Origin of the sequence: Sphingobium sp. S6, from assembly GCF_905120495.1 — a bacterium.
GTDB lineage: Bacteria > Pseudomonadota > Alphaproteobacteria > Sphingomonadales > Sphingomonadaceae > Sphingobium > Sphingobium agri.
The window spans coordinates 589,204-646,874 of the sequence record NZ_CAJHOG010000001.1; the positions used below are offsets into that span (position 1 = coordinate 589,204).

Genomic DNA, 57,671 nt, shown 5'->3' on the forward strand with positions numbered 1-57,671 from the left:
GCTTTGACGTGGTATCGGGTCCGCTGTTCCAGACGCCTGAGGAGACCGTGGTGCTGGCGCTGGATAGCGGTGCCGATGTGGTCGGCGCCTCGTCGCTGGCCGCCGGGCACAAGACGCTCATCCCCGAGCTCATCAGGCAGCTTCGGGAAAAGGGCCGCAACGACATCAAGGTCATCGCGGGTGGCGTCATCCCGCCGCAGGACTATGACTATCTCCGTGACGCGGGCGTGCAGGGGATTTATGGACCCGGTTCCAATGTCGTGGAATGCGCCGCAGACGTGCTGCGCCTCCTCGGCCACAACATGCCCCCGGCGGGGCTGGAGGAAGCCGCTTGACCGAGATCACTCCTCGCACTGACTGGACTCGCGACGAAATCGGCGCGCTGTTCGACCTGCCCTTCAACGATTTGATGTTCGAGGCGCAGTCGATCCATCGCGCGAACTTTCCGCGCAATGAGGTCCAGCTATCGACCCTGCTGTCGATCAAGACCGGCGGTTGCCCGGAAGATTGCGGCTATTGCAGCCAGTCGACGGAAGCGGAAAGCGGCCTCAAAGCCACCAAATTGATGGACGTCCAGGCTGTGCTGCAGGCGGCGGCGCAGGCCAAGGACCATGGTTCAGGCCGTTTCTGCATGGGCGCAGCGTGGCGCAATCCCAAGGAACGGGACATGCCCAAGCTCATCGAGATGGTGAAGGGCGTGCGCCAGATGGGCATGGAAACCTGCATGACGCTGGGCATGCTGTCGTCCGATCAGGCAAAGCAACTCGCCGATGCGGGGCTCGATTACTATAATCACAACATCGATACCTCGCCGGAAAATTACGCGAACGTCATCACGACCCGGACATTCGAGGATCGCATCGAAACGCTGGAAAATGTGCGTTCGGCAGGGATCAATGTGTGCTGCGGCGGAATCGTCGGCATGGGCGAGACGCGGAGTGACCGGATCGGTTTCCTTCACGCGCTGGCGACCATGCCGCATCCCGAAAGCGTGCCGATCAATGCGCTGGTGCCGGTGGCCGGAACCGTGCTGGGCGATATGCTGAAGGACACGCCGCTCGCGAAGATCGACGAGGTGGAGTTCGTGCGGACCGTCGCCGTGGCGCGGATCGTGATGCCGCAATCGATGGTGCGCCTCTCGGCAGGTCGTGAGAGCATGAGCGAGGCCTGTCAGGCACTTTGCTTCATGGCGGGCGCGAACAGCATCTTTACCGGAGACAAGCTGCTGACAGCCGCCAATGCCGGTGACGACAAGGACAGCGCGCTGCTTTCAAAGCTCGGGATGACGCCGATGATGGCGCAACCGCACGGGCATCTGGAGGCGGCGGAATAGTTTCTCCTCATATGTCATGCTGAACCTGTTTCAGCAACCATCGGGCCTCCGCAGCCTTCAGCGTGAGAGGCGAAATGGAGCCTGAAACAAGTTCAGGGTGACGCCGAGGGACAGAGAAGAGTTAGCCCGACTGGGCAACACAATAGGACTGGGCAAGGACAGATAATGGCAATCACCAAGATCCTGATCGCGAACCGTGGCGAAATCGCGTGCCGCGTCATCCGCACCGCGCGGAAGATGGGCATCAAGACCGTTGCGGTCTATTCGGATGCGGACGCCCGTTCGCCCCATGTCCTGATGGCGGACGAAGCGGTGCACCTTGGCCCGCCGCCGGCCGCCCAGTCCTACCTGCTCGCGGACAAGATCATCGAAGCGTGCAAGCAGACCGGCGCTGACGCCGTGCACCCCGGCTACGGCTTTCTTTCGGAGCGCGAGAGCTTCCGCAAGGCGCTGGACGCCGAAGGCATCATCTTCGTTGGCCCCCCCGCCAACGCGATTGCGGCCATGGGCGACAAGATCGAATCCAAGAAGCTGGCAAAGGAAGCAGGCGTCAACGTCGTTCCGGGCTATGTCGGTGTGATCGAGGATACGGAACATGCCGTCCGCATCTCCAACGAGATCGGCTATCCGGTGATGATGAAGGCTTCGGCCGGCGGCGGCGGCAAGGGCATGCGCCTTGCTTATTCGGAGCAGGATGTTCGCGAGGGCTTCGAAGCGACGAAGCGCGAAGGCCTGAACAGCTTTGGCGATGACCGCGTGTTTATCGAAAAGTTCATCGAAAGCCCGCGCCACATCGAAATCCAGATCCTGGGCGACCAGCACGGCAATATCCTTTACTTGAACGAGCGCGAATGCTCGATCCAGCGCCGTCACCAGAAGGTGGTCGAGGAAGCGCCTTCGCCGTTCGTATCCCCTGAAATGCGCAAGAAGATGGGTGAGCAGTGCGTCGCGCTTGCCCGCGCCGTGGGCTATTTCAGCGCGGGTACGGTCGAACTGATCGTGTCGGGCGCGGACAAGACCGGCGATGGCTTCTACTTCCTAGAAATGAACACTCGCCTGCAGGTGGAGCATCCGGTCACGGAAGAAATCACCGGTCTCGACTTGGTCGAGCAGATGATCCGCGTTGCCAATGGCGAGGAACTGAGCTTCCGTCAGGAGGATGTGAAGATCAATGGCTGGGCGATCGAAAACCGCGTCTATGCAGAAGATCCCTATCGCGGCTTTCTGCCCTCCACCGGCCGCTTGATCCGCTACAATCCACCGGAAGCCGTGGACGGCGTGCGCGTTGATGACGGCGTAGTCGAGGGCGGCGAAGTGTCGATGTTCTACGACCCGATGATCGCCAAGCTGATCACCTGGGCGCCGACCCGTCTGGAGGCGATCGACAAGCAGATCGCCGCGCTCGACCAGTTCGAGATCGAAGGACCTGGCCACAATATCGATTTCGTGTCGGCGCTGATGCAGCATGAGCGTTTCCGTTCGGGCAACATCACCACCGGCTTCATCGCGGAGGAATATCCCGAAGGCTTCACTGGCGCTCCAGCTTCCGAAGCGCTCGTCAGGAAGCTGTCTGCGATCGGTGCGTTCGCTGCAATGGCACAGGCCGACCGTGCTCGTCGCATCGATGGCCAGCTTGGCAAGAAGCTGCGCGCGCCGACGGGCTGGCAGGTGAAGATCGGTGACGCGATCCATGATGTCGTGATCAGCGGCGACGATGTCACCGTCGATGGTGAAGCGATCGACATGGCACTGGAATATACGCCCGGTGATCGCCTGATCGAGGCCGAGTTTGGCGAGGAGTTGCTGGCGGTAAAGATCGCGCCGGTTCGCTCCGGCTTTGTCCTGACCGCTCATGGCGCCAGTCACAAACTGCGTATCCTGCCGGCCCATGCGGCGGTGCATGCCAAGCATATGATCGAAAAGATTCCGCCGGATCTGTCGCGCTTCCTGATCTGCCCGATGCCGGGCCTGCTCGTCTCCCTGAACGTCAAGGAAGGCGACAAGGTTGAGGCCGGTCAGCCCTTGGCCGTGATCGAAGCGATGAAGATGGAGAACATCCTGCGCGCGCAGAAGGCGGGTACGGTGAAGAGCGTGTCGGCGGCTCAGGGTGAGAGCCTGCCTGTGGACGCGATCATCCTGGAACTCGAATAGGGTTGGTGGTCATGGCGCGGCAGGGGCCATTTTCCTGCCGCGCTTTCCCGCCATTACGCACGCGCCAAAGGGGAGATGGGACCCGGGGTGAGCTTATCACGGCTCCCGCTGGTCCGCGTCTGGCAGTGGCCGCTGCTGCGATGTCCATCCGCTTGATCAAGGGTGGCTGAACCCTCGACGCTCGCAGATGATGCCGCTATCGCATCACCGATGACCAATTTTACTGCTCCGCTTCGCCTCCGCCTCGACGGGGGTGCGCTCGTAAATAATTGGCGATGGTTGCAACGGCGTAGCGGGACTGCGGCGTGCGGGGCGGCGATCAAAGCGGATGGCTACGGCACAGGCGCTGTGGAGGTCATGCGCCGCCTGCTCGATGCGGGATGCCGCGACTTCTTCGTATCGAGTTGGACAGAAGCGGCTTCGCTCGAACATATGTTGCAGGACGGAATCAACCTGTCCGTTTTCCACGGCGTGCGTGCCGAGGACATGGGTAGGGCACTTTCGTCAAGGGCTCGCCCGGTGCTCTGCACTGCCAATCAGATCGGACGTTGGAAAGCCGCTGGCGGCGGCCTTTGTGATGTGATGGTCGATACGGGCATGAACCGGCTCGGGCTCGACTGGCGGAGCGATGTCGCTGCACAAATGAGCGGGCTGTCGGTCGACACATTGCTCAGCCACTTGGCATCGGGCGACGAGGATACGGATCTTAGCGCGCAGCAACTTGAGCGATTCAGCAACTTGCGCGCTCATGTTCCAGCGCGTCGATATAGTCTCGCCAACAGCGCAGGCATCTGCCTGGGACAAGCCTATGCATTTGATCTGACACGTCCCGGGCTCGCGCTTTATGGCGGGATACCCCGGCCGGAGGCGTCAGAGGGAATCGCTCAAGTGGTCTTTCCGCAGGCGCAGGTGCTGCAACGGCGTTTTGTCCCTTCCGGAGACAGCATCGGCTATAACGCGACCCATCTCGCCAGGACGGACACGGAAATAGCCGTGCTTAACCTTGGCTATGCCGATGGTTATCTGCGCTGCTTCTCGGGGCGTGGCGTGGTCAGCGCTGGGGAAACGGACTTGCCTGTCGTGGGCCGCGTGTCGATGGACCTGATCGCTGTGGATGTCTCCGCGATGCCGTCGGTCAGGGAGGGGGACTGGCTGGACATCGATTATGACTTGCCCGCCGCTTCCGCTCTATCGGGCCTGTCGCAATATGAGTTGCTGACGAGCCTCGGTGCCCGTTTCGATCGGGTCTGGTTCTAGATGAGAACGGGCCGCCGTAGGTACGTCGGCGGCCTTATTCAGTTCAACGTTCGATGCACATGGCGACGCCCATGCCGCCCCCGACGCACAAGGTTGCAAGTCCCTTCTTCGCATCGCGCTTCTGCATCTCATACAGCAGCGTGGTCAGCACCCGGGCGCCGGACGCACCCACCGGATGGCCGATGGCGATTGCGCCGCCATTCACATTGACCTTGCCGGCGTCCCATCCCAGTTCCTGACCGACCGCCAGAGCTTGCGCGGCGAAGGCTTCATTGGCTTCGATCAGGTCGAGGTCGCCAAGTGACCAGCCCGCCTTGGCCAGAGCATTGCGGGTTGCCGGAGCGGGGCCGATGCCCATGATTGCGGGATCGACGCCGCAGGTCGCAAAGCTGGCGATGCGGCCCAGAATAGTGGCGCCGCGCTGAGCGGCATCGGCCGCGGTCATGAGAACCAGAGCGGCAGCACCGTCATTGATGCCACTGGCATTACCCGCAGTGACCGTGCCATCCTTCTTGAACGCGGGTCGCAAACTCTGCATCGCTTCGAGCGTCGCGCCAGCGCGGACATATTCGTCCGCATCGACGACAGTATCACCCTTTCGTCCCTTCACAGTGACGGGAACGATTTCATCCTTGAACCGGCCCGACGCGCGCGCGGCTTCGGCCTTGTTCTGGCTGGCGACGGCAAACTGGTCCTGCGTCTCGCGGCTGATCTGATATTTCTCCGCCAGATTTTCCGCCGTGACGCCCATGTGATAATTGTTGAACGCGTCCGTCAGGCCATCATGCGTCATCGTGTCGATCAGCGAGATCGGGCCCATCTTCGCGCCAGCCCGCAGATATTGGGCGTGCGGGGCGAGCGACATGCTTTCTTGTCCGCCTGCCACCATGATCCGGGCATCGCCGGCCTTGATCGCTTGTGCAGCCAGCGCCACGGCACGCAAACCCGATCCACACAGCTGGTTAAGGCCGATCGCCGTCCGCTCCACCGGAATGCCTGCGTTCACCGCAGCTTGACGCGCAGGGTTCTGACCTTGAGCGGCCGTCAGGATTTGGCCGAGGATAACCTCATCCACCTCTTCGGGCGCCACACCAGCCTGGCTCAGCGCCGCAACGATGGCGGTGCGTCCCAATTCATGTGCTGGCGTCGTGCCGAAGGCACCCATGAAGCTGCCCACGGCAGTACGCTTGGCGGCAGTGATGACGATGTCTGACACAATCCTGATCCTTGATGAAAAGGGCGGTTCCGCGCCGCAATATCATCAACCCCCGTGCGTTGAAAGCCAAAGGGACAAGGGCTCCCAAAGCAGCTGGCGGGCGCTGCTGCCGACGATCATGCCGACATGGCCAAGTTGGAGGGTGAAGCCGTCCGCAAGGTCGGGTGCTGCGGTGGCGGGGACGATCCGGTCAGTGGCCGACCGGACGGAAAATGTGGGGCGTCCAAGGCCCGCCAGATCGATTTTCCTCCCATCGATCTGCCATTCGCCACGTCCTGTAAGATTGCTTCCATAGAAGCTCTCGAACAATTCCTCTCCCGCTGCGAATGTCAGTGGCGGGCCGCCATTTGCCCAATCTTCGACCGCCAGAAATGCGCGCTCGGCCTCGGAGCCGGGCTCCATTCCAGCAAAAGCAGCATATTTGCGGATGGTGCGTGCTGGGTCCATCGCCCAAAAACCCGATTGCAGAACCTCCATCGGCACATAGCCGAGACGCTCGCTTGTCGCCTTGGCGCCCCGCCAAAGCGACGCGATAAGGTCGCGATCCGCGTCGGGGAAGCCGTCGAACTGCCAAGGCGCAGCGATGGTGGCGACTGCTGCGACATCGGCCAGGGCCGCAGCGCCAAGCGCCAGGCTGCCGCCAAGGCAGTATCCTACCAGGATCGGCGGGTGGGGGAGTGACTTCAGCATCGGGATCAGGCGCTCGGTAACATGCTCTGCCAGGCCCAGCTTTGCATCCTCTGTGCCGGGACTGCCCCAATCGATGAGGTAAGCGTCATGTCCTGCTGCAGCCATGTGGCGCAACATGGATCGTCCCTCCGACAGGTCCAGCACCTGCGGAGGGTTGATAAGCGATGGTATGAAGATCACCGGCGCCTTGCCACTATCTGCGCCGTAACGCAGCAATCTGGCACTTCCTGCCGCAGCAAAGACCGATGGCGCGGGGGGCGACGGAGGCCTTTGGGCTTCCTGATATTTGCGCAACCCCTGAAAGGCCGCACGCCGCAAATCAGCATTGCCTTCCGTTTCACGCCATAAAATGTCGAGAAACAAGGGCAATGGGCGTGGGCCATGTTGCGGTGCGGCAACCCCTTGTGCTAATGCGGAAAGTGCAGGTGTGGGAGAGGAATCCATGGCCAAAACCAAGACCGCCAATGAATCAGAGCCGGTCATCATCAAGAAATATGCGAACAGGCGTCTCTATAACACGGAAACGTCGAGTTACATCACATTGGATTTGCTGTCGCAAATGACTCGTGAGGGGCGCGAGTTCGTGGTCGTGGACGCAAAAACGGGTGAGGACATCACGCATAATGTCCTGACGCAGATCATCATGGAGGAAGAGCAGCGGGGCAAGAACATGCTGCCGGTCAACTTCCTGCGGCAGCTGATCGCCATGTATGGCGATTCCATGCAGTCGATGGTCCCGCAATATCTGGAAGCGTCGATGGACGCGTTCCGGAAGAACCAGATGCAGTTCCAGGAAGCGATGAAGGGCGCCTTTGGCGGCGGTCCGCTCGCGGAGATCGCCAAGCGCAACATGCAGATGTTCGAAGCGGCCGCCAACGCATTCGGCAAGGTTCCCGGCATGCCCAACATGCCTGGTATGCCCGGTATGCCCGGTGCTGTCGCTCCCGCACCAGCCGCTTCCGAAAGCAGCAAGGACGATGAGATCGCGGATCTGAAGGCGCAGCTCTCCGCCCTCAATGCGAAGATCGACAAGCTGGGCTGAGCAGCGCGTTCGGGGTCGACGGGACGGCGCGCTTGCCTTATGGCGCGCCATCCTTTCAAGTCGAAGAACAAGGCCTGACCCGTGAAGCACGCCCTTTCCGTTACCCGTGAACAGGATTTCGCCGCCTGGTATCAGGCCGTCATTTCCGAAGCCGACATGGCCGAGGAAAGCGGCGTGCGCGGCAGCATGGTCATCCGGCCTTGGGGCTATGGCATCTGGGAACGCATCCAAAAGCTGCTCGACGAGCGGATCAAGGCGACCGGCCACGAAAACTGCTATTTCCCGCTCTTCATCCCGCTTTCTTATTTTGAAAAGGAAGCGGAGCATGTGGACGGCTTCGCCAAGGAAATGGCGGTCGTCACGCATCACCGCCTGATCCAGAAGGACGGCAAGCTGGTGCCCGATCCGGAGGCGAAGCTGGAGGAGCCGTTGGTGGTTCGTCCGACGTCCGAAACGGTGATCGGCGCCGCCTTCTCGCGCTGGGTGCAAAGCTGGCGCGACTTGCCGGTTCTGATCAACCAGTGGGCCAATGTGGTCCGCTGGGAAATGCGCACCCGGATGTTCCTGCGGACCGCCGAGTTCCTCTGGCAGGAAGGGCATACGGCGCACGCCACCGTCGATGAGGCGATGGAAGAGACGATGAAGATGCTGGAGGTCTATCGCAGCTTCGCGGAGGAATGCGTCGCGCTGCCGGTGGTGGCTGGCGAGAAGCCGGAGAATGAACGTTTCCCCGGCGCCGTTGCAACCTATTCGATCGAAGCGATGATGCAGGATGGCAAGGCGCTTCAGGCTGGCACGTCGCATTTCCTGGGCACCACCTTCTCCCAGGCGCAGAGCATCAAGTTCCAGAATTCAGAAGGGCAGCAGGAACTGGCGCAGACGACCAGCTGGGGCATGTCGACCCGCATGATCGGCGGCCTCATCATGGTGCATGGCGATGATGACGGGTTGCGCGTGCCGCCGCGTCTTGCTCCTTATCAGATCGCGGTCGTGCCGATGCTGCGCGACAATGACGAGGATGCTGCGATCCTGGATTATTGCGGCGATCTGGTCGCAGCGTTGAACAAGCAGGATGTGTTCCGCGAACCCGTCCGCGCGCTTCTGGACAAGCGGCCCGCCAAGGCAGCGAACAAGCGCTGGGGCTGGGTCAAGAAGGGCGCGCCGATCGTGATCGAAGTGGGCGGCCGTGATGTTGCGGGCGGCAATGTATCAGTGCTGCGCCGCGACCGGCTGTATCGTGAGGATGGCAAGCTCGATAGCCAGATCGTTGCGAAAGGCGACTTCCTGGGCGCAGCGACCGGAATGCTGGAGGATATTCAGCAGGCGCTGTTCGTGGATGCTCAGGCGCGGCTGCACGGTAATATCGATAAGTCGATCACATCCCTGGATGCCCTGAAAGCCTATTTTGCCGCGAGCAAGAAGCAGGGATGGGCGCTGGTGCAATGGGCCAAGCCCACGGGTCCGGCTCTCGACAAGGTGATCGAATGGCTGAAGGGCGAGAAGCTCACGCTGCGCAACGTTCCGCTGGATGCGGAAGCGGCTGACGGGGCTTGCGTCTTCACCGGTGACAAGGCGGTGGAGCGAGTGCTTGTGGGGCGCAGCTACTAATCAATCGTCCCTCCCGTAGCCGGGAGGGATGACGGCTGGGGCCTCTGAAGGAGGCTCGCTACGCTCGCGCCCACCCTCGGCCCCTCCCGCTAGCGGTAGGGGAGCAGTTACAGCACATATTTGCTGAGGTCGGTGTTGCGCGCCACGTCGTTCAGCTGCTTCCCTACATAGGCCGCGTCGATCACCAGCGTCTCGCCCTGACGGTCCTCGGCGTCGAAGCTCACATCTTCCAGCAGCTTTTCCATCACGGTCTGCAAACGGCGGGCACCGATATTTTCGACCTCGCTGTTCACTTCCGCAGCGATCTTCGCCACTGCGCGGATACCGTCCGCCGTGAGGTCGATCGTCACGCCCTCGGTCGCCAGCAGCGCGCGATATTGCGCAACAAGGCTGGCCTTCGTGTCCGACAGGATCGACACGAAATCATCTTCGGTCAGGGCCTTCAATTCGACGCGGATAGGCAGGCGGCCCTGAAGCTCCGGCAGCAGGTCACTGGGTTTCGCCACATGGAAAGCGCCCGATGCGATGAACAGGATGTGGTCCGTCTTCAGCGGCCCATATTTGGTCGATACCGTGGTGCCCTCGATCAACGGCAAGAGGTCGCGCTGCACGCCCTCGCGGCTCACTGACCCGCCGCGCACGTCGCTAACGGCGATCTTGTCGATCTCATCCAGGAAGACGATGCCATTCTGCTCAGCACTGACAATCGCCACGCGGGCGACATCGTCCTGATCCAGCCGCTTGTCCTGTTCTTCCTCGACCAGCTTGTCCCATGCATCGGCGACGCGCAGCTTGCGGCGCTTCTTCTGGGTCTGACCGAATGCCTTGGACATCATGTCGCTTAGGTTGATCATGCCGACCTGGCCGCCCATGCCGGGTATTTCCATCGGCATGGAAGGGCTGTCGGCGACTTCCACCTCGACCTCGACATCGTTCATCTGGTCGTTCTCGATCCGCTGGCGGAAGGAGAGGCGGGTCGCTTCGCTGGCTTCCTTGCCGGTGAGCGCATCGAGCAGCCGGTTCATTGCGGCCTCCGACGCAGCTTCCCGCACGGCTTCGCGGCGGCGATCCTTCTCCAGGCGCACCGCTTCCTCGACCAGATCGCGGACGATCTGCTCCACGTCGCGGCCGACATAGCCGACTTCAGTGAATTTCGTCGCTTCGACCTTCACAAACGGCGCGTCTGCGAGCTTGGCGAGGCGGCGGCTGATCTCGGTCTTGCCGCAGCCGGTGGGGCCGATCATGAGGATATTCTTGGGCGTCACCTCGTCACGCAGGTCGGGCGACAGGCGCTGCCGGCGCCAGCGGTTGCGCAGGGCTACAGCGACGGCGCGCTTGGCATCGGCCTGGCCGATGATGTGCGCGTCGAGAGCGGAAACAATGGCCTTGGGTGTCAGATTGTCGTTCATCTTCTTCTCACTCCCCTCCCGCAAGGGGGAGGGGCCGGGGGTGGACGATTGCGAAAGCAATCGGCTTCAACTTTTCGGGATAGGAGGAACGCCCACCCCGCCCTCCCGCTTGCGGGAGGGGCTTCACATCATGTCACGCTCGCCAGTTCCTCGACCACCAGCTGGTCATTGGTGTAGACGCAGATGTCAGCCGCCACGGCCATCGCCTTGCGCGCGAGGGTCTCTGCATCTTCCTCATATTCAACAAGAGCGCGGGCTGCTGCGAGCGCGAAATTGCCGCCTGACCCGATGGCCGCCACGCCGCCGATCGGTTCCAGTACGTCGCCATTGCCGGTCAGGATCAGCGTGACTTCCTTGTCCGCGACGATCATCATCGCTTCCAGATTGCGAAGATATTTGTCGGTCCGCCAATCCTTCGCCAGCTCGACGGCAGCGCGCATAAGTTGCCCATTATGGCGCTCCAGCTTCGCCTCAAGCCGCTCGAACAGAGTGAAAGCGTCAGCCGTAGCTCCGGCAAACCCGCCGATGACAGAACCGTCGTGCAGGCGGCGGACCTTGCGCGCGTTGGGCTTCATCACCGTTTGACCCATGGAAACCTGGCCGTCCCCAGCCACGATGACCTTTCCATTTTTTCGCACGGACATGATGGTGGTGCCATGCCAGACCGGCATGCTGCTTGAGCGTTGGTCGTTCATGGCGCGGCATATGGGATCGAATGGGCTACCGCGCAAGCATAGTAGCCGGAGGCGCTGGTCCGTGTCATTTTCTGGACGGATTTATGACAATCGGTTCAGGAACCAATCCCGTTCAATTGACTTTGTGCAGAGCCGCAAAGATCATGTCCGGACGGTGAATGGAAGGAAATTTCGCATGTCTCTAAAGGCCAGAGCGCGGGAGAAGGTCGAACGAGCGGGGATTTCCAACTATATGTTCGACCATGACATTCTGGTGATGTGCGGCGTGCGCTACACCATCGCAGCTTGCGACTGTGGCGAGCCGGATTGCGACGGCGTCAAGCTGGAAAGAAGCGCGGCCATGGTAGGCCGCGTCCTTCAATAATCGTCGGCAAGGAAAGCCGCCTGGCCCTACATCGCCCTTTCACCGGCCCGGCCGACCGATTCAATGTCGCGGCCAACGCCCTTGACCGTGTTGCATGCCGCCAATGAGGTGAGAAGGAGCCCTGTGATCATGAGGGCAATGGTCTGACGCATCGATAGTCGCTCCCTTTATTGTTCCAGCTACTAAAATCTGATGCTGAAAAGGCAATATGCGCAATTTTCACCTGCGGGCGACGGCTGTCTTGACAGGAGCGTTGGCCGATGCCAATGGCCGCATCCTCCTTATCAGGGGCGCGTAGCTCAGCGGTAGAGCACACCCTTCACACGGGTGGGGTCACAGGTTCAATCCCTGTCGCGCCCACCATGATCTACCTTAGGTCATGGTGAGAAATATTATGTCCCTAGATTGATCTTTTCGTCAGCTCCGCGTTAACTCGCGGCGGTATATTCGGCCGCCTTGGCCGAGGCGAAAGGATAAGGATGTCCTCTTTGTTGAAGGGCAGCGCAACCGTTTTGGCACTGCTTGCAAGCGCTGCGGTTCCAGCGTCGGCAAAACAGCAACTGACGCTGGAGCGTGTCTTCGCAAATCCGGACCTTTCCGGCTCTCAGCCGCGAGCATTGAAGCTCTCCCCGGATGGCAAGCTTATCACTCTACTCAAGCCTCGCACGGACGAGAAGGAACGGCTGGACCTCTGGGCCATCGACAGCGCGACCGGGGCGGAGCGCATGCTGGTGGATTCAAGGAAGACCGGCAGCGGCGCGGAGCTTTCCGAAGCGGAAAAGATGCAGCGTGAGCGGGACCGCTCCATCGCTGGCAGCACCGGGATCGCGAGCTATGACTGGGCTCCCAATGGCAAGAGCATCCTCGTCCCGGTTGATGGCGATCTTTACCTCGCGTCGCTCGACGGCCAGGTCACACGGCTCACCAACAGTCCGGCCAGTGAACTGAACGGCGTCGTTAGTCCCAAGGGGGGCTACGTCTCCTTCGTGCGGGACGGCAACCTGTTCGTGCAGCCGATCGGCGGGCAGGAACGGCAGGTGACGCAGGGCGCCAGCGAAACGGTCAACTGGGGTGTGGCCGAGTTCGTGGCGCAGGAAGAAATGGATCGGAGGACCGGCTATTGGTGGTCGCCGGACGATCAGTTGATAGCGGTCGCGCGCGTGGATGAAGGTCCGGTCGGCATCGTCACCCGAACGGCGATCGGTGGCGAGGGCACGAAGGTCTACCAGCAACGCTATCCTGCGGCAGGCACGCCCAATGCGCTGGTCGATCTCTATGTCATGCGGCCGGATGGCCGTGGGCAAGTGAAGGTCGACCTGGGCGACGACAGCGACATCTATCTCGCACGGGTCGATTGGTCGAAAGACGGCCGGACATTCTATGTCCAGCGGCAAAGCCGGGACCAGAAGCGGCTCGATCTGCTGGCGGTCGATCCAGCGACGGGCAAATCGAGGATCGTCCTCACCGAACGCGCGAAAAGTTGGATCAACCTAAGCAACAATTTCAGGCCGCTGAGTGATGGTAGCTTCCTGTGGTGGTCGGAGAAAAGCGGGCATGGTCATCTCTATCATGTCCGCGGCGGCAAGTGGGTAGCTCTCACCAGCGGTGCCTGGGAAGTGCGAGACGTGGTCGCGGTGGATGAACGGCAAGGCACCGTCTATTTCACCGGCAATCGCGAAACGCCTTTGGAGCAGCAGCTTTACGCCGCTTCCCTGTCAGGCAAGGGCGCGCTGCGGCAGTTGACCGGCGATGGCTGGTGGAACGATGCGGTGATGGACAGCGGCGCGACGCGCCTTGTCATCTCCCGCAGCAATACGGACCAGCCCAAGCAGGTCTATCTCGCCGATAGCAATGGCAAGCAGATCCGCTGGCTGTCCGAGAATGCTCTGACAGGGGATCACCCCTACGCCCCTTACCTCGCCAGTCATGCAAAGACGCGCTTTGGCACGATCAGGGCGGCGGACGGGTCAACGCTCTACACCCGGATCATGACGCCACCGCTGGAGCCGGGCAAGCGATACCCTGTCTTCATGCTTCACTATGGTGGACCGGGAGCGGGGAGGGTGGTCACCAACCAGTGGGGATCGCCCATCTACCAATATCTGGTGGACCGTGGCTGGATCGTCTTCGCGATCGATAACCGAGGGACGCCGGATCGAGGCAAGGCGTTCGAGGATCAGCTGTACCGCGCCATGGGGACGGTGGAGATCGACGACCAGCTGAAGGGCGTCGAATGGCTGAAAGCGCAGCCCTATGTCGATCCGAAGCGGATCGCTACCTATGGCTGGTCCTATGGCGGCTATTTGTCGGTCAAGCTTTTAGAAAAGGCGCCCGGGCTCTTCTCGGCTGCAATTGCGGGTGCACCTGTGACCCGCTGGGAGCTTTACGACACCCATTATACCGAGCGCTACCTGGGCAAGCCGCAGGACCGGCCAAGCGCCTATCCGGCATCAGGAGCGGTCGAGGATGCCATCAGGATCAAGGACCCGATGTTGCTGATCCATGGCATGTCGGACGACAATGTCGTGTTCGACAACGCCACCGCCTTGATGGCCCGGATGCAGAGCGCCGCTATCCCCTTCGAGATGATGGTCTATCCCGGCCAGACGCATCGCGTCGGTGGCCCCGGCATCAGCGTCCACCTGTGGCGCACGATCGAGGATTTCCTCCGCCGCAATGGAACCGCACCTGAAGAACCGCAGCCGGACAAATAAAGGCTATCGGCGCCCAAAGCTCCTTCATGCTGGACAATTGGCGGGACAACGCTATGGCGCGCCCTTGCGCAATTTTGCATGGAGCGGAGTCTTTAGTCATGGGTTACAAGGTCGTCGTCGTTGGTGCCACGGGCAATGTGGGCCGCGAAATGCTGACCATTCTCGCCGAGCGCGAGTTCCCGATTGACGAGATCGCGGCGGTCGCATCGCCCCGGTCGCAGGGCACTGAAATCGATTTCGGTGACACCGGCAAGACGCTCAAATGCCAGAATATCCAGCATTTCGATTTCACCGGCTGGGACATCGCCCTGTTCGCCGCGGGCTCCGGCCCGACGGCTGAATACGCGCCCAAGGCGGCGGCCGCTGGCTGCGTGGTGATCGACAATAGCTCGCTCTACCGCATGGACCCGGACGTGCCGCTGATCGTGCCCGAAGTGAACCCGGACGCCATCGACGGCTATACGAAGAAGAACATCATCGCGAACCCGAACTGCTCGACCGCGCAGATGGTCGTTGCGCTCAAGCCCCTGCACGACGCCGCGAAGATCAAGCGCGTGGTCGTCGCGACCTACCAGTCCGTATCAGGCGCGGGCAAGGAAGGCATGGACGAGCTGTTCGAACAGTCGCGCAACATCTTCGTCGGCGATCCGGCCGAGCCCAAGAAGTTCACCAAGCAGATCGCCTTCAACGTGATCCCGCACATCGACGTTTTCCTGGAGGATGGCTCCACCAAGGAAGAGTGGAAGATGGTCGCGGAAACCAAGAAGATCCTCGATCCCAAGGTGAAAGTCACGGCGACCTGCGTGCGTGTGCCCGTGTTCGTCGGCCATTCCGAAGCGCTGAACATCGAGTTCGAAAACGAGATTTCGGCCAAGGAAGCGCAGGACATCCTGCGGGAAGCGCCGGGCGTGATGCTCGTCGACAAGCGCGAGGATGGCGGATACGTCACCCCGGTCGAGTGCGTGGGTGACTATGCGACCTTCGTCAGCCGCGTTCGCGAGGACTCGACCATCGACAATGGCCTCTCGCTCTGGTGCGTCAGCGACAATCTGCGCAAGGGTGCAGCGCTCAACGCGGTTCAGATCGCCGAACTGCTGGGCCGCCGTCACTTGAAGAAGGGCTGAGGCCAACTGATGACGTCCGGCGCTGCCGCTATTTGGAATAGCCTTCCGATAGCGCAGCGCCGGATGATCCTGCTGCTGGTCAGCGCCGTCGCCGCCGCCCAGATCAATCAGCCATTTCCCGAACTCGCACCATTACAGCATGGCCCGACCATGGCCCTTGCGCTCGCCGCGCCATGGCTCTTGCGTCGCTGGCCGATGACGGACGGGGCAGTCGCCTGCATTTTTCTGTTCCTGCTCCTGCACACATTGGGCGGGCGCTACATCTATTCTCATGTGCCTTATGACGATTGGGCGCTTGGCCTGACCGGCCATGATCTTTCGAGCACATTTGGGTGGCAGCGTAATGGCTATGACCGGCTTGTCCATTTCGCCTTCGGGCTGATGCTCACCCATCCATTGGCACAGATTGCAAGGCGACAGGGCGGCATGGCTGTTGGCTGGAGCCTCGCTTTCGGTTTCGTCACCATCGGCTTCATCAGTGCGCTTTACGAAAGCTTCGAATGGCTGCTGACGCTGGTGGCCGAAGGAGAAACGGCTGACTGGTATAACGGCCAGCAAGGCGACGTCTGGGATCCGCAAAAGGACATGGCTGCCGCTCAGGCAGGAGCATTCATCGCGCTGATGATATTGAGCCTGCGCCGGCATCGACAAGGCGACGCCAAGTCCATATCGAGCGTCGCCACACAGCAAGAGAATGATGATGACCGACCTTGAACTGAAGAAAGTGGAAGTTGAAGGGCTGGGCGGTCTTCCCATCGCAGTGCATATTGCGGGGGAGGGGCGCGATCTTGTCCTCATCCACGGCTATTTCTCCAACGCCTGGACCAACTGGGTGCGTTACGGCCATGCCGCGCGGCTTGTGGAGGCGGGTTTCCGATTGATCATGCCGGACCTGCGCGGGCATGGCGAAAGCGGCAAGCCGCATGATCCTGCCGCCTATCCGCCCGACGCCCTCACGGAAGACAATCTGGCTGTGATCGACCAGCTTTGCCTCACCGATTATGATTTAGGCGGCTATTCGCTCGGGGCGCGGACCACGGTGCGGATGCTGGCTCGAGGCGCGACCCCGCGCCGGGTGATCCTTGCCGGCATGGGCCTGCGTGGACTGGTCAACACGCTCGACAAGGGCGGCTATTATCGCAATGTTCTCACCAATCTCGGCACGTTCGAGCGCGGCACGTCCGAATGGATGACCGAAGCCTTCCTGAAGACAACGAAGGGCGATCCGGTCGCGTTGCTGCATATCCTGAACACCTTCGTGGACACGTCGGCCGAGACGATCGCGACCTTTACGCAGCCCACCGAAGTCATCTGCGGCGTCGATGATCAGGATAATGGCGTGGCACAGGAACTCGTCGATACGCTCCCCAACGGCCGCTATGTCCAGATACCGGGCAATCACATGGCTGCGGTCACGAAGAAGGAACTGGGGCAGGCAATGGTGGAGTTCCTGACCTCCTGACCGACCGCCAACCGATCACCGGAATGGCGGCTCATTGAACGCCCGCAACTTGCGGCTGTGCAGTTTGGGCCCTTCCTGCCGCAGCAGTTCGCACGTCATCAGGCCGATCCTCAAGTGCCCGGCGATCGCTTCCTCATAGAAGCGGTTCGCCTGGCCCGGCAGCTTGAGTTCGCCGTGGATCGGCTTGTCCGACACGCAGAGCAATGTTCCGTAAGGAACACGGAAGCGATAGCCCTGAGCCGCGATGGTCGCGGACTCCATGTCGATCCCCACCGCGCGCGACAGGCTGAAGCGCAGCGCTGAACTGGAATAGCGCAGTTCCCAGTTTCGGTCGTCAGTAGTCACCACGGTTCCGGTCCGTAGCCTGCGCTTGAAATCCTCGCCGCCACTGCCGCCGAGCACGGCTTCTGCGGACTTGGCCAGGGCGACCTGAACCTCGGCGATCGCTGGCACCGGAATTTCCGGCGGCAGCATCTCGTCCAGCACCTTGTCATCGCGCAGATAAGCGTGGGCGAGGACATAGTCGCCGATCCGCTGACTGGGGCGCAGTCCGCCGCAATGGCCGATCATCAACCAGGCTTCCGGCCGTAGCACTGCCAGATGGTCGCAGATCGTCTTCGCATTGGCCGGGCCGACGCCGATATTGACCAGCGTGATGCCGCTGCGGTTGGGCGCGATCAGGTGATAGGCGGGCATCTGATGCTTGCGCCAGGCACTGTCCGCAATCATCCGCGCGGGATCGGCGGTCTCCCGCGTTACATAAACCCCGCCCGCGCCAGAGAGCGCAGTATAGGGCGTGCCGTCCCGCTGAAGCTCGGCGCAGGCCCATGCCACGAACTCATCGACATAGCGGTGATAATTGGTGAACAGAATGTAGCGTTGGATATGCTCCGGTGGCGTTCCGGTATAATGTTTGAGCCGCGCGAGCGAGAAATCGGTGCGCAGCCCGTCGAACAGCGCCAGCGGCCTCTGTCCCATTGCGTTCGGGGTAAACAGCCCATCGGCAATCTCATCCCCGATCTCCGCCAGTTCAGTGGCGGGGAAATGCCGCGCCAGTTCCGTCGGAGGCGTTCCGTCCAGGGCGCTGATGTCCAGCCCATCCAGCACATAGGGGAATGGGATCAGTTGATGGCTGAGAGCGGTCTCCACCTCGACCCCATAATCGCGCACCAGCAGGTCGATCTGCTCGGCCAGATAATCGCCGAACATCTCCGGCCGGGTTACTGTCGTGACATAGAGGCCGGGCTTGGACAGGCGGGCAAAGGACCGCCCGGGCGGCGGCGCATCGGTTTCGGCATGATGGGTGATGCGCAGTTCAGGATAGCAGAAACGCCGGTCGGATCTTGCTTCGGGCGGAGGCACGCTGCCATCGCGGGCATAGGCCTGCATGGCGTCGCGCAGGTTGCCGATTGACGTCTGATAGATCCGGTCGAGTTGCGCGACCGCTGCGCTGCCGATGCTTTTCGTCATCGAACCTTGCTACCGCACTAATGTGACGGTGGGAAGGCGGGTTGCCGCGCGACCAGATCATCGTCGCGCGGCAGCCTAGGTCAAAGCTGCTCCAGCAGATGATCGGCCGAGGAAAGCTTGAACTCTCCGGGTGCCTCGACATTCAGTTCCGTCACCACGCCATCCTTGACGATCATGGAAAAGCGCTGGCCTCGCGTACCCATGCCGAACTTGCTGCCGTCCATCGTCAGGCCCGCTGCCTTGACGAAGTCGCCATTGCCATCCGCCAGCATGGTCACCTTATCATCGGCTCCTGCTGACTTGCCCCAAGCGCCCATGACGAACGCATCATTGACGGCGGTGCAGGCGATCTCGTCCACGCCCTTTTGCTTCAGCGCATCTGCCTTTTCCACAAAGCCGGGAAGATGCTTGGCCGAGCAAGTCGGCGTGAAGGCGCCCGGAACGGAGAAGAGCGCTACCGTCCGGCCTTTGAAAAACTCCTCGGAAGACACCTGTTCGGGCCCATTTTCCGTCATCTTGGCAAAGGTGGTGGCGGGGATGCGATCCCCTTTCGCGATGGTCATATTCTGTCTCCTGCCGTTGCTGGAGCGGGAGGTCGGCGCTTGCAGGTCCTGTGTCAAGGCTCCCAACGTGCCGCATCGCCCCCGATGAGCGACAGCCTGCCATTGGAAAAGCTGGCGGGCAGCGTATATTCATCTCATGGATCAGCTTCGCTCCTATGCCGGCCAGTTCCTGCTCGCTCTGCCGGGTATGGAAGACATGCGCTTCGATCATTCGGTGATCGCCATTTGCGTCCATGATGAAAATGGCGCCCTAGGCATCGCGGTCGGCGATGAGATCGAGGGGGTGGGCCTGCATGAGCTTCTCGAAAGCTTCGACATCGACCCTGCCAATGTCCCCGACATGCCGGTGCTGCGCGGCGGGCCGGTCGAGCCGCGCCGGGGTTTTGTTCTGCATTCCCTGGACTGGAAGGGGCATGACATGGTCGAGGTAGGTGCCGACTGGGGACTCTCCGGATCGCTCGAGATTTTGAAGGCGATCGCGGAAGGGACCGGTCCCAGCCGCTATATCGTCGCGCTTGGCTATGCGGGATGGGGCGCAGGGCAGCTGGACCAGGAAATGACCGGCGAAAGCTGGTTTCCGGCAACCTGCAGCGCGGACATATTGTTTGACGTTCCGGCTGAGAAGAAATGGGCGGCGGCCTATGCCGCGGCCGGAGTCGATGCGTCTCATCTGGTAAGCGGCGCTGGTTCGGCCTGAGCACGCCTAAAGATCCCAGGAATATTTTTCCGGTTCAGCTGCGAAACGATGGCACGGAACGGGGCTTGTTTCTGCATCGAAACTGAACAGTTCCAGGTAACTTCCCGGTAACTGCATTCATTTACAATGCGGCAAGCGCGCAGGCGCACCTTCATCCTCGGGAATTTGCTCGGGGGTTCAAGTCATGAAGAAGTTTGTCGCGGCAGTGATTGCCGCAGCGATGCCGCTCGCGCCCGCCAGCGCCGCGCCTTGCTGGAAGAAGGTTGCGGTAGAGGCGGCGCAGATCCGGGATTTCGAAATGATGCTGATGGTGTCGGCGCTGCGTTGCCGCTCCACCGGCAGCAACTTCCTGGCTGACTATAATCGCTTCATCAGGGAAAAGCGTGACGCGCTGACGCAGGTCAATGATGAGCTTCGCGAACATTTCCGTTCCGTTGCTGGACCGATTGGCGCGCTTGGGGCCTACGACAATTATGTGACCAGTCTTGCCAATGTCTATGGCGCTGGAGCGGAAGGGCTCGCCTGCCGCGATCTTCAGTCGATCACCGATGCGGCCAATGCGCTCCCCGCCACTCGCGCGGCGCTGCTTGAGCTGTCGGATGCTGCCGGTACTACGCCGCATATTTCGGGCGCGCGCTGCGATGTCGTCATGGCGATCGCGGGCCAGGAAGCGGAGCAATCCGCCGACGACTTCGAGACGAGGGTCGCGGTTGCCTCTCGCAGCGGCGAAGAGTGACATAAAGAAAACTTTATATTGAGTTGCCATCAACGGCGGCGATTGGTAAAGCGCAGGCCATCGCCGCCGTCTCGTCATGCGAGCGGCTTCGGCACATTCTAAACCGATGGAGACACGCTCGTGGCCACAGCACCCGCCACCCAGGCGCAGGACTATGTGATCGCCGACATCAACCTTGCCGCGTTCGGCCGCAAGGAAATCGAGATCGCCGAAACCGAAATGCCCGGCCTCATGGCGCTGCGCGACGAGTTCGGCGCGGCAAAGCCTCTGAAGGGCGCGCGCATCACCGGATCGCTGCACATGACGATCCAGACCGCCGTGCTGATCGAGACGCTGGCTGACCTCGGCGCCGAAATCCGCTGGGCTTCGTGCAACATCTTTTCGACCCAGGATCACGCGGCCGCCGCGATCGCTGCGCGTGGCATCCCCGTCTTCGCCGTCAAGGGCGAGACGCTGGAAGAATATTGGGACTATGTCATCCGCATCTTCGATTGGGGTGACACGACCTGCAACATGATCCTGGACGATGGCGGCGACGCCACCATGTTCGCTCTGTGGGGCGCGCGTGTCGAAGCTGGCGAAGAACTGTTCACGCCCGGCAACGAGGAAGAGGAAATCTTCGTCGCGACGCTGAAGCGCTTCCTGGCCGAGCGTCCGGGTTACCTCACCAAGACGGTCGCCGCGATCAAGGGCGTCTCGGAAGAGACCACCACCGGCGTTCACCGCCTTTATGAACTGGCGAAGAAGGGCAAGCTGCCCTTCCCGGCGATCAACGTCAACGACAGCGTCACCAAGTCGAAGTTCGACAATCTTTATGGCTGCAAGGAATCGCTGGTCGACGCTATCCGCCGCGCCACCGACGTCATGCTCGCGGGCAAGGTCGCGTGCGTCGCGGGCTTCGGCGATGTCGGCAAGGGTTCCGCCGCTTCGCTGCGCAATGGCGGCGCCCGGGTGCTGGTGACTGAAGTCGATCCGATCTGCGCGCTGCAGGCTGCGATGGAAGGCTATGAAGTGGTGACGATGGAAGAGGCCGCTCCGCGCGCCGACATCTTCGTGACCGCGACCGGCAACGAAGCCGTCATCACCGTCGATCACATGCGCGCGATGAAGAACATGGCAATCGTGTCCAACATCGGCCATTTCGACAGCGAGATCGAAATCGCTGGCCTCAGCAACATGAAGTGGACCGAGATCAAGCCGCAGGTCGATGAGGTCGAGTTCCCCGATGGCAAGAAGATTATCGTCCTTGCCAAGGGCCGCCTGGTGAACCTTGGCTGCGCAACGGGTCATCCCAGCTTCGTCATGTCCTCGTCCTTCACCAACCAGGTGCTGGCGCAGATCGAACTGTGGACCAAGTCGGACCAGTATAAGAATGAAGTCTATGTGCTGCCCAAGCATCTGGACGAGAAGGTCGCGGCGCTGCACCTAGAGAAGCTCGGCGTGAAGCTGTCCAAGCTGACGCCCAAGCAGGCGGCCTATATCGGCGTGACGCCGGAAGGCCCGTTCAAGCCGGATCACTACCGCTACTAAGAAATTAAAAAGGGGGAGGCGAAAGTCTCCCCCTTTTTGAATATTTAGCACATCGTCATCCCAGCGAAAGCTGGGATCTAATGGAATGACGAGGGAACGGGCCGCTTGCAAGCAGCCGCGCATTTCTTCCAACTCCCCGCTTCACGCTGCCGTCCACTTGCGTTAATCCCCGGATAATCATGCAGAAGGGGCGCGGGTCGTGATGAGGGGTGAGCAGGCGCAATGACGTCATTGACCCCCTTTGCCGCGGTCATCTTGGGGATCGTTCTGGCCGTATGGTTGGCTGCCGCCGTCTGGGCCTTGTCGACCGGCCAGCGCATGCGGCGCGAAGGCACGCAGGTGCAGGGCAAATATGACCGCCTATCCAGCTTGCTCGCCTCGGCTCCCGCCGCGCCGGTCATCATTCATGCCGATGGCCGGATAGAGGCCGTTGACCGGCTCGCCAAATGGCTCGGCAAGGATCGCGTTCCCGCCTTCGTGTCGGAGTTGACTGCGCCCGATGGCGGTTTGGAGCCGGATGATGCATCGGCTCTCGCCCAGGAAATAGCGGCAGCGCAGCGGGCGGGGCGGAGCTTTTCACTCGCGGTGCGGGGTGAGGGTTCATCCCGGCTCTTGCTTGTTCGCGGGGCGCCTGCGGGCCCGGTGCTTGCCGAAAGCGGCGGCGTTGTGCTCTGGATATTCGACGCAACCGACAGCCAGTCGGAAATCCAGGCGCTGACGAGCAAGGTCGAACAGTTGCGCGACGCCCTGGAGGCGCTCGCCGGCTTGGTGGAGGCCGCGCCATTCCCGATGTGGCATCGCACGCCTGACATGCGCCTCAGCCTCGTCAACGCAGCCTATGTCCGCGCGGTTGACGGCCCGAGCGCCGCCGATGTCATCGCGCAAGGCACGGAACTGGTCGAAGCAATCGGCGGCCTCAGTCCGGAGGGGGCTGCGGAACAGGCACTGGCCGAAGATCGCACCGTCGAGCGCATGGTCCCTGCAACCATCGATGGCGAGCGCCGCACGATGCGGGTGGTCGACGTTCCGCTCGGCGACGCAGGCGTGGCCGGTTTCGCCATAGACCAGAATGAGCTTGAGCAAGCCCGCCTCGAACATCGCCGCCTTGAGGCGGCTCAGCGCGACCTGCTCGACCGCCTGTCCGCTGGCGTTGCGCGTTTCGGCCCGGATAGGACGCTGGGCTTCTGGAACCAGCCGTTCATGAGCCTCTTCGGCCTTGATCAGGAACATCTAGCCGACCATCCGGTGTTCGAACGGGTGCTTGACCGCATGCGCGAGGCCCGCCGTCTGCCGGAGCATCGCGACTTTCCCGCCTGGCGCGCGGAACGGCGTGACTGGTTCCTCTCGCCCGATCCGCGCGAGGAAAATTGGCTGCTCGCCGATGGCACGCACTTGCGCGTCTATGCGCAACCGCTGCCCGACGGCGGCTTGCTCCTGATCTTCGAGGATCGAACCGAGCAGGTGCAGCTGTCCAGCGCCCGCGACACGCTGCTCCGTGTGCGGACGGCGACCTTCGACAATCTCTTCGAATCCATCGGCGTTTTCTCTTCCGATGGCCGCTTGTCGCTCTGGAACAGCCGCTTCCGTTCGATCTGGGACATTTCCGAAGATCTGCTGGCGCAGCATCCGCGCATCGACGAGCTTCTCCGCGCGGTCCAGTCCCGCCTCGCCAAGCCACAGCAGGCCAATCTCGTCCGCGAACTGGTCCGCGCGGCGACCGTCGAGCGCAAGCAGCGCGTCGGCCATGTCGGTTTCGCGGACGGCCGCATTTTCGAATTCGCCGCCATCCCGCTGCCGGACGGCAATGCGCTCTTCACCATGCTGGACGTCACCGATAGCCGCCGGGTCGAACAGGTGCTGCGTGACCGCAACGAAGCGCTTGAGCAGGCCGATCGGGTCAAGACGGCATTCGTCACCAATATGAGCTACGAATTGCGCACGCCGCTCACCACCATCGCGGGCTTCGCCGAGATGATGAGCGCGGGCTATGCCGGGGACATCAGCGATGCTGCCAAGGAGTATGTCGATGGCATCCTCCAGAGCACCAATCGCCTCGCCATGCTGATCGACAATGTGCTCGACCTGACGCAGGGGGAAGCCGGGACGCTGCCGATCGATCGCGCGCCTGTCGACCTCGCGGCCTTGGCAGAGGAAAGCGTCGCCCGCATCAAGGGCGAGGCAATCGCGAAGGGCATCGACCTTGCCGTCTCCCTGCATGAAACGCTGGGACAGGTGGAAGGCGACAGCCGCCGGATCGGCCAGGCGCTTGACCATTTGCTCGAAAACGCGGTTTGCTACAGCGGCCGGGGAGCCCGCGTCTTGCTGCACGGCGACGGGAGCACCGCCTCAGCGCGGTTGGTGGTGTCCGACAATGGCCCTGGCATCAGCGCAAAACGCCGCGCCACGATCTTCGATGCGGCGGCTCGTGCTGAACAGGCGCGCAGCGGCGAAAAGGCCGGTATCGGCCTCCCCCTCGCCAAGCAACTGGCGGAAGCGCATGGCGGCAGCCTTGAACTGGTGTCGGAGCCGGGACAGGGCACCATGGCGGTGATCGAGATCCCCCGTGGCTGACCACAGCCTTATCATGCCCGACGAAGCCGCGATGCTGGCTCTGGGCGGCCATCTGGCCGACGTTGCGCGCATCGGCGACGTCATTGCGCTGGAGGGCGGGCTCGGCGCGGGCAAGACGACGCTGGCGCGTGGGATATTGGAAGGGCTCGGTCTGGAAGGCGAGGCGCCAAGTCCCAGCTTCGCGATCGTCCAGCCCTATGATGTGCCGGAGGTGAAGCTGCCCGTCGCCCATGTCGATCTCTATCGCCTCGACGATGCCGAGGAAGCAGAGGAACTGGCGCTCGACGAATATCTGATGGACAGCCTGCTGATCGTCGAATGGCCTGACCGCCTCGGGCCGGATGCATGGCCGCATGCGCTGCGGCTCCACATCGACATCGAACCCGATGGCGCTCGGCGCTTGACAGTCCGCGTGCCGGACGCTTGGACAGAGCGATGGTCGCAGATATGATCCCGCCCGCTTCCGCTCCCGCCTTCCTCTCAGCTGCGGGGTGGGAACATGCCGCGATCGTCCCATTGGCGGGCGATGCATCCTTCCGCCGCTACTTCCGCGTGATCGACGGCGCGCGCCGGGCCGTGCTGATGGACGCGCCGCCGCCGCACGAAGACCCGCGCCCCTTTATCGCAATCGCCGAACATCTGGTGGGACAGGGCTTCGCTGCCCCCGCGATCCTTGCTCGCGACCTTGAGCAGGGTCTGGTCCTTATCGAGGATTTTGGCGATTTGCGGGTCAAGGAACATCTCGACGATGTCCCCGCGGACGAGCTTGGCGTGTATCGCAGGGCGGTCGAACTGCTGGCCGATCTTCATCGCACGCCCGCCGCCGACCTGCCCCCCTATGATCGCGCGGTCTATCAACGCGAAGCGGGGCTGCTTACCGAATGGTACTGCCCCGCGATCGGCCTTCCAGTCGATGCGGAGGCCTATGTCCGCGCCTGGGATGCCGTGTTGCCGATCGTTGAGCAATCGGCCAGCCCCGCCGTCACGGTGCTGCGCGATTACCATGCTGAAAATATCATGCTGATCGATCGCCCCGAAGTGCGCGGGCTTGGCCTGCTTGATTTTCAGGACGCGCTTGCAGGGCATCCTTCCTATGATCTGGTATCGCTGCTTCAGGACGCCCGGCGCGATGTGCCGCCGGAAGTAGAAGCAGCGATGATCGTCCATTACAAGTCGATCGCGAACCCTCCGGCCGACTTCGATGCTGCCTATGCAGTGTTAGGTGCGCAGCGGAATGCCAAGATCATCGGCATCTTCACGCGGCTTTGGAAGCGGGACGGAAAGCCACGCTACCTGTCCTTCCTGCCGCGCATGTGGGACCTTCTGGAACGCGATCTCGCGCATCCGGCGCTTGCGCCCGTCGCGCAATGGTTCGCCGGCAATATACCAGCGGAAAAGCGACACCTCGCGCTTCAGGATCAGGCGGCGGCATGATCGACACGGCAATGCTGATGGCGGCGGGGCTCGGCAAGCGGATGCGCCCGCTCACCGCCACTCGGCCAAAGCCCTTGGTGAAGGTCGCGGGCAAGCCGCTCATGGATCATGCACTGGATCGGCTGTCCGCTGGCGGCATCCGCAAGGTGGTGGTCAATGTCCATTACCTTGCCGACACGGTCGAGGCGCACCTGAACGCCCATTCGAACGGCATGGATGTGTTGATCTCCGATGAGCGGGCAAAGCTGCTGGAAACCGGCGGCGGGCTCATCCATGCGCGTTCTCTGCTCGGGGACGATCCTTTCTTCTGCGCGAATAGCGACAATCTCTGGATCGACGGGCCGCAGGAAACACTGGGCATGATGCAGCGGATTTGGGACGCCGAGCGGATGGATGCCCTACTGCTGCTGGTGCCGCTCGCGCGCGCCCATTGCCATAGCGGACCGGGTGATTTCCACATGGAAGCTTCCGGACGATTGCGCCGCCGCAAGACGAGCCATGTCGCGCCCTTCGTCTTCACCGGCGTTCAAATCCTTTCGCCCAGCCTGCTGGTCGATCCGCCGTCCGATGTCTTTTCTACGAATATATTCTGGAATCGCGCCATAGAAGCCGGGCGCCTCTACGGCGTTTCACATCAAGGCCTCTGGTTCGATGTCGGCACGCCGCGCGCCATTCCTTTCGTGGAGTCGATGCTCGCCCATGGGTGATCACACCCGGCCCGCACTGTTCAATATTCCCGCCCACCGCGCCTTTTCCGACGCCTTGGCAGCGGGCATCATTGCGCAGCATGGCGGCGATCCGATGGCGCTGGCGCAGGGCATGATCCTGCTGCCTACCAATCGCGCCATCCGCGCCGTCAGCGACGCCTTCGTGCGCCGTTCAGGCGGCGGTCTGCTTCTCCCAAGATTGGTAGCGATCGGCGATCCCGATCTTGGCGAACAGGCGGGCGGCGCGCTCGATCCGCTGGCGGAGGGAGAGGCCATCCCGCCCGCCATCGCACCGATGCGGCGCCAAATGATCCTGGCGCGCATGGTTCAACAGGCATCCGGCCAGCCGATGGACGCCGCGCAGGCGATAAAGCTCGGTCAGGCGCTCGGCACCGTTCTCGACCAGATGCAGGTGGAGCGGGTGCCGATCACGGCCCTGTCCGATCTGACGCTTTCGGACGAACTGTCGGGACATTGGCAGAGATCGCTGGATCTTTTCTCCATCCTCATTCGGCGCTGGCCCGACGAACTGGCGCGGCTTGGCCTCATCGACCTTGCCGACCGGCGCAACCGGTTGTTCGACCGCCTCGCAACGCGCTGGGCTGAGCAGCCTCCATCCGGCTTCGTCATCGCCGCTGGCATAGCGACGACAGCGCCAGCGGTCGCAGGCTTGCTCCGGCGTATATCCGTCCTGCCGCGTGGCAGCGTCGTTTTTGCCGGTCTCGATCATGAAATGGATGAGGCGGCGTGGGAGGCGATCGGACCATTCGCCCCGGACTCCATCACTGGCCGAGCCCCGCCCGCCCATGAAACGCATCCCCAATATGCCTTGAAGCTCTTGCTCGATCGAATGAGCGCGACACGGGATGACGTCGCCTTGTGGCGCTGGGGCAGTGAGCATGACGCGCGCGCTGTCCGCAGCCGCAACATTTCGAACGCGATGCTTCCGCCGCGTCTGACCAGCCGTTGGCGCGACCTCAAGACCGCCGACCGCTCGCTCGGCGGAGTGGAGGCGCTAGAGGTGGCGACACCGGGCGAAGAAGCGCAGGCCATCGCCATCGCCTTGCGCGAAGCCGTGGAAATGCCGGGCTGCACTGCGGCGCTTGTCACGCCAGACCGCCAACTCGCCACCCGCGTGTCGGCGCATCTTGCCCGCTGGGGCATCGCCGCCGACGATTCCGCTGGCCTTCCGCTGTCGCGCCTGCCGCCGGGCACCTTGCTCATCGCGCTGGCCCGGACGGTTGCGGAACGCTTCGCACCCGTGGCGCTGCTTACGTTGCTCAAGCATCCGCTCGTCATGCGTGGGGAAGGGCGGCTGGCTTGGCTGGAAGGTGTGCGCGGGCTCGATCTGCTCCTGCGCGGTCCCCGCCCGCCCGCAGGTCTTGGCGGCATCGACCTGCTCCTCACCGAACGGGAGGGAGATGACCGGCAGCGGACCTTGCGCGCCCAGACCCGCTTTTGGTGGGCCGAGGCGCGCGCGCTCCTCGAACCGCTTGAGCAAGGCTTCGCCTCTGCCCCAACCTTCGCAGCACAACTCGCCGTGCTTCGTGAGCAAGCCAGCCTGCTGACGGCTGACGCCATCTGGGCAGGGGTGCAAGGTCACGCCGCCGCCGACCTGTTTGCGGAAATGGAGCAGGCGGCGGGGGAGGGGCCGCAACAGGCGGACATCCGTTCCCTGCCGACGCTGCTCGACCACATGCTGGGCGGCGCATCCGTGCGTCCGGTTCAGGGCGGCCATCCGCGTATCGCCATCCTCGGCCTGATCGAAGCGCAACTGGTGCAGGCCGACCTCATGATCCTGGGCGGACTTAACGAGGGCACCTGGCCCGGCCTGCCATCGCCCGATCCATGGCTCGCGCCCCGCATTCGCCGCGAGCTCCGTTTGCCGGGCCTTGAAACCCGCATCGGCCGTGCGGCGCACGATTTCGCCAGCGCATTGGGCGCGCCTCACGTCCTCATCACCCGCGCGCGCAGAGGTTCGGGAGGCCCTGCCATCGCCTCCCGCTTCTGGCTGCGTCTCAAGGCCATGGCCGGTCCACAATGGAAAAGCGCGGATCGCTACGGCGCGCTGGCGCAGGCTCTCGACCGGCCAGCGCGGCACGACCCCAGCCGCCGCCCGGCACCCGTGCCACCCGCATCCGTCCGACCCAAAATCATCCCCGTAACCGACGTCGACCGGCTGAAGGCCGACCCCTTCGCCTTCTACGCCAAGCGAATCCTGCGCCTCAACAGGCTGGACCCTGTCGATGCGGACGCAGGGCCGACATGGCGCGGCACCGCTGTTCACGAAATCCTGCAACATTGGGCGGAGGCCGGACGGCGCGATCCGGCCGATCTTGAGGCACGTGCCCGCGCCATGTTCGACCGGCCGGACGTTCATCCGCTGCTCAAGGCGCTGTGGCAGCCAAGATTGATCGAAGCCGTCCGGTGGATCGCGGCGGAAGTCGCCGCCGACCAGGCCGCGGGCCGCACTATCCTCGCGGTCGAAACGGACGGCCGCGCGGACATTGCTGGCGTCACCCTGACCGGAAAGGCCGACCGCATCGATCGCATGCCGGACGGCACGCTGGCCATCGTCGACTACAAGACTGGCAAGCCGCCGAGCGCCAAGCAGGTGAAGGCCGGCTATTCGCTCCAGCTTGGCCTGCTCGGCCTCATCGCCGAAAAAGGCGGCTTCCCTGCGATCACGGAGCCCGGCGCGGCCGGATGCTTTGAATATTGGTCGCTCGCCAAGAAGAATGATGCGTTCGGCTACCGGGAAAGTCCGGTCGATCCCATGGGCAAACGGGACAAGATCGTGACATCGTCTTTCACCGCACTCGTCCATGACTGGTTCGACAAGATAGCGGGCGATTATCTGACCGGCTCCGCGCCCTTCGACGCCCAGATCAATCCCGAAGTGGCCAATTACGGCGATTATGACCAGCTGATGCGGCTGGAAGAATGGTATGGCCGCGACGATGGCTAGGAAGACCTCCGCTCTCCAACCGCTCGCAGGCGCTCAGGCCCGCGCCGCGTCGCCGGACGCGCATGTCTGGCTTTCCGCGTCGGCGGGCACGGGCAAGACCCATGTCCTGACGGCTCGCGTGTTCCGCCTGTTGCTGCAAGGCGTCAGGCCAGAAAATATCCTTTGCCTCACCTTCACCAAAGCGGGCGCGGCGGAAATGGCCGACCGCATCCATGATCGCCTCGCCGCATGGGTCCAGATGGAAGAAGGCGAGCTGTTCGAGGATCTCGAAGCCCTGCATGAGGATAGCGGCCCGGAAGCACGCGACCGTGCCCGCCGCCTCTTTGCCGAAGTGCTGGAATCGACGGGCGGGGGCCTCCGCATCCAGACGATCCACGGCTTCTGCCAGCAGCTGCTGACCGCCTTTCCGCTCGAAGCCGATCTGCCCCCCGGCTTCCGCCCGCTCGATCAGCGCGAACAGGCGGCGCTTGCCCGCCAGACGCTCGCAGACCTTGCCGTCCGCGCGCAGGATCAGGGCGATGACAGCCTCATGGAAGCACTTCAGGCAATCAGCTTGCGTCTCGGTGAAGGCGGCGCTGAACAGTTCCTGCTGCGCTGCGCCGCTCATCTTCCTGCGCTGGAGCAACTGCCTGAAGACATAGCTCCATGGCTCTACCGCGAACTTGATCTGCCCGAGGGTGACGTCATGGCGCACCTCGCCAGCCAGTGCGAAGATGCGCAGTTCGACATGCGAACCCTTGCCTGGATCGCGCAGGCCAATGCCGATTGGGGCACCGGCCGCGCCCTCGAACGCTGCGACCGCATAGCCCGTTGGCGGGCGATGATCGCGCTTGAGCGGGCCGAAGCGCTCGCCGACCTGCACGGATCATGGGCCAAGGCCGATGGCGACATCATCTCGGCGAAAGGCTGGGTTCCCCCCATCGATGGTTATGGCGAGGCAAGCGCCCGCCTCCATTCCCGCTGCGCTGAGCTTCTGAGCCTCAAGGCGCTCGCCGCCTATGCCGATCTGCTCGCCCAGGCCCTCCACGCAGGCCGCGCCTATGCCCACGCCTATCATGAGGCCAAGCAGCTTGCCGGAGCCGTCGACTTTAACGACCTCATCGCCCGCACCGCCGACCTTCTGTCCCAGCCCGGCATAGCCGACTGGATCCGCTACAAGCTCGACCAGCGCATCGACCATATCATGGTGGATGAGGCGCAGGACACCAATGCGCCGCAATGGGCTATCGTGCGCAGGATTTCTGATGAGTTCTTTTCCGCCGAGTGGGAGCCTGGCGAGAAAGTCCGCACAATCTTCACGGTCGGCGACTACAAACAAGCCATCTTTGGTTTTCAAGGAACTAACCCGCAGAATTTCAGCCTCGCCAAACTGCTTTTTGAACGAGACTCTAAGCAGGCAGGACACATCTTCCACGATCTATCGCTCGAACGCAGCTTCCGCTCGACACCCGCCGTCCTCGACGTGGTCGATCAGACGATCGCGACGCTTAGCGCCGAGCGGCTGGGCCTGCGGGCTGGCGCCGTCCAGCATATCAGCGCCAATCGCTTCCCCGGAGAAGTGCTGCTGTGGAAACCCACAATCGCGGGCCTGTCCGAAGACACGGAGGGGGAGGAGGATTGGGCCGCCGATCAGGAACGGCAACTCGCTCAGAATATCGCGCGGCAAATCCGTCAATGGATCGATGACGGTATGATGCTGGAGAGCCGTGGCCGCCCGGTCACTGCTGGCGACATCATGATCCTCGTCCGCCGCCGTAGTGAGCTTGCACGGCTGATCGTCGCGCGTCTCTACGAGGAAGGAGTGGCCGTCGCCGGGATCGACCGCCTTCGCCTCAACGCGCCGCTCGCCGTGCGCGACCTGCTTTCCGCACTGCGTTTCGCCGTCCAGCCGGAAGATGACCTCAATCTCGCCGCGCTGCTGGTGTCCCCGCTGATCGGCTGGTCGCAGGATGATCTCATGACCCGCGCCATGAACCGGCGCGTCGGCCTGTGGCAGCATCTTACCCGCACGCTGGACGATGAGTTGCTCGCCCCGCTGCGCGCCTTGCTGACCCGCGCCGACCTGACCACACCCTATCGCTATCTTGAGTCCATCCTGTCAGGACCGATGGAGGGGCGCCGCCGCCTGATCGAAAGGCTCGGCATCGAAGCCGCCGATCCGATCGAGGAACTGCTCAACGCCGCGCTCACCTTCGAAGCGGACGACCATCCCTCCTTGCAGCGTTTCGTCGACTGGTTCGACCGTGGCGAGGTGGAGATCGTCCGTGACGCCGCCGCTCAAGGGGACTCGCTGCGGCTGCTGACGGTGCATGGGGCCAAGGGTTTGCAGGCGCCCGTCGTCATCTTGGCCGACGCTTGCCTTGATCCCGACGCGGGCGCGCGTACCGACTCGCTGGAATGGAACGGCCTGCCCATCCTCGCTCCGCGCAAGTCCGAACGGCTCGGCCCCATTGGCCAGGTTCTGGAAGAAGCCAAAGCCGCAGAACGGGAAGAGCATTGGCGGCTGCTCTACGTCGCCCTGACCCGCGCCGAGGAACGGCTGGTGGTCACAGGTTCGCTCGGGCCCCGCGCTCGTGGGATGGCACAACCGGAAAGCTGGTTCACCGCCGTCGAAAACGCGCTGGCCGCTCTAGGCGCGGATTGGGAGGATGATCCGCTCTGGGGCGCCTGCCGACGCTGGCAAGGGACCGAGGCGCTGCATCCCCGCGCACCCGAGAAGACCGCAGCCATCGAGAAGATCGCCACCGCCGAACCCGCATGGCTTCGCCAGCCTGCGCCCGAAGAAGCGCGGCCACCCCGGCCACTCGCGCCATCAGCGCCAGTGGAGGACGACGTGCCCTATCCCCCACCAACGCCCGCGATGAAGGCGGCAAGCGATCGCGGCCGCTGGCTTCACGCGCTGTTCGAGCGTCTGCCGGACGTCCCGCCGGGCGAGCGTCATGAGCGCGCCGACCGCTGGTTGGAGCAGCAGGGCGCAACCGACGCATCCTTGCGTCATGACGTCATCGCGCAGGCACTTTGCGTGATCGAGGATAGCCGTTTCGCCCCGCTTTTTGCGCCCGGCGCCCTTGCCGAAGCGCCGGTCGCGGCGGTGGTGGGCGACATGGTGATATCCGGCACCGTGGATCGGCTCTGCGTTGGCCCCGATCTGGTACAGGTGGTCGATTTCAAGACCGGACGCATCGCGCCGTTGGACGTCGATGAAGTTCCCACTGCGCATGTCCGGCAAATGGCGGCCTATGCCGCCGCCCTGCAAGTGATCTTCCCCGGCCGCAGGATAGAAGCCGCACTGCTCTACAGCAGCGCCCCGCGCCTCATCACGCTTCCGCCCGAACTTCTGGCAGCGCACAAGCCGGGCTTTTCGCCCGCGCAGGAGAATTTGCCGCTCTCACCCGTTGAGACGGATGCGTCACCATCCTAGATATCCGCCAACTCAAGGAGATATATTATGGCAACCAAGGCAGTCACCGACTCCAGCTTTCAGGCGGACGTGATCGACGCAGACAAGCCCGTGCTTGTCGATTTCTGGGCGGAATGGTGCGGCCCCTGCAAGATGATCGGCCCCGCCCTGGAAGAAATCTCCGAGGAACTGGCCGATCAGGTCACGATCGCAAAGGTCAACATCGACGAAAATCCGGACGCGCCCGGCAAATATGGCGTGCGCGGCATTCCGACGATGATCCTGTTCAAAAATGGCGAAGCAGCCGCCACCAAGGTCGGCGCAGCTCCCAAGAGCGCCCTCAAAGGCTGGATCGAAAGCGTCCTGTAAGACGCACAAACCTCCCTCTCCCCTTCAGGGGAGAGGGGGAAGCGCCACCTCTCCGCAACTACACGCTACCGAAACAAAACCCCCGCCGCCAAATCCCACAAACGCGGCGAAGAAGCCCCCAGCAACCCGCGCCGCATGTCGCCCACCATATAAGGCGACCCGTCCAGCCGTTGGCAACAACCGCCAGCCTCGTTCAGGAACAGCGTCCCGGCGGCATGGTCCCACGGCAATGTTCGTGCAAAGACCGAAACGTCGTTCTGCCCCAGTACCAGCCGGGGATATTGCTCGGCCGCGCAGCGCGGAATGTCTACGACCGCAAACTTCCCCTCCGCGCGTTTCTGAATATCCGCGCGTTCCTCGTCCGACATGAAATAGACCGCCAGCGCCGCGATCGGAAGCGGATCGCCGCTCTCCTTCGCTCGCACCTGCTCGCCATCGATATAGCTTCCAGCCCCCAATGTCGCATGACATAGGCGGCCGGTCAGCGGGTCCAAAATCCATCCTGCCAAAGTCGTCCCTGCATCCGCCAGGGCGATCATGATGCCGAAGGGGGGGCGTCCAGCGGCGAAATTGCCGGTCCCGTCGATCGGGTCGATGATCCAGTTGAGCCCGTCGCCCGCGCGCTCCAATATTGCCGGATCGGCAGCACAGGCCTCTTCGCCGATGATCGCCGCGTCGGGCAATATCCGGCTCAGCCCCTCAGCCAACCTGATCTCGCTTTCCTTGTCGGCGATGGTAACGAAGTCGTCCGCCGCTTTCTCGCTAATTTCCTCTGTGCGGAGGTTCTGATAGCGCGGCATGACAATGTCCCGCGCGACTTCACGCATCAGCGCGACGACATCGTCATGCAGTTCGATCGGCATCAGCTGCGATAATCCGCGTTGATCGAGATATATCCGTGCGTCAGGTCGCAGGTCCAGACCGTCGCTCGGCCCTCGCCCAGGCCAATGTCCACGCCGATCTGGATATCCTGTCCTTTCAGATGCGCGGCAACCGGCGCTTCATCATATCCTTCCAGCGCAAGCCCGCCGGACGCCACCTGCGTCGCGCCGAACCGGATCGACAGCTTGTCGCGATCCGCTGGCTCGCCAGCCTTGCCGACCGCCATGACGACGCGGCCCCAATTGGCGTCCTCGCCCGCGATCGCCGTCTTCACCAACGGCGAGTTGGCGATGGACATCGCGATCCGGTGCGCGCTCGCGTCGCTCTCCGCGCCTGCCACGCTGATCTCGATAAATTTCGACGCGCCCTCGCCATCGCGCACCACCAGATGGGCCAATTGCAGGCATAGGTCACTCAACGCGGCGTGAAACGCATCCGCTCCGGCATCATCCATCGATGTGAGCGGAGCATTGCCTGCCTGGCCCGAGGCGAAAGCCAGCACCGTGTCGCTGGTCGACGTATCGCTGTCGACCGTGATGCAGGAAAAGGTCCGCCGGTTCGCCGCCGACAGCATCTGCTGCAAAAGCTTCGGGTCGATCGCCGCATCAGTGAAGATATAGCCGAGCATTGTCGCCATATCGGGCGCTATCATGCCGGATCCCTTGATGATCCCCACCAGCTCCACCCGCATCCCGCCGATCATGGCGCTCGTCCGCGCGCCCTTGGCATAGGTGTCGGTCGTGCCGATGGTATTCGCCGCCTCTTCCCATCCGCAAGGTGCGGCGGCAAAGGCAGCGTCCAACCCAGCCTCGGCCTTGTCCACCGGCAGCGGCACGCCGATCACCCCGGTGGAGGATATGAACACGTCCGAAGGCAGGCACCCCAGATGATTGGCCACCTTCGCCGCGATCGCTTCGACCGCCGCCCGTCCGCGATGTCCGGTAAAGGCATTGGCATTGCCCGCATTCACCACCAAAGCCCGCGCCGATCCGAGCGGAATGGCGTCACGGCACCACTCGACCTCGGGGGAGGGGCACTTGCTCTGCGTCGTCACGCCCGCAACCGCAGTGCCCTCGGCCAACTCGACATAGGTCAGGTCGCAGCGGTCCCAATTTTTGTACCGGGCCTTGGCCACGCGCGCGGTCACACCCGCGATCGCGGGAAGTTCGGGAAAGCTTGGCGGAGCGAGGGGGGAAGCCTGTGTCATGCGCGCGGCTTAGCGCATATCACCCGCCCGTCAATCGTTCCTCGACGAGATCTCCGTGACGCGCTCATCAATTGACTATCCCACGGCCAAACCCTAAATCGCCGCGCATATCCGTGTGCGTTGCCTTAACAGGGTGCGCGCTCCCCTTTTGTCAGGAACTTGCATGTTCGGCGCACTCGCCAAGTCCATCTTCGGATCGTCCAACGAACGTTACGTAAAGTCGCTGGGCAGGATCGTCGAACGCATCGCTTCTTTTGAACCTGCCATTTCGGCGATGAGCGATGAGGTACTGACTGCCCAGACCGCGCGCTTCCGTGAGCGGCTTGCGCAGGGCGAAACACTGGACGACCTGCTGCCCGAAGCCTTCGCCACCGTGCGCGAAGCGGCCAAGCGCACCCTTGGTCAGCGTCATTACGATGTGCAGATGGTCGGCGGCATCGTCCTCCATCGCGGCGAAATCGCCGAAATGCGTACCGGTGAGGGCAAGACGCTGGTCGCGACGCTTGCCACCTATCTCAACGCGCTGGAGGGGAAGGGCGTCCATGTCGTCACCGTGAACGACTATCTCGCCAGCCGCGACTGCGAGTGGATGGGCCAGGTCTACCGCTTCCTTGGCCTCACCACCGGCGTGATCGTGCCGAACCTCAGCGAGGATCAGAGGCGAGTGGCCTACAACGCCGACATCACCTACGCGACGAACAACGAACTCGGCTTCGACTATCTGCGCGACAATATGAAATATGACCGCGCGTCGATGGTGCAGCGGCCTTTCAACTTCGCCATCGTCGACGAAGTGGACTCGATCCTCATCGACGAAGCGCGCACGCCGTTGATCATCTCCGGTCCGACCGACGACAAGTCGGAGCTTTATGTCTCGGTCGACGCCATCGTGAAGCAACTCGATGATGCCGATTATGAAAAGGACGAGAAGCAGCGCTCCGTCACCCTGACCGAAGACGGGACGGAAAAGATCGAGCGGCTGCTGGAAGAGGCGGGCCTGCTCGAAGGCGCGAACCTCTACGATTTTGAGAACACCGCCGTCGTCCATCACGTCAATCAGGCATTGCGCGCGAACATGATGTTCCGCCGCGACATCGATTACATCGTGAAAGACGGCAAGGTCATCATCATCGACGAGTTCACTGGCCGCATGATGGACGGCCGTCGTTGGTCCGATGGCCTGCACCAGGCGGTGGAAGCGAAGGAAGGCGTCCAGATCGAGCCGGAAAACCAGACGCTGGCCTCCATCACCTTCCAGAATTATTTCCGCATGTACCCGAAGCTCGGCGGCATGACCGGAACGGCTGCTACCGAAGCGACCGAATTCTACGAAATCTACAAGATGAACGTCGTCACCATCCCGACCAACCGGCCGGTGCAGCGTGTCGATGAAGAAGACAGCTTCTACAAGAATCTGGAAGACAAGTTCCGCGGCATCGCCAAGACGATCAAGATCCATGCCGAAAAGGGCCAGCCGGTCCTCGTCGGCACCGTGTCGATCGAAAAGTCGGAAATGCTGTCCGAATTCCTTAACCAGGAAGGGGTGAAGCACGCCGTCCTCAACGCCCGCTTCCATGAGAGCGAGGCCCATATCGTGGCGCAGGCGGGGCGAAAGGGCGCCGTCACCATCGCCACCAACATGGCTGGCCGCGGCACCGACATCAAATTGGGCGGCAACCTGGAATTTCGCGTCGAAGACGAACTGCGCGACATGCCCGAAGGCCCGGAACGCGATGCCGCGATCGCGCGGATCGACGCGGAGATCGAAGCCGAAAAGCAGGAAGTGCTCGCCGCCGGCGGCCTTTTCGTACTCGGCACCGAACGGCACGAAAGCCGCCGCATCGACAATCAGCTGCGCGGCCGCTCGGGGCGTCAGGGCGATCCCGGCCTGTCTCGCTTCTACCTCAGCCTTGACGATGACCTGATGCGCATCTTCGGCCCGGACACGATGTTCGCCAAGATGATCCGCTCGAACCTTGAGGATGGCGAAGCGCTGCCCCCGTCCAAATGGCTCAGCAAGGCGATCGAGACCGCGCAGAGGAAGGTCGAGGCGCGCAACTACGACATCCGCAAGCAGGTCGTCGAATATGACGACGTCATGAATGACCAGCGCAAGGTCATCTACGAACAGCGCAGCGACATCATGGACGCCGATACGGTTGACGATGTCGTCACCGACATGCGGCATGAGACCGTCAACGATCTTGTCGGTGCCTCCTGCCCGCCGGGCACTTATCCGGAACAGTGGGACATTGAGCGGCTGAAGCTTCGCACTGCCGAGATCCTCGGACTGGAGCCGGACTTCGATGCCTGGTTGACTGAGGACGCTGTCGATCCGGAAATGATCGAGGAGCGCCTCACAGCGCTCGCCGATGAAGCCGTGGCCGAAAAGGTCGCGAGCATCGATCCTGAAAACTGGCACATGATCGAAAAATCGATCCTGCTGCAAAGCCTGGACCATCATTGGAAGGAGCATCTGTCGACCCTGGATGCTCTCCGCCAGGTCGTTCACTTGCGTGCCTATGCGCAGAAGACGCCGATCAACGAATATAAGCAGGAAGCTTTCGCCCTGTTCGAACGCATGCTCGGGAACATCCGCGAGGATGTCACCGGCTCCATCGCGCGCGTTCAGTTCCGCATGGACGGCGGCGATATCGCGCCCTTGCCCGATTTCGACCTGCCGGTGCTCCCGGACTTCATCACCACGCATATCGACCCCTTCTCAGGCGAAGATAATAGCGGGGACATCGACGCCGGGCAGCTTGGCGGCATCACCACGACGCTGCCGCGCCCGCCGGTCGGCAACGCTGCCCCGGGCGAGTTCGACAATCTAAACATCAGCCGCAATGCGCCATGCCCCTGCGGCTCTGGCCAGAAGTACAAGCACTGTCACGGCGCGCTCGCGTAAGTAATTGACCGTCCTGCCAACGCACGCTGGCATGACGGGCGGCCATGTGCAGTGCTGAGAGATCGCGCCTGCCCCTCATCGAACGATGAGGGAGCATGCCAATAGTTCGAAAAGACGCGGCGGTCAGTCCCGCCGCTCGTCCCGACCATCACCATGCAGCTTGGCCCAAAGATCCCCCGTCCCGGCCTCCTGCGCCTTTGTCACATACTGCGCAGCCACCAGCCAGCCTTTGATCGGACGCAGCGGCAGCACGGTTGTCAATATCAGGACCGGTATCCCCACCGCGATATGCACCCACAGGGGCGGGCGCGCCAGGATTTCCAGCATGACGATGAAGATCACGCCGGGGACGCAGGCGAACAACTGCACGAACACGGCAGGCCCGTCTGCCGGATCGGCAAAGGAATAATTCAGCCCGCACACCTCGCAATGATCGCGGATCGTCAGGAACCCGCGGAATATATGCCCTTCGCCGCATCGCGGGCACCGGCCCAGCGCCCCCGTTTCGATCGGCGATCGCTTCGGCCAGTTGTTTGACGGTTGAACCATGTCCTGTTTTCCCTTGCCCAATCTGGCCTTCCTTCGCAGCGTCCATGTGATGGCAGGGCTATGGAAATCAACTAGCCTTTTTGTCCCACCCATGGATTAAGCGGGTGGATAAGCAGGACGCCGGGTTGACGTTACGACACGGCGGGCGAAGCGCCTTCCATGGATTGCGGCCGTCAACAATCTCTGTTACACGCGCGGCGATTTGGATGCCCGACAGCATACAAGTCGCGCCCCCGGCATTCCCTTGCCCGGGGGCGCTTTTATTTCTTCACTGACCGCTTCGTCTCTGCGCGCGACTTAATGCGCTGGCTTTTCCGCAGCCGGGTCGCCAGGCATGTCGAAATTTTCCATGGCATCGTGCAGCACCTGATCGGGACAGGAAGCCGCGAGTGCTCTCACCTTGTACCGCAGCGCCAATTCCCGATGCGCCGCGATCTCTTCGGCCGGGGCGTGCCGGGCCAAGGCGCTGTTTACCTTGTCCGCTTCTTCCCGCGCTCGCCGGAAAAGATAGGGTGCATCCGTTTGCCCAGACATCGCAACCTCCAGATCGTGAAGAGGCATGATAGCATGCCAGTTCACGATACTCTCTAACGCGGGTTAAGGCGAGGCGTAGCTGCGATCATCTGCAAAACTGGCGGAAGGGGTGGGATTCGAACCCACGGATGCTTGCGCATCGGCGGTTTTCAAGACCGCTGCAATCGACCACTCTGCCACCCTTCCGTTCCGGGCATTCCGGTTCCTGCCTTGCGTCGCGCGGCCGTCCATGCCTGGAACCCGCTTCCTAGCGAAGCTTTGCGCCATGCCAAGCGTAAAATGACCAAATCAGCTTTCAGTGCGTTGTTGTCACGATCGCAGCGACAAGGGGGATTTCGCCTTCCGCCCTCGCTGTGCCACAAAGGGATGAGGGAGATTCTCTAATGCGTTCAACCATTCACTCGCTTCTGCTGCGTCTTGCCGTGGTCACGGTGGGCAGTCTGATGGCGGGTCCTGGTATGACGCAGGACATGGCTCAGGACGCGGGCTTTCGCAGCTATCTCGAAGCGCTGCGGCCAAAGGCGCGCGCCATGGGCATCCGCTCTTCGACGCTGGATTCCGTGTTTCCGTCGCTCACCCCCAATCCCCGCGTCATTCAACTGGACCAGAACCAGCCGGGGGGCGGGGCCTATTCGCCCATTCCCAATTTCGAACCCTACAGGCGCCAGCATGTGGACGCCGCGCGGATCAGCCGTGGCCGTACGGCCTATCAGGCGAACCGCGCCCGCCTTGCCCGGATCGAAGCGGAAACCGGTGTGCCTGAGGAAATCATGGTCGCCATCTATGGGCATGAAACCAACTATGGCTCCTATACGGGTGACTTCGACCTGATCCGCTCACTTGCGACCCTGTCCTATGAAGGACGCCGCCGCAGCCTGTTCGAACCGGAGCTGCTGGCGACGCTCAAGATGCTCGATAATGGCGTGCCGCGCAGCCGCCTGGTCGGCAGCTGGGCAGGGGCGACGGGTTATCCGCAATTCCTACCCAGCGTCTATCTGCGCCTGGGCAAGGATGGCGACGGCGATGGCCGTGTCGACATCTGGAACAGCGAAGCGGACGCGCTCGCTTCGATCGCCAATTATTTCGTGAACGCCGGTTGGCGGCGCGGGCAGCCATGGGGCGTTGCCGTGTCCGTACCCGCGAATTTCAACCGCGCCAGCGTTACGGCCCGACTTTCCCCGGCCCGCTGCCCCCGCGTGTTCAACCGCCACAGCCGTTGGCTCAGCATGGCCGAATGGCGCAGCCGGGGCATCGTTCCAACGGGCAGCAGCCGGCTTGCCGACACGACGTTAGCCACGCTGCTGGAGCCCGATGGCCCCGGCAAGACTGCCTATCTGCTGACGAGCAATTACCGCGCCATCCTCGATTATAATTGCTCCAACTTCTACGCGCTCTCGGTCGGGCTCCTCGCCGACGCGGTCAGGCAATAGGGCCGCGTTCAAAGGCCGCGCCGCGTCACACCTCTTGAGAATGTATCCGTCATGGCTAATGACAGGGGGCGGGGCATTCTCATCACCCGAATCCATCAGTGCGAAGGCAGTCCTCATGAACAAGTCACTTGCCGCCATCCTCTTCGTCGGATTGCTGGCCCAGCCTCTCACGGCTGCGGCGCCTCCTTATACCAGCGAGGCGCCTATCGCTTATATGAAGGACCTGTCGTCGGGCGCAGTGCTGTATGACAAGGGCGGCGAGACACGCATCCCGCCTGCCTCCATGGCGAAGATGATGACAGCGCACGTCGCCTTCCGCCTGATCCAGAAAGGCGACCTGAAGCTCGACACGAAATTCACCGTTCGCCCCGAAACCTGGAAACAGTGGCATGGCCCGGCTGCTGGTTCGACCATGTTCCTGTCGGCGGGCGAACAGGTGTCGGTGGAAAATCTGCTGCACGGCATCGTCACCCTTTCGGGCAATGACGCTTGCGTCGTGCTGGCGGAGGGGATCGCCGGGACGGAGCAGGCCTTCGTCGCCCTGATGAACGACGAAGCCAAGCGGCTTGGGCTCAAGAACAGCCATTTCGGCACCAGCAATGGCTGGCCCGACGAAGGCGTCACCTATGTGACGGCAGAAGACCTGGCTCTCCTCGCCGAAGCGACGATCGAGGAGACGCCGGACCTTTACAAGCGCTTCTACGCGACGCGCTCCTTCACCTGGGGCAAGACGATGGGCGGTTCCGACATCGCACAGTCGAACCGCAACCCGATCCTGGGGAAGATCGCCGGTGCCGACGGCCTCAAGACCGGCCATACGCAGGAAGCGGGCTATGGCTTTACCGGTTCGGCCGAACAGGACGGCCGCCGCCTCGTCATGGTGGTTGCCGGGCTGACGAGCTTCAACGGTCGTGTCGCTGAATCCGTCCGCTTCATGGATTGGGGCTTCAAGGCATGGAAGGCGCAGCCGCTCTTCAAGAAGGGCCAGACTGTCGAAACCGCCGAGGTCCAGCTTGGCAGCGCCACCAGCGTGCCGCTCGTCGCGCCTCGGGATATGGCGGTGACGCTGCCCCGCACCGCGTCCGGCAACATTTCGGTCAAGGTCGCCTATACCGGTCCGATCAAGGCGCCGATCGCCAAGGGGCAGAAGGTAGCCGAGCTGATCGTCTCCACCCCCGACACCCCGCCTCAGGTCCTGCCGCTGGTCGCTGGTGAGGAAGTGTCCGAAGCAGGCGTCTTCGGCCGCCTCTGGAACGGCCTGAAGTCCTTCTTCGGGTGACACACGGCCGCTTCATTACTTTGGAGGGCGGGGAGGGCGCCGGTAAATCGACGCAACTCCGCGCTCTTGCTGCCGCTTTGCGCGCCAAGGGGCTGGAAATCGTCGAAACCCGCGAACCCGGCGGCAGCGAGGGCGCGGAAGCCATCCGCGCCCTGCTGCTCACCGGCGCCGCCGACCGCTGGAGCCCGCGCGCCGAAGCGCTCCTCTTCGCCGCAGCGCGCGCCGACCATATCGAAAAGACGATCCTTCCCGCGCTCGACCGGGGCGCATGGGTGCTGTCCGACCGCTTCCTCGACAGCAGCCGCGCCTATCAGGGCATGGGCGAGCTTACCGACGCCGACATATTGACCCTGCACCGCATCGGCAGCGCCAATTTCCTTCCCGACCGCACCTTCTTCCTCACGCTTCCCGAAGGCGAGGCGCAGCAACGCGCGTGGGTTCGGGACGGTGACGCGGCGGACCGCATAGGCGGCCGCGACGCCGCCTTCCACGCCGATGTCGCAGCCGCCTTCGCCCGCTTCGCCGATCAGGAGCCCGCCCGCATCCGCGCCATCGACGCGTCAGGAAAGCCCGAAGCCGTCACCGCGCGCCTCGTCGCGGCGCTGCAGGATCTGCTGCCATGACCACCATCCTTGGCCATGACAGCCAAGCCGGCATGCTGATCGCCGCCGCGCGCAGCGGCCGGATGCATCATGGCTGGATCTTCGCCGGTCCGCGCGGCATCGGCAAGGCAAGCTTCGCCCGCGCACTGGCTCTTCGCCTCCTCGCAGAAGCCGCCGGTCCCGCCCCCGATGGCGAGGGGCTCACCGTCGCCGCCGAACACCCGATCCGCAAGCTGGTCGAGGCGGACGCCCATCCCGATTATGCCGAACTCTACTGCCTGGAGAAAGAAACCGGCACCGCCCGCAACATCTCGGTCGATCAGGTGCGCGGGCTCCAGCGCCTCGTCCAGTCCGCGCCTTCGCTCTCCCCCCGCCGCATCGTCGTCATCGACAGCGCCGACGACCTGGAGCGCGGCGCCGCCAACGCCTTGCTCAAGACGCTGGAGGAGCCGCCTGCGGACATGCTCTTCTTCCTTGTCAGCCACGCGCCCGGCCGCCTGCTGCCCACCATACGCTCGCGCTGCCGCACCCTGCGCTTCGACCCGCTGGACGACGAAGCCATGCGCACCATTCTGCGCCGCGAACAGCCCGATCTGGCGCCCGCAGAGATAGAGGCGCTCGCCACCTTGGGGGACGGCGCGCCCGGCCGAGCCCTGCGCTATGCAGGCCTCGATGTGACCGACCTAGACCGCTTGCTCCACGCGATCGCAGCGGATGGCGACCCCGGCAACCGGAATCGCCTCCTCCTCGCAAAGCTGCTCTCCGGCAAGGCGTCGCGCGCCCGCTATGAAGCCTTTCTGGAGCGCGTCCCCGCCTTCATCGCCGATGCCGCCCGCCAGCGCAGCGGCCCCGCGCTTGGCACGGCGCTCGACCGGTGGGAAGCCGCCCGCCAACTCGCCAGCGGCGCGATCATCCTCTCCCTCGATCCCGCATCCGTCGCTTTCGAACTCGCCGGCCATGTCGCCGCCCTCGCGCCGGGCCAGCGCTGAAAAGCGGGCTTTGCGCGCGCCTTAACACTCGCTAGGGAAGGCGCATGTCGCAGCCTTACACGATCACCACCGCCATCAGCTATCCCAACGGCCGCCCGCACATCGGCCACGCCTATGAGGTGATCGCGACCGACGCGATTGCCCGGTTCCAGCGGATGATGGGCCGCGATGTCTTCTTTCAAACCGGCACGGACGAACATGGCCTGAAGATGGATCAGGCCGCCCGCGCCCGCGGCATCGAACCCCGCGCGCTGGCCGATGAAATGTCGGGCTACTTCAAGGATATGAACGACAGTCTGAACATCAGCTATGATCGTTTCATCCGCACCAGCGAACCCGATCACCACCGCGCATCGCAAGCGATCTGGCAAGCGATGGAAGCCAATGGCGACCTTTACCTTGGCCGCTATGAAGGATGGTATTCCGTCCGGGACGAAGCCTTTTACGACGAAAAGGAACTGATCGAAGGGGAAGGGGGCGAAAAGCTCTCTCCACAAGGCACGCCGGTCGAATGGACGGTCGAGGAAAGCTGGTTCTTCCGCCTCTCCGCCTATCAGCAAAGGCTGCTCGACCTCTACAACAGCCAACCCGGCTTCATTCAGCCCGACAGCCGCCGTAACGAGATCATGCGCTTCGTGGAGGGCGGCCTCTCCGACCTCAGCGTCTCGCGCACCAGCTTCGACTGGGGCGTCAAGGTGCCGGGCAGCGCCGAAGCGGGTACGCCTCATGTCATGTATGTCTGGGTAGACGCGCTCACCAATTATCTCACCGGCTGCGGCTATCCGGACGATGCCGAACGCATGGCGCGCTACTGGTCGGAAGGCGGGGACATTACGCACATCATTGGCAAGGATATCGTGCGTTTTCATGCTGTTTACTGGCCAGCTTTCCTGATGAGTGCGAAGCTTCCCTTGCCCAAGCAGATCTTCGGCCACGGCTTCCTCCTCAACCGAGGTGAAAAAATGTCGAAGTCGGTCGGCAACGTCGCCGACCCCATGGAATTGGCCGAGCGCTTCGGCGTGGATCAGCTCCGCTATTTCCTGCTGTCCGAAGTCACCTTTGGCAATGACGGCAGCTACAGCGCGGAGGCCATTGTCGCCCGTTCAAACAGTGATCTTGCCAACAGTTTCGGCAATCTCGCGCAACGCACCTTGAGCTTCATCGCCAAGAACCTGGAAGGCCGCTTGCCAGAGCCTGCGCCCCAGGATGTGGACAGCGACCTGCTGAAAACGATCAGCGACGCCGCCCGGACCTTCCAGACTGCCATGGCGGATCTCGCGCCCTCGACAGCGATCGAAGCCTGGATGCGCGCCGTTTTCGCCTGCAACGCCTATATCGACGCCCAGGCGCCATGGGCCTTGCGCAAGACCGATCCCGCCCGGATGGAAGCGGTGTTGGCCACGCTCTACGAAGCCATCACCAACCTCGCCATCATCATCCAGCCGGTGATCCCCGCCAGCGCCACGGCGCTGCTCGACCAGATGGGCGTGCCGCAAGCAAACCGGACCTATGGCGCGATCGCCAGCAGCGCCTACGCCGATCTGCGCGCCAGCGGCTTCACTCTCGGCGCACCCAAGCCGCTCTTCCCGCGGCTTGAACTTACCGAAGCGGACGCCTGATCCCATGCTGATCGATAGCCATTGTCACTTGAATTACAAAGGCTTGATCGAAGATCAGCAGAATGTGCTCGAACGCGCGCGCGCCGCTGGCATCGACCTCATGCTCAACATCGCGACGCGCGAAAGCGAATGGGACGCGGTACTCGCTACGGCCGAACAACAGCCTGACGTCTATGCGACGGTCGGCATCCATCCGCATGAGGCCGACGAGCATCCCCATATCGACACGGCCAAACTCATCGAACGCGCCGCCCATCCCCTGGTGGTGGGCATTGGCGAGACTGGCCTCGACTATTGTTATGATCACAGCGACCGCGCCCGGCAGCAAGGCAGCTTCCGCGCCCATATCGCCGCCTCGCGCGCTACCGGCCTTCCGCTCATCGTCCACACCCGCGATGCAGAGGAAGATACACTCGCGATTCTGCGCGAAGAAATGGGGCAGGGGACCTATCCCGGCGTAATCCATTGCTTCACGGCCAGCGGAGCCTTCGCCGATGCAGCGTTGGATCTGGGCTTCTACATCAGCATATCCGGCATCGTGACGTTCAAGAGCGCCAAGGATCTTCAGGAAACCGCTGCGCGGCTGCCGCTCGACCGGCTGCTCGTCGAAACAGACTCTCCGTTTCTCGCGCCGGTGCCGCATCGGGGCAAGCCCTGCGAACCGGCATTCGTGGCCGACACCGCCCGCTTCCTGGCCAATCTGCGCGGCCAAAGCGTGGAGGAACTCGCCTCAGCGACCTCGGCAAACTTCCGCACCTTGTTCCGCAAGACCGGGTTCAGCAAATCCGGAGCAGCGCCAAGCGCATGAGCCTCAAGCTCACCATCCTGGGCTGTGGCACCTCATCGGGCGTTCCCCGGATCGGCAATGACTGGGGAAACTGCGATCCTGCCGAGCCGAAGAATCGCCGGACCCGCGCATCGATCCTGGTGGAAAGCGCTACCACGCGTATTCTTGTCGACACCTCGCCTGACATGCGTGCCCAGTTGCTGGCCGCCGATGTCGTCTATATCGACGCCATTCTCTGGACCCACGACCATGCCGATCACTGCCATGGCATCGATGACGTGCGCCAGCTTTATCACCACAGGCGGACAGCTGTGCCCGGCTACGCGCGGCGCCAGACGCTCAAGCTGCTCAACGAGCGGTTCGCCTATGCCTTCGAAGGGCGGCAAGGCTATCAGCCCACTATAGAGCCGCATGTGCTGCCCGATGGGCTGCGCATAGGGGACATCGATATCGCCTGTACCGACCAACCGCATGGCGAAATTTTCTCTACCGGTTTCCGCTTCACATCTGGCGGGAGATCAATCGGCTATTCCACTGATTTTCATGCATTAACTGCTGACATGATCAGCCTGTTCGATGATCTGGACATATGGGTGGTCGACGCCCTGCGCGAACAACCGCACCCAACGCATCCGCATCTTGCCTTGACGCTGGACGGCATCTCCGCCGTCCGCCCGCGCCATGCTATCCTGACGCATATGGACCAGAGCATGGACTATGCGAGCCTTTGCCGCAGCCTGCCCGATGGCGTGGAGCCGGGCTATGACGGCATGAGCGTCGAACTATATGGGGAAGGGGACTGACCGGCATGACGGGGGATCAGGCAGCATCCAGCATCTGGTATGTGCTTGCGCTCGTCCTCGTTGGCTCTGCTCTGTTGGCGCGCCGCATGCCGATGGGTGGCATGCTGCGCCTGGCACTCGTCTGGGTCGCAATCTTCGCGGCTTTGCTGGGTTTGTTCAAACTCGGCGAAAAGGTCGGCCTCTTCTCCGCAAGGATGAACGGGGAGGGAGCAGCTTTGCCCTCGCAGGACGCGCCGCCCATCCCGCCGCCGGCCACAGCCGAAGGTCAGGCCCTGCGCATCCCGATCGCGCCTGACGGCCATTTCTGGGTTGAGGGCACCGTCAACGGCACCCCGACGCGCTTTCTCATAGACAGCGGGGCGAGCATCACCGCACTCTCCGTCTCTTCCGCGCGCGCTGCGGGCCTCAATTTCGATCTCAACGCGCCCGGTGTCTCGATGATGACCGCCAATGGCAAGATCGATGCGAAACGCTCGTCCGTGTCCACGCTGGCCATCGGCCCGATCCGGTCGAGCGATCTGCCGATCGTCATCTCACCCGCCTTTGGCGAAGTGAACGTGATCGGCATGAACATGCTGTCGCGCCTCAAAAGCTGGGGCGTCGAAAATGGCGAGATGGTGTTGAAGCCATGACGTCAACGCTTGCGCTGCGTGCGCCTACCCAACGCGAAAGGTTGAAGGCGATCGTCGGCGGCTCCTTAGGAAACCTGGTGGAATGGTATGATTGGTACGCCTATGCGGCCTTTACCCTCTATTTCGCGCCACATTTCTTCCCGAATGAAGACCGCACCGCCCAGTTGTTGAGTGCTGCCGGTATCTTCGCTGTCGGCTTTGTCATGCGTCCGGTCGGCGCGTGGCTGATGGGGGTGTATGCCGACCGGCACGGGCGCAAGAGCGGCCTCACCCTGTCCGTCGCGCTCATGTGCGCAGGCTCGCTGCTCATCGCGGTGACGCCCGGCTATGAAGTGATTGGGGTAGGGGCGCCGCTTTTGCTTGTCCTTGCGCGCTTGATGCAGGGCCTGTCCGTCGGCGGTGAATATGGCGCCAGCGCGACCTATTTGTCGGAAATGGCTGGGCGGAACCGGCGTGGCTTTTTCTCAAGCTTCCAATATGTTACGCTCATTGCCGGACAGTTGACGGCAATATGCGTCCTGCTCATCCTGCAAGCCGTGCTGAACCCTCAGCAGCTTGACGCCTGGGGATGGCGAATACCTTTTCTTCTCGGCGGCGCGCTGGCCGTGATCGTCTTCTGGCTACGCAGAGGCCTAAGCGAAACGCAAAGCTTCCACGCCGCCAAGGCGGAAGGCGCACCGCGGTCGGGCTTTGTCGAGCTTTTCACGAAGCATCCGCGCGAAACATTGACCGTCATGTTGCTCACGGCGGGCGGTACGATCGCCTTCTATGCCTATTCGATCTACATGCAGAAATTCCTGGTGAACACGTCCGGTCTCAGCCGTGAAACAGCGTCCCAGATCAATGGGATAACGCTGTTCTTTTTCATGTTGCTGCAACCCGCCGCAGGGACGCTCTCGGACCACATCGGGCGCAAACCGCTGATGATTGGCTTCGGCGTTCTCGGGCTGATCTTCACCTATCCGATATTCGCCACGCTCGCCGTGACGCGTGATCCGCTTGTCGCTGGCTTGCTGGTCATGGCGGGTCTGATCATCGTCACGGGCTATACGTCGATCAACGCAGTCGTGAAGGCAGAGCTTTTCCCCGCGCATATCCGCGCGCTCGGCGTGGCTTTGCCATATGCCTTGGCGAACACCTTGTTCGGCGGCACGGCCGAATTCGTCGCGCTCTATTTCAAGCAGATCGGCATCGAACAGGCATTCTACATTTATGTCAGCGTGATGATCGCCATATCCCTCATCATCTACATCAGAATGCCCGACACCAAGCGAAACAGCCGCATCCTGGAAGACTGATCGATGCGGATAGGCCGCTGGCATGCCGCAGGGAAAACACTAGAAATGAGAGCCGCAAACATTTCAAACCGCGCCGATGATCCACATGCGATCATCCGTTGCTCTCCATGACTATCCCTGATCGCGATGTTCAAGGGTTCAGCAGGCAATGAAGCAAACAGTGTGGCGAAACACCGAAAACCAAACAGCATGAGAACCAAACAGCGCAACAAACAGACTGGCCTCCTTGATCGTATTTAACATAATATATATTATCATACAATCGGAGCGGGATAGCCACGTCCCCCTCAAATCTCTATCTTCTCACTATTTCCTTCTCGAATTCAGGACAATCATGTCATCCAACAGCAAAGCGAGCCCCGCCGACATCACGCCGCTCGCGGCCATAATGGCGAAACTCCGCGACCCCGAAACGGGCTGCCCCTGGGATATCCAGCAAGATTTCGCCAGCATCGCTCCCTACACTATCGAGGAAGCCTATGAGGTCGCGGATGCAATCGAACGCAACGACATGCCCGCGCTTTGCGATGAACTCGGCGACCTTCTGCTACAAGTGGTCTTCCACAGCCGAATGGCCGAACAAGCGGGCCATTTCGCGCTTCAGGATGTCATCGACGGCGTCACCGAGAAGATGATCCGCCGCCATCCGCACATTTTCGACGAAGGCTCCGATCGCCAGCACGGCCATGCTCAATGGGAAGCCATCAAGGCTGCAGAACGCGCCACCAAGGAACCGGACGGCAGCGCTCTGGCTGGCGTCGCAAAAGCCCTTCCCGCACTCCTCCGCGCTGAAAAGCTGCAAAAGCGCGCCGCCCGCACCGGTTTCGATTGGCCAGACACACAAGGCGTCATAGCGAAGATTGAAGAAGAATTGCAGGAAGTCCATGACGCCCGATCTTCGCAGGAGCATCACGAGGAGGTCGGCGACCTGCTGTTCGCTGTCGTCAACCTCGCACGGCATCTGAAGGTCGATGCAGAAGTGGCCTTGCGAGATGCCAATGCTAAGTTCGAAACCCGGTTCCGCAGCATGGAAAACGCGGCGGGTGACCGCTTCCAGACCCTCAAGCTGGAAGAGAAGGAAGCCCTGTGGCAGCAAGCCAAGCGGGAATTGGCCAACCAACAACCTGTGGCATCAAGCAGTTGAGCGTTTCATGAAGCGGGCCAAGGCGGACTCGGACAATCGCACTGTCACGACGACATCGCTGTCAGCTGTCTCGCTTCCGATCACCTCACCATGCTCATGCAGCCAGGCGATAGCAGCGCCATCGGCCACAGGCACTCGAAGTTGATGGATCTCCGCTCCGGCAGTCATCTGGCCACTGATGCGCCGCTGCAGATCATCCACCCCTACCCCTGTCAGCGCGGAGAGGATCACGACATCATCGCGCCTGCCTGCGATCTCCCGCAGTTGAGCGGCTGAGTCGTCATCCAATAAATCAAGCTTGTTCCAGGCTTCGATGATCGGCGGGGCGTCCTCCCCTCCTTCGCCTTCAACCGCGCCCTCGCCCGCCACCCCAAGCTCGCTCAGCACATCCAGAACATCATCGCGCTGAGCCTCGCTGTCAGGATGCGCAATGTCGCGAACATGTATGATCAAGTCAGCGGACAGGACTTCTTCCAGCGTCGCGCGGAATGCCGCGATCAGCTGCGTCGGAAGGTCCGAAACAAAGCCCACGGTGTCCGACAGGATTGCTTTGTCCAGGCCCGGCAAGGCGATCTGGCGCATCGTGGGGTCAAGCGTTGCGAACAGCAGGTCCTCCGCCATGACATCTGCGCCAGTCATGCGGTTGAACAGCGTGGACTTGCCTGCATTGGTGTAGCCGACAAGCGCAATGACCGGCCAAGGCGCGCGTTGACGACGAGCCCGGTGAAGGCTCCGCGTCCGCGTCACCTGATCAAGTTCCCGCCGGATCTTTGCCATCCGATCGCGGATCATCCGCCGGTCGGCTTCGATCTGCGTTTCACCCGGGCCGCCAAGGAAGCCGAAACCACCCCGCTGGCGTTCAAGGTGAGTCCAGCTTCGCACCAGCCGCCCCGCCTGGTAGTCGAGGTGCGCCAGTTCGACTTGCAGCCGCCCCTCGTTCGTGGCCGCGCGCTCACCGAAGATTTCGAGGATCAGGCCGGTACGATCAATCACCTTGGCTTCTATCGCCTTCTCCAGATTGCTCTGCTGCACCGGGCTCAGTGCATTATCGACGATGACCAGCTCGGCCTCTTCTGCCAGCGCCAAGGTCGCGATCTGATCGACCTGCCCACTGCCGAACAGCGTCGCGGGCTTTCGATCGCGAACACGAAATGTCTGGGCCGCGCGCACGTCGATACCGATTGCTAGGGCAAGCCCTCTCGCTTCCTCAAGCCGTGCGTCGCTGTCGCGCCGCTCCATCCCATGCGTTTCGGCACGCACGACGACGGCCCGCGCGCCGCGCGACACCTCATCGGCCGTATCTCGGTTGAAGACCGCCATGAGCGCTTAACGCATCAAGCGTCGGCCCGCTTCATGCGAAGCTGGGCCGTACGAACATAGATTGATCAATCGTCGCTCTCGCCTTCGCCGCTCAGGTCGAGGGCGTGGAGGGGCTGAACGGTGGAAATGGCGTGCTTGTAGACCAGCTGAACCATGCCGTCGCGTTCCAGCAGCATGCAGAACAGGTCGAACGCGGCGATCTCGCCCTGAAGCATCACGCCGTTTACCAGGAACATCGTGACCGGGCTGCCAGACTTGCGCACGGCGCTCAGGAAAATTTCCTGAAGCAGCTTCGGCTTGGAGTTGCCATCGCTTGCCTTGCGAAGGTCGGTGAGGTCCATGGACTGTGCGGGCATGACCGTCGAGATGGCATGCTTGTAGACAAGCTGGGACTGCCCATCGCGGCGCAACAGCACCGAGAAGTTATCGAACCAGGTGATGATCCCTTGCAGCTTCACGCCCTTGACCAGGAACATGGTCACGGGGGTTTTGCTCTTGCGCAGGTTGTTCAGGAAGATATCCTGAAGATTATTGAGTTTTTCTGCCATGGTCTTCGCCTTATTGGCGGGACGTTACCCGCTCGTGCACCCCTGGGCAGGGTGTCTTGCCCGCCCCCGCGCATCGGGAGCAACCCGGACGCTACCGCAATTGCGAAGGGCCGTCCATGCCCCAGATGAGCCAGCACTCATCCTCTTGCTTCAATTGTCTTTTCCGTCGGTAATGCCGAGCAGCTTCAACTTGCGGTGCAATGCCGACCGCTCCATGCCGATGAACGTCGCGGTGCGTGATATGTTGCCTGAAAAGCGCCGAATCTGGATGCGCAAATACTCACGTTCGAAACTTTCCCGTGCTTCCCGCAGCGGAGCGCCCATGATGGCGGATTGCCCCATGCCCTCGCTCGCGCCATTGCTTGTCAGTTCGCTCGGCAACATGTCCAGTTCGATGCGGCCGATCCGTTCGCCCGGCGCGAGGATGATCGTACGTTCGATGACGTTGCGCAGCTGGCGGACGTTGCCGGGCCATTCATTTGCTTGAAGGGCGGCCATGGCGTCACTGGCGATCTCGGGCGAAGGGACACGCCTCTCGGCCGCAAAGCGCGCGAGATAGTGGTCCACTAGCGGCGGAATATCATCCCGGCGCTCGGATAAAGGCGGTATTACGAGCGGCACAACGTTAAGGCGATAGAACAGGTCTTCCCGGAACCGCCGCTCCTCGATCTCCGCTGCCAAATCGCGCGCGGTCGAAGAAATCACGCGAACATCGACCTTCACCTGACGCTGCCCGCCAACGCGTGTGAAGCTCTGGTCCGTCAGCACCCGCAATATCTTGCCCTGCGTCGTGAGCGGCATGTCGGCGATCTCGTCGAGGTAGAGCGTACCGCCATGCGCCTGCTCAAGATAACCGGGGCGCACAAGGCCGCTCGGGTCCTCGACGCCGAACAGCTCTTCTTCGACCCTGTCGGGGTCCATCCGCGCCGCCGCGACGATGATGAAAGGCGCGTCGGCCCTGCCGCTCCAGCTGTGAAGCATCCGCGCCGCGACTTCCTTGCCCACGCCCGCGGGCCCGGAAATCAGCACCCGGCTGCCGGTTCCGGCGACCCTCTTGATCGTTGCCCGCACAGCATTAATGGCGGCCGATGTCCCGGTCAGCTCATCATCCTGCCCGAAGCGCGCGCGCAGGACCTGATTTTCGCGGCGCAACCGTTCAGTTTCCGTCGCTCGCGATACCAGATGAAGAAGTCGATCGGCTTCGAACGGCTTTTCGATAAAGTCCGCCGCGCCCTTCCGGATCGCCGCAACGGCAGTATCGATATTTCCATGGCCGGAAATCATGAGCACCGGGATGGTGGCATCGCGCCGCTTGATCTCGTCCAGCAGTTCGAGACCGTCGAGCGTTGACCCCTGAAGCCACACGTCCAGCAGCACAAGCGAAGGCCGCCGGGCGTCCAGCGCTTCTATCGCGCTGTCGCTGTTGGCTGCCGTGCGAGTGGTGAAGCCTTCATCCTCAAGCACACCCGCAACCAAGTCGCGGATGTCCTCTTCATCATCGACTACCAGAATATCAAGCGCCATTGGCTGTCACTTTTCCCTTGGGCATGGCAACGACTTGCCCTTCTTCCAATTTCTCAAGAGCGGCGATGGGGAAGCGCAGGGTCACGTTCGTGCCTCCCCCTTCCGCATCGTCCAGGCGGATTTCGCCCATATGTTCTTCGACAATCTTCTTGACGATCGCGAGCCCCAGGCCGGTCCCCTTTGTCCGGGTGGTCATGTAAGGCTCAAGCACCCTCTCCCGCTCCGGCGGAAGCCCGATCCCGTCATCCCTCACTTCGATCAGCAAATTGCCCTCGTCCTGCCTCACCGTCATGCGCACATGGCCACGCACGTCGCCGCCGGTCGGTTCAGGCTTTGGCTCGATCGCCTCAACGGCATTCTTGACGATGTTGGTCAGCGCCTGCCCCAGCTGCCGCCGGTCGCAGACAAGGTCCATATCGTGCGGCTCGCCATGAAATTCAAATTTAATGTCGGGATGCGCCACTTCGTGCAGGAACAGTGCGTGACGGGCGATATCCGCCACAGCCTCCCGGCGGAAAACCGGCTTCGGCATCCGCGCGAAGGACGAAAATTCATCGACGATGCGCCGCAAGTCGCCCACTTGCCTGACGATCGTGCCCGTGAGCCGCGTAAAGGTCGCCTTATCGCTCGTCACCTCTTCGGCATAGCGCCGCTGCAGCCGCTCGGCGGCCAACTGGATGGGCGTGAGCGGGTTCTTGATCTCATGAGCGATCCGCCTCGCCACGTCCGACCAAGCGGCGCGCCGTTGATCGGATAGCTGCTGCGTAATGTCGTCAAAGGTCAGGATATGGCGCGAGGCGTCTTGCGAGACCTTGACCGCCAAAGTCCGCACCTCGCCATGCGCGCGCGTCTGGACGATACCCGCCCCCTCCTCCGAAGCGATGAGCGCGGCGAGTTCCGGCGAAACAGCACTTAATGGCTGTCCGACAGGATCATCACCATCCTTCACGAGGATGGCAGCAGCAGAGCTGTTGAGAAGCAGGATGATGCCCTCATGATCGACGGAAAGCACACCAGCGGATACGCCGGACAGGATAGCCTCGATAAATGCGCGGCGCTCATCCAATTGGCTGTTGGCGGCGACAAGCGCGCCGGTTTGCGCTTCGAGACGCTGCGTCATCCGGTTGAAGGCAGATGCCAGGGTCCCGATTTCATCGCGGGATTGCGGGCTGGTCACGCGAGCCGACAGGTCGCCCGCCGTAACCCGGCGTGCCGCAGTCACCAATTCGTTCACCGGCCGGACCATCCAGTCCGCAACCGCCAGAGCGATATAGACCGCGATCCCAACCAACAGCAGCGAACCGACGAACAGCGCTACGTTGAAACGCAGTTGGAGAGCGCGCGATTGGGCCGCGAAAATGTCATAGTCGGACAAGACCTTTTGCGCGCGTTCGACATTGCTGAACGCCGTCGAACCGGAATCGCGCGTCGCATAGAGATAGATTTTCGCTCCCGGATACAGCAGCGTAACCGCCTCGATCTGATTGGGCTTGGCGGCGACAACCACATTCTCTCCCGCTTCCAATCGCTTGACAGCATTGGATGAGAGCATTTCTGAAGCAGGCCGACTATCCGGATCGACTGTCGCGGCAGTGCGCGCAACGCCATCCTTGCCAACCTCGATGATCGCCGATCTGTTGAGCTTCCGGGTCACGACCTGATAAATGTAACCCTCGGCAAATCTGGGGCTCGATACCTTCGATTGGGCCAGGTAGTCGCGCAGGTCGCTGGCCATGGTTACGGTTTCGTCCCCGACCTCACGAAGATTCTGCTCATAATAGCCACGCGCCAGATCACTCGCATTTTGCAGCATCCCGCGCGCGCTGTCCGAAAACCAGAATTGCACGCCATATTGGAAAAGCAGCGACGCGAAAATCACCACCAGCAGCATGGGAACGCTGGCGACGATGGAGAAGATGGCCACTAGCCTGACGTGCAGCTGTCCGTCGCTGCCTATGGCCGATTGAGCCGCGCGGCGCTTAGCCACCCGGCGTCCAAGCAGCACGAGCAGCGCAATGGCCGGGACCAGATTTCCAACGAGCAGCAATGCGACGATCGGCGGGGTAAGCAAGGTGTAGGACTGCCCCTGCCCCGACAGCAGGATGTACGTCAGGCTGGCGGTGCCGAGGAAGAGCAGCAGCGTGATAGCTTCGACCAACGGAGCAAGATGACGTCGAAGGAAGGGTGGAAAATATCTCTTCCATGCCCGGCCCCGCGTGGAGAGAGTCACTGCACCTTCCATAGTTGCTTTCTTACAACAATGCCGTGCCGGTTCAAACACAGTAATTCGGCGTGCATGTCCCTTGGCCGAACACTTCTGTCGCTTTGTCTCGCCTTAGTCCGAGACGCGGAGTTGAAGGGGGTCAAGGCCATAGTCCGTCAATTTCTTCCGGAGCGTGTTACGATTGATCCCCAGCAGCCCGGCCGCCCGGATCTGATTGCCGTCCACGCTTGCCAATGTTTCCTGCAGCAGGATCGGTTCGACCACAGCCAGCATGTCGTCGTGCAGGTTGCGGTTAGGCTGGCCGATACCGATGCCCAATTGCCGTTTCGCCCATTCGCGCACCGCCAGCCCCAACTGGTCGGCAGGCGCAGTATAGTCTGAAGGCACAAGGTCGAGCGGCAGGCTGTTACGCAGCACCTCCGCCGCGATCACATTCTCGCGGCTCAATACCGCCAGCCTCTGCATCAGGTTCTGCAGTTCGCGCACATTGCCTGGCCAGTGATACGCCATCAACAATTGCGCCGCATCGTCCGCCAGCGTCTTGCGCGGCAGCCCTTCCTGCGCGGCCCGTTCCAGGAAATGCTTCGCGAGCAGGATCACGTCCTCCCGCCTTTCCCGCAGAGCTGGGAGGGATATCGGGACTACGTTCAACCGATAATAGAGGTCCTGCCGGAAGCGGTTTTCCTCGATCAGCTTAGGGAGGTCCTTGTTGGTCGCCGCGATGATGCGCACATTCACGCGTACAGGCTTGGAGCCGCCGACCGTCGTCACTTCGCCCGACTGCAATACCCGCAGCAGGCGAGTCTGAGCCTCCATCGGCATGTCACCGATCTCATCGAGGAAGAGCGTGCCCCCTTGCGCTTGCTCGAACTTCCCCGCAGTCCGGACATTTGCGCCCGTGAACGCTCCCTTTTCATAGCCGAACAACTCGGCCTCGATCAGCTCACGTGGGATGGCGGCCATGTTGATCGCGACGAACGGTTTCGTGCGGCGCTGGCCCAGGCCATGGATCGCTTCGGCCACAAGTTCCTTGCCTGTCCCGGATTCCCCCAGCACCAGGATGCTAAGGTCGTTGGACAATACGCGCGCGATCGTCCGGTAAACCTCCTGCATGGCGGGAGACCGGCCGACGAGCGGCAAACCGTCATGCGGCAGGCCCGCATCCTCTTGCTTGCCTTCCTCGGCCTTGTTCATGCCAAGCGCATCACCAACCGCGCGCGACAGTTCGTTGAGGTCGAACGGCTTGGGAAGATATTCGAAGGCGCCCTTCTCCGTCGCCCTGATCGCGGTGTTCAACGTGTTCTGCGCCGACAATATGATGACGCTCAGGCCCGGCTTGCGGTCCAATATATCCGCAACGCCCTCCAATCCGTCGCCATCCGGCAGCATGACGTCAGTGATGAGCACATCGGGCGCGAAACTGTCGATCAAGGCGCTCCGCTCCCGGATGGAAGACGCCGTCTTCACCTTATGCCCCTGCCGTCGCAACGCTTCTCCCACCACCACGCAGATGGCCGGATCATCATCGACGACCAGGATGGACCCGGTGCTCGTCACGCGGCCATCCCCATCGGAAGAAGGATGCGGAAGGTCGACTCGCCTGCTTCCGGATCGCGTGAATATTGGACGAAGCCGTTCATGTCCCGGACCAGCTTGTCCACAAGTGCGAGGCCGAGGCCCTGCCCGTCCCGCTTCCCCGTTATGAAGGGGTTGAAGAGGTGATCCAAAATATGCTCCGGCACGCCCGGCCCGTTATCAATGACCAATATCTCTATGGGCAGAACCGCGCTCCCCTTCCCGTCGCCGAGAACGACGGAGACTCCGTGACGGAATGCGGTTTCAACGCGGATGCTGGGCTCCTCGACATTCTCCAGCGCTTCTG

48 protein-coding genes, 2 tRNA genes and 1 pseudogene (2 of these 51 only partly in view) are annotated in these 57,671 nt (G+C 62.3%); 33 read left to right on the forward strand and 18 right to left on the reverse strand.

The window, feature by feature from the left end:
- From scpA to alr, 4 genes are all read left to right on the forward strand, one after another.
- A protein-coding gene (gene scpA / locus SPHS8_RS02995) for a methylmalonyl-CoA mutase (protein WP_201513887.1) crosses the window boundary here: on the forward strand, positions 1-335 show its 3' portion. Its footprint begins 1,819 nt before the window's first position; the window shows 335 of its 2,154 coding nt (coding positions 1,820-2,154); the start codon falls outside the window, past its left edge; the stop codon is at positions 333-335.
- Complete coding sequence (gene bioB / locus SPHS8_RS03000; RefSeq protein ID WP_201513889.1) at positions 332-1,333, forward strand: biotin synthase BioB; 1,002 nt, start codon at positions 332-334, stop codon at positions 1,331-1,333. The genes scpA and bioB overlap by 4 nt, the downstream gene beginning before the upstream one ends.
- Before the next feature lie 165 nt (positions 1,334-1,498).
- Positions 1,499-3,484: an acetyl-CoA carboxylase biotin carboxylase subunit gene (locus SPHS8_RS03005; protein WP_201513891.1), complete on the forward strand. Its 1,986-nt coding sequence runs from the start codon at positions 1,499-1,501 to the stop codon at positions 3,482-3,484.
- 210 nt (positions 3,485-3,694) lie between these two features.
- Positions 3,695-4,741 carry an alanine racemase gene (alr, locus tag SPHS8_RS03010; RefSeq protein ID WP_201513892.1) on the forward strand — a complete coding sequence of 349 codons (1,047 nt, stop codon included), beginning with the start codon at positions 3,695-3,697 and terminating at the stop codon, positions 4,739-4,741.
- Positions 4,742-4,784: 43 nt separating this feature from the next.
- On the opposite strand, the gene SPHS8_RS03015 is transcribed toward alr, so the two are convergent.
- Together SPHS8_RS03015 and SPHS8_RS03020 are read right to left on the reverse strand one after the other, a co-directional pair.
- Positions 4,785-5,957: an acetyl-CoA C-acetyltransferase gene (locus SPHS8_RS03015; protein ID WP_201513893.1), complete on the reverse strand. Its 1,173-nt coding sequence runs from the start codon at positions 5,955-5,957 to the stop codon at positions 4,785-4,787.
- 45 nt (positions 5,958-6,002) lie between these two features.
- A complete protein-coding gene (locus SPHS8_RS03020) occupies positions 6,003-7,091 on the reverse strand; it encodes an alpha/beta fold hydrolase (protein ID WP_201513894.1) in 1,089 nt (362 codons plus the stop codon).
- Between SPHS8_RS03020 and phaR the strand changes: the two genes are divergently transcribed.
- Together phaR and SPHS8_RS03030 are read left to right on the forward strand one after the other, a co-directional pair.
- A complete protein-coding gene (gene phaR, locus SPHS8_RS03025; protein ID WP_097091526.1) occupies positions 7,090-7,689 on the forward strand; it encodes a polyhydroxyalkanoate synthesis repressor PhaR in 600 nt (199 codons plus the stop codon). The two genes, SPHS8_RS03020 and phaR, sit on opposite strands and share 2 nt — an antisense overlap.
- 81 nt (positions 7,690-7,770) lie before the next feature.
- The gene (locus SPHS8_RS03030) at positions 7,771-9,297 is read left to right on the forward strand and encodes an aminoacyl--tRNA ligase-related protein (RefSeq protein ID WP_201513895.1); all 1,527 of its coding nucleotides are present in this window, start codon (positions 7,771-7,773) and stop codon (positions 9,295-9,297) included.
- A 107-nt stretch (positions 9,298-9,404) separates the two neighbouring features.
- On the opposite strand, the gene hslU is transcribed toward SPHS8_RS03030, so the two are convergent.
- Both hslU and hslV read right to left on the reverse strand, forming a co-directional pair.
- A complete protein-coding gene (gene hslU / locus SPHS8_RS03035) occupies positions 9,405-10,706 on the reverse strand; it encodes an ATP-dependent protease ATPase subunit HslU (protein ID WP_201513896.1) in 1,302 nt (433 codons plus the stop codon).
- A 128-nt stretch (positions 10,707-10,834) separates the two neighbouring features.
- Complete coding sequence (hslV, locus tag SPHS8_RS03040; RefSeq protein ID WP_097091529.1) at positions 10,835-11,401, reverse strand: ATP-dependent protease subunit HslV; 567 nt, start codon at positions 11,399-11,401, stop codon at positions 10,835-10,837.
- Between the two features lie 175 nt (positions 11,402-11,576).
- Here hslV and SPHS8_RS03045 point away from each other — a divergent pair, with 175 nt between their 5' ends.
- A complete protein-coding gene (locus SPHS8_RS03045; protein WP_097091530.1) occupies positions 11,577-11,765 on the forward strand; it encodes a hypothetical protein in 189 nt (62 codons plus the stop codon).
- 26 nt (positions 11,766-11,791) lie between these two features.
- Here the strand turns inward: SPHS8_RS03045 and SPHS8_RS03050 are convergent, their stop codons facing one another.
- Positions 11,792-11,917: an entericidin A/B family lipoprotein gene (locus tag SPHS8_RS03050; RefSeq protein WP_097091531.1), complete on the reverse strand. Its 126-nt coding sequence runs from the start codon at positions 11,915-11,917 to the stop codon at positions 11,792-11,794.
- Positions 11,918-12,053: 136 nt separating this feature from the next.
- Here SPHS8_RS03050 and SPHS8_RS03055 point away from each other — a divergent pair.
- The 5 genes from SPHS8_RS03055 (at position 12,054) to SPHS8_RS03075 (ending at position 17,065) form a co-directional block, all read left to right on the forward strand.
- A tRNA-Val gene (locus SPHS8_RS03055) sits at positions 12,054-12,128 on the forward strand.
- Positions 12,129-12,244: 116 nt separating this feature from the next.
- Positions 12,245-14,479, forward strand: a complete 2,235-nt coding sequence (locus SPHS8_RS03060; protein WP_201513901.1) for a S9 family peptidase — start codon at positions 12,245-12,247, stop codon at positions 14,477-14,479.
- A gap of 98 nt (positions 14,480-14,577) precedes the next feature.
- Positions 14,578-15,603, forward strand: a complete 1,026-nt coding sequence (locus SPHS8_RS03065; RefSeq protein ID WP_097091533.1) for an aspartate-semialdehyde dehydrogenase — start codon at positions 14,578-14,580, stop codon at positions 15,601-15,603.
- Positions 15,604-15,612: 9 nt separating this feature from the next.
- Positions 15,613-16,317, forward strand: coding sequence for a DUF2238 domain-containing protein (locus tag SPHS8_RS03070; protein ID WP_201513904.1), 705 nt, complete (start codon positions 15,613-15,615; stop codon positions 16,315-16,317).
- Positions 16,304-17,065 carry an alpha/beta fold hydrolase gene (locus tag SPHS8_RS03075; protein WP_201513907.1) on the forward strand — a complete coding sequence of 254 codons (762 nt, stop codon included), beginning with the start codon at positions 16,304-16,306 and terminating at the stop codon, positions 17,063-17,065. Before SPHS8_RS03070 ends, SPHS8_RS03075 begins: the two co-directional genes overlap by 14 nt.
- A gap of 15 nt (positions 17,066-17,080) precedes the next feature.
- Here SPHS8_RS03075 and SPHS8_RS03080 read toward each other — a convergent pair whose 3' ends face one another.
- Both SPHS8_RS03080 and SPHS8_RS03085 read right to left on the reverse strand, forming a co-directional pair.
- Positions 17,081-18,535: an AMP nucleosidase gene (locus tag SPHS8_RS03080; protein WP_201513909.1), complete on the reverse strand. Its 1,455-nt coding sequence runs from the start codon at positions 18,533-18,535 to the stop codon at positions 17,081-17,083.
- Between the two features lie 80 nt (positions 18,536-18,615).
- Positions 18,616-19,098, reverse strand: a complete 483-nt coding sequence (locus SPHS8_RS03085) for a peroxiredoxin (RefSeq protein WP_201513911.1) — start codon at positions 19,096-19,098, stop codon at positions 18,616-18,618.
- A gap of 136 nt (positions 19,099-19,234) precedes the next feature.
- Between SPHS8_RS03085 and SPHS8_RS03090 the strand changes: the two genes are divergently transcribed.
- The 10 genes from SPHS8_RS03090 to trxA all read left to right on the forward strand — a co-directional run bounded on the left by SPHS8_RS03090 (position 19,235) and on the right by trxA (position 33,510).
- Entirely contained in the window at positions 19,235-19,795 is a 561-nt protein-coding gene (locus SPHS8_RS03090; RefSeq protein ID WP_097091537.1) for a YqgE/AlgH family protein, read from the forward strand.
- 184 nt (positions 19,796-19,979) lie between these two features.
- Positions 19,980-20,531: a hypothetical protein gene (locus tag SPHS8_RS03095; protein WP_201513913.1), complete on the forward strand. Its 552-nt coding sequence runs from the start codon at positions 19,980-19,982 to the stop codon at positions 20,529-20,531.
- 120 nt (positions 20,532-20,651) lie between these two features.
- Positions 20,652-22,061 (forward strand): adenosylhomocysteinase, encoded by a 1,410-nt coding sequence (gene ahcY / locus SPHS8_RS03100; protein WP_097091539.1) that lies wholly within the window; start codon positions 20,652-20,654, stop codon positions 22,059-22,061.
- 222 nt (positions 22,062-22,283) lie between these two features.
- Positions 22,284-24,632, forward strand: coding sequence for a PAS domain-containing sensor histidine kinase (locus SPHS8_RS03105; protein WP_201513927.1), 2,349 nt, complete (start codon positions 22,284-22,286; stop codon positions 24,630-24,632).
- Positions 24,633-24,645: 13 nt separating this feature from the next.
- Positions 24,646-25,083 carry a tRNA (adenosine(37)-N6)-threonylcarbamoyltransferase complex ATPase subunit type 1 TsaE gene (tsaE, locus tag SPHS8_RS03110; RefSeq protein ID WP_443018562.1) on the forward strand — a complete coding sequence of 146 codons (438 nt, stop codon included), beginning with the start codon at positions 24,646-24,648 and terminating at the stop codon, positions 25,081-25,083.
- The gene (locus tag SPHS8_RS03115) at positions 25,080-26,066 is read left to right on the forward strand and encodes an aminoglycoside phosphotransferase family protein (RefSeq protein WP_201514849.1); all 987 of its coding nucleotides are present in this window, start codon (positions 25,080-25,082) and stop codon (positions 26,064-26,066) included. The genes tsaE and SPHS8_RS03115 overlap by 4 nt, the downstream gene beginning before the upstream one ends.
- On the forward strand, positions 26,063-26,773 hold the full coding sequence (locus SPHS8_RS03120) for a nucleotidyltransferase family protein (RefSeq protein ID WP_201513946.1): 711 nt from the start codon (positions 26,063-26,065) through the stop codon (positions 26,771-26,773). The genes SPHS8_RS03115 and SPHS8_RS03120 overlap by 4 nt, the downstream gene beginning before the upstream one ends.
- Complete coding sequence (addB, locus tag SPHS8_RS03125; RefSeq protein WP_201513949.1) at positions 26,766-29,741, forward strand: double-strand break repair protein AddB; 2,976 nt, start codon at positions 26,766-26,768, stop codon at positions 29,739-29,741. The genes SPHS8_RS03120 and addB overlap by 8 nt, the downstream gene beginning before the upstream one ends.
- Positions 29,722-33,162, forward strand: a complete 3,441-nt coding sequence (gene addA, locus SPHS8_RS03130; protein ID WP_201513952.1) for a double-strand break repair helicase AddA — start codon at positions 29,722-29,724, stop codon at positions 33,160-33,162. Before addB ends, addA begins: the two co-directional genes overlap by 20 nt.
- 27 nt (positions 33,163-33,189) lie before the next feature.
- Complete coding sequence (gene trxA / locus SPHS8_RS03135) at positions 33,190-33,510, forward strand: thioredoxin TrxA (RefSeq protein ID WP_097091545.1); 321 nt, start codon at positions 33,190-33,192, stop codon at positions 33,508-33,510.
- Positions 33,511-33,575: 65 nt separating this feature from the next.
- Here the strand turns inward: trxA and SPHS8_RS03140 are convergent, their stop codons facing one another.
- Positions 33,576-34,373 (reverse strand): inositol monophosphatase family protein, encoded by a 798-nt coding sequence (locus tag SPHS8_RS03140; protein WP_097091546.1) that lies wholly within the window; start codon positions 34,371-34,373, stop codon positions 33,576-33,578.
- Positions 34,373-35,599 carry a bifunctional glutamate N-acetyltransferase/amino-acid acetyltransferase ArgJ gene (gene argJ, locus SPHS8_RS03145; RefSeq protein WP_201513954.1) on the reverse strand — a complete coding sequence of 409 codons (1,227 nt, stop codon included), beginning with the start codon at positions 35,597-35,599 and terminating at the stop codon, positions 34,373-34,375. Before argJ ends, SPHS8_RS03140 begins: the two co-directional genes overlap by 1 nt.
- A 163-nt stretch (positions 35,600-35,762) precedes the next feature.
- Between argJ and secA the strand changes: the two genes are divergently transcribed.
- The gene (gene secA / locus SPHS8_RS03150; protein WP_201513963.1) at positions 35,763-38,507 is read left to right on the forward strand and encodes a preprotein translocase subunit SecA; all 2,745 of its coding nucleotides are present in this window, start codon (positions 35,763-35,765) and stop codon (positions 38,505-38,507) included.
- Between the two features lie 123 nt (positions 38,508-38,630).
- Here secA and SPHS8_RS03155 read toward each other — a convergent pair whose 3' ends face one another.
- From SPHS8_RS03155 to SPHS8_RS03165, 3 genes are all read right to left on the reverse strand, one after another.
- Positions 38,631-39,056, reverse strand: a complete 426-nt coding sequence (locus tag SPHS8_RS03155) for a DUF983 domain-containing protein (protein ID WP_097092772.1) — start codon at positions 39,054-39,056, stop codon at positions 38,631-38,633.
- Positions 39,057-39,353: 297 nt separating this feature from the next.
- On the reverse strand, positions 39,354-39,590 hold the full coding sequence (locus SPHS8_RS03160) for a hypothetical protein (protein WP_097092773.1): 237 nt from the start codon (positions 39,588-39,590) through the stop codon (positions 39,354-39,356).
- Positions 39,591-39,688: 98 nt separating this feature from the next.
- Positions 39,689-39,776, reverse strand: a tRNA-Ser gene (locus SPHS8_RS03165).
- A 197-nt stretch (positions 39,777-39,973) separates the two neighbouring features.
- On the opposite strand from SPHS8_RS03165, the gene SPHS8_RS03170 reads away from it, so the two are divergent.
- From SPHS8_RS03170 to mazG, 10 genes are all read left to right on the forward strand, one after another.
- On the forward strand, positions 39,974-41,020 hold the full coding sequence (locus SPHS8_RS03170) for a lytic murein transglycosylase (protein WP_201513965.1): 1,047 nt from the start codon (positions 39,974-39,976) through the stop codon (positions 41,018-41,020).
- A gap of 115 nt (positions 41,021-41,135) precedes the next feature.
- Positions 41,136-42,299: a D-alanyl-D-alanine carboxypeptidase family protein gene (locus tag SPHS8_RS03175; RefSeq protein WP_097091550.1), complete on the forward strand. Its 1,164-nt coding sequence runs from the start codon at positions 41,136-41,138 to the stop codon at positions 42,297-42,299.
- The gene (gene tmk, locus SPHS8_RS03180; RefSeq protein WP_201513967.1) at positions 42,296-42,922 is read left to right on the forward strand and encodes a dTMP kinase; all 627 of its coding nucleotides are present in this window, start codon (positions 42,296-42,298) and stop codon (positions 42,920-42,922) included. Before SPHS8_RS03175 ends, tmk begins: the two co-directional genes overlap by 4 nt.
- Entirely contained in the window at positions 42,919-43,890 is a 972-nt protein-coding gene (locus SPHS8_RS03185; protein WP_201513969.1) for an AAA family ATPase, read from the forward strand. The genes tmk and SPHS8_RS03185 overlap by 4 nt, the downstream gene beginning before the upstream one ends.
- Positions 43,891-43,934: 44 nt before the next feature.
- Entirely contained in the window at positions 43,935-45,509 is a 1,575-nt protein-coding gene (gene metG, locus SPHS8_RS03190; protein WP_201513971.1) for a methionine--tRNA ligase, read from the forward strand.
- Positions 45,510-45,513: 4 nt separating this feature from the next.
- Positions 45,514-46,317: a TatD family hydrolase gene (locus tag SPHS8_RS03195; protein ID WP_201513973.1), complete on the forward strand. Its 804-nt coding sequence runs from the start codon at positions 45,514-45,516 to the stop codon at positions 46,315-46,317.
- On the forward strand, positions 46,314-47,099 hold the full coding sequence (locus tag SPHS8_RS03200; protein ID WP_201513976.1) for an MBL fold metallo-hydrolase: 786 nt from the start codon (positions 46,314-46,316) through the stop codon (positions 47,097-47,099). Before SPHS8_RS03195 ends, SPHS8_RS03200 begins: the two co-directional genes overlap by 4 nt.
- A gap of 5 nt (positions 47,100-47,104) precedes the next feature.
- Positions 47,105-47,731, forward strand: a complete 627-nt coding sequence (locus tag SPHS8_RS03205; protein WP_201513979.1) for a retropepsin-like aspartic protease family protein — start codon at positions 47,105-47,107, stop codon at positions 47,729-47,731.
- Positions 47,728-49,029 carry an MFS transporter gene (locus tag SPHS8_RS03210; RefSeq protein WP_201513982.1) on the forward strand — a complete coding sequence of 434 codons (1,302 nt, stop codon included), beginning with the start codon at positions 47,728-47,730 and terminating at the stop codon, positions 49,027-49,029. The genes SPHS8_RS03205 and SPHS8_RS03210 overlap by 4 nt, the downstream gene beginning before the upstream one ends.
- Before the next feature lie 334 nt (positions 49,030-49,363).
- Positions 49,364-50,173: a nucleoside triphosphate pyrophosphohydrolase gene (mazG, locus tag SPHS8_RS03215; protein ID WP_201513986.1), complete on the forward strand. Its 810-nt coding sequence runs from the start codon at positions 49,364-49,366 to the stop codon at positions 50,171-50,173.
- Here mazG and hflX read toward each other — a convergent pair.
- From hflX to SPHS8_RS03245, 6 genes and pseudogenes are all read right to left on the reverse strand, one after another.
- Positions 50,162-51,493 (reverse strand): GTPase HflX, encoded by a 1,332-nt coding sequence (gene hflX / locus SPHS8_RS03220; protein WP_201513989.1) that lies wholly within the window; start codon positions 51,491-51,493, stop codon positions 50,162-50,164. The two genes, mazG and hflX, sit on opposite strands and share 12 nt — an antisense overlap.
- 65 nt (positions 51,494-51,558) lie before the next feature.
- Positions 51,559-52,047 (reverse strand): annotated as a pseudogene (gene hfq, locus SPHS8_RS03225) (RNA chaperone Hfq); the annotation flags it as partial.
- 144 nt (positions 52,048-52,191) lie between these two features.
- Positions 52,192-53,565, reverse strand: coding sequence for a nitrogen assimilation response regulator NtrX (gene ntrX, locus SPHS8_RS03230; RefSeq protein ID WP_097091561.1), 1,374 nt, complete (start codon positions 53,563-53,565; stop codon positions 52,192-52,194).
- A complete protein-coding gene (locus SPHS8_RS03235; RefSeq protein WP_201513991.1) occupies positions 53,555-55,807 on the reverse strand; it encodes a sensor histidine kinase in 2,253 nt (750 codons plus the stop codon). Before SPHS8_RS03235 ends, ntrX begins: the two co-directional genes overlap by 11 nt.
- Positions 55,808-55,900: 93 nt before the next feature.
- A complete protein-coding gene (gene ntrC / locus SPHS8_RS03240) occupies positions 55,901-57,346 on the reverse strand; it encodes a nitrogen regulation protein NR(I) (protein WP_097091563.1) in 1,446 nt (481 codons plus the stop codon).
- Positions 57,343-57,671, reverse strand: the final stretch of a protein-coding gene (locus SPHS8_RS03245; protein WP_201513993.1) for a two-component system sensor histidine kinase NtrB. It continues 784 nt past the right edge of the window; the window shows 329 of its 1,113 coding nt (coding positions 785-1,113); its start codon lies off the right edge, out of view; it ends in the stop codon at positions 57,343-57,345. The genes ntrC and SPHS8_RS03245 overlap by 4 nt, the downstream gene beginning before the upstream one ends.

What these genes read in the sequence shown, in the direction of transcription:
- SPHS8_RS03075 (WP_201513907.1), top strand. Translation starts at nt 16,304, where the DNA reads ATGACCGACCTTGAACTGAAGAAAGTGGAAGTTGAAGGGCTGGGCGGT.
- SPHS8_RS03095 (WP_201513913.1), top strand. Translation starts at nt 19,980, where the DNA reads ATGAAGAAGTTTGTCGCGGCAGTGATTGCCGCAGCGATGCCGCTCGCG.
- SPHS8_RS03050 (WP_097091531.1), bottom strand. Translation starts at nt 11,917, where the DNA reads ATGCGTCAGACCATTGCCCTCATGATCACAGGGCTCCTTCTCACCTCA.
- hflX (WP_201513989.1), bottom strand. Translation starts at nt 51,493, where the DNA reads ATGGCGGTCTTCAACCGAGATACGGCCGATGAGGTGTCGCGCGGCGCG.
- secA (WP_201513963.1), top strand. Translation starts at nt 35,763, where the DNA reads ATGTTCGGCGCACTCGCCAAGTCCATCTTCGGATCGTCCAACGAACGT.
- mazG (WP_201513986.1), top strand. Translation starts at nt 49,364, where the DNA reads ATGTCATCCAACAGCAAAGCGAGCCCCGCCGACATCACGCCGCTCGCG.
- SPHS8_RS03115 (WP_201514849.1), top strand. Translation starts at nt 25,080, where the DNA reads ATGATCCCGCCCGCTTCCGCTCCCGCCTTCCTCTCAGCTGCGGGGTGG.
- argJ (WP_201513954.1), bottom strand. Translation starts at nt 35,599, where the DNA reads ATGACACAGGCTTCCCCCCTCGCTCCGCCAAGCTTTCCCGAACTTCCC.
- SPHS8_RS03080 (WP_201513909.1), bottom strand. Translation starts at nt 18,535, where the DNA reads ATGACGAAAAGCATCGGCAGCGCAGCGGTCGCGCAACTCGACCGGATC.
- addB (WP_201513949.1), top strand. Translation starts at nt 26,766, where the DNA reads ATGGGTGATCACACCCGGCCCGCACTGTTCAATATTCCCGCCCACCGC.
- SPHS8_RS03170 (WP_201513965.1), top strand. Translation starts at nt 39,974, where the DNA reads ATGCGTTCAACCATTCACTCGCTTCTGCTGCGTCTTGCCGTGGTCACG.
- alr (WP_201513892.1), top strand. Translation starts at nt 3,695, where the DNA reads ATGACCAATTTTACTGCTCCGCTTCGCCTCCGCCTCGACGGGGGTGCG.
- hslU (WP_201513896.1), bottom strand. Translation starts at nt 10,706, where the DNA reads ATGAACGACAATCTGACACCCAAGGCCATTGTTTCCGCTCTCGACGCG.
- SPHS8_RS03200 (WP_201513976.1), top strand. Translation starts at nt 46,314, where the DNA reads ATGAGCCTCAAGCTCACCATCCTGGGCTGTGGCACCTCATCGGGCGTT.
- metG (WP_201513971.1), top strand. Translation starts at nt 43,935, where the DNA reads ATGTCGCAGCCTTACACGATCACCACCGCCATCAGCTATCCCAACGGC.
- SPHS8_RS03065 (WP_097091533.1), top strand. Translation starts at nt 14,578, where the DNA reads ATGGGTTACAAGGTCGTCGTCGTTGGTGCCACGGGCAATGTGGGCCGC.
- SPHS8_RS03140 (WP_097091546.1), bottom strand. Translation starts at nt 34,373, where the DNA reads ATGCCGATCGAACTGCATGACGATGTCGTCGCGCTGATGCGTGAAGTC.
- SPHS8_RS03090 (WP_097091537.1), top strand. Translation starts at nt 19,235, where the DNA reads ATGGATCAGCTTCGCTCCTATGCCGGCCAGTTCCTGCTCGCTCTGCCG.
- SPHS8_RS03210 (WP_201513982.1), top strand. Translation starts at nt 47,728, where the DNA reads ATGACGTCAACGCTTGCGCTGCGTGCGCCTACCCAACGCGAAAGGTTG.
- ntrX (WP_097091561.1), bottom strand. Translation starts at nt 53,565, where the DNA reads ATGGCGCTTGATATTCTGGTAGTCGATGATGAAGAGGACATCCGCGAC.
- SPHS8_RS03235 (WP_201513991.1), bottom strand. Translation starts at nt 55,807, where the DNA reads ATGGAAGGTGCAGTGACTCTCTCCACGCGGGGCCGGGCATGGAAGAGA.
- SPHS8_RS03160 (WP_097092773.1), bottom strand. Translation starts at nt 39,590, where the DNA reads ATGTCTGGGCAAACGGATGCACCCTATCTTTTCCGGCGAGCGCGGGAA.
- SPHS8_RS03045 (WP_097091530.1), top strand. Translation starts at nt 11,577, where the DNA reads ATGTCTCTAAAGGCCAGAGCGCGGGAGAAGGTCGAACGAGCGGGGATT.
- addA (WP_201513952.1), top strand. Translation starts at nt 29,722, where the DNA reads ATGGCCGCGACGATGGCTAGGAAGACCTCCGCTCTCCAACCGCTCGCA.
- trxA (WP_097091545.1), top strand. Translation starts at nt 33,190, where the DNA reads ATGGCAACCAAGGCAGTCACCGACTCCAGCTTTCAGGCGGACGTGATC.
- hslV (WP_097091529.1), bottom strand. Translation starts at nt 11,401, where the DNA reads ATGAACGACCAACGCTCAAGCAGCATGCCGGTCTGGCATGGCACCACC.
- SPHS8_RS03185 (WP_201513969.1), top strand. Translation starts at nt 42,919, where the DNA reads ATGACCACCATCCTTGGCCATGACAGCCAAGCCGGCATGCTGATCGCC.
- tsaE (WP_443018562.1), top strand. Translation starts at nt 24,646, where the DNA reads ATGCCCGACGAAGCCGCGATGCTGGCTCTGGGCGGCCATCTGGCCGAC.
- SPHS8_RS03070 (WP_201513904.1), top strand. Translation starts at nt 15,613, where the DNA reads ATGACGTCCGGCGCTGCCGCTATTTGGAATAGCCTTCCGATAGCGCAG.
- SPHS8_RS03155 (WP_097092772.1), bottom strand. Translation starts at nt 39,056, where the DNA reads ATGGTTCAACCGTCAAACAACTGGCCGAAGCGATCGCCGATCGAAACG.
- SPHS8_RS03175 (WP_097091550.1), top strand. Translation starts at nt 41,136, where the DNA reads ATGAACAAGTCACTTGCCGCCATCCTCTTCGTCGGATTGCTGGCCCAG.
- SPHS8_RS03020 (WP_201513894.1), bottom strand. Translation starts at nt 7,091, where the DNA reads ATGGATTCCTCTCCCACACCTGCACTTTCCGCATTAGCACAAGGGGTT.
- SPHS8_RS03195 (WP_201513973.1), top strand. Translation starts at nt 45,514, where the DNA reads ATGCTGATCGATAGCCATTGTCACTTGAATTACAAAGGCTTGATCGAA.
- SPHS8_RS03120 (WP_201513946.1), top strand. Translation starts at nt 26,063, where the DNA reads ATGATCGACACGGCAATGCTGATGGCGGCGGGGCTCGGCAAGCGGATG.
- SPHS8_RS03085 (WP_201513911.1), bottom strand. Translation starts at nt 19,098, where the DNA reads ATGACCATCGCGAAAGGGGATCGCATCCCCGCCACCACCTTTGCCAAG.
- SPHS8_RS03060 (WP_201513901.1), top strand. Translation starts at nt 12,245, where the DNA reads ATGTCCTCTTTGTTGAAGGGCAGCGCAACCGTTTTGGCACTGCTTGCA.
- SPHS8_RS03205 (WP_201513979.1), top strand. Translation starts at nt 47,105, where the DNA reads ATGACGGGGGATCAGGCAGCATCCAGCATCTGGTATGTGCTTGCGCTC.
- SPHS8_RS03005 (WP_201513891.1), top strand. Translation starts at nt 1,499, where the DNA reads ATGGCAATCACCAAGATCCTGATCGCGAACCGTGGCGAAATCGCGTGC.
- SPHS8_RS03105 (WP_201513927.1), top strand. Translation starts at nt 22,284, where the DNA reads ATGACGTCATTGACCCCCTTTGCCGCGGTCATCTTGGGGATCGTTCTG.
- phaR (WP_097091526.1), top strand. Translation starts at nt 7,090, where the DNA reads ATGGCCAAAACCAAGACCGCCAATGAATCAGAGCCGGTCATCATCAAG.